The 55,607-nt window shown below is 67.3% G+C and carries 65 protein-coding genes (2 of these 65 only partly in view); 55 read left to right on the forward strand and 10 right to left on the reverse strand.

Annotated elements, in window-relative coordinates:
- The 4 genes from P3102_RS03110 to P3102_RS03125 all read left to right on the forward strand — a co-directional run.
- Positions 1–374 carry the end of a DNA-directed RNA polymerase subunit beta gene (locus tag P3102_RS03110; RefSeq protein ID WP_276366367.1) on the forward strand. Its footprint begins 3,127 nt before the window's first position, so 374 of the gene's 3,501 nt are visible here — the last part of the coding sequence; its start codon lies off the left edge, out of view; the stop codon is at positions 372–374.
- Between the two features lie 89 nt (positions 375–463).
- Entirely contained in the window at positions 464–4,375 is a 3,912-nt protein-coding gene (locus P3102_RS03115) for a DNA-directed RNA polymerase subunit beta' (RefSeq protein ID WP_276366369.1), read from the forward strand.
- A 711-nt stretch (positions 4,376–5,086) separates the two neighbouring features.
- On the forward strand, positions 5,087–5,347 hold the full coding sequence (locus P3102_RS03120; protein WP_276366371.1) for a hypothetical protein: 261 nt from the start codon (positions 5,087–5,089) through the stop codon (positions 5,345–5,347).
- 125 nt (positions 5,348–5,472) lie between these two features.
- Positions 5,473–5,973, forward strand: a complete 501-nt coding sequence (locus P3102_RS03125; RefSeq protein WP_276366373.1) for a GNAT family N-acetyltransferase — start codon at positions 5,473–5,475, stop codon at positions 5,971–5,973.
- Positions 5,974–5,977: 4 nt separating this feature from the next.
- On the opposite strand, the gene P3102_RS03130 is transcribed toward P3102_RS03125, so the two are convergent.
- Genes P3102_RS03130 through P3102_RS03140 form a run of 3 tightly spaced genes read right to left on the reverse strand, consistent with a single transcriptional unit; the run spans position 5,978 to position 8,756 of the window.
- Positions 5,978–7,414 (reverse strand): hypothetical protein, encoded by a 1,437-nt coding sequence (locus tag P3102_RS03130; protein WP_276366375.1) that lies wholly within the window; start codon positions 7,412–7,414, stop codon positions 5,978–5,980.
- A 9-nt stretch (positions 7,415–7,423) separates the two neighbouring features.
- A complete protein-coding gene (locus P3102_RS03135) occupies positions 7,424–8,587 on the reverse strand; it encodes a hypothetical protein (RefSeq protein WP_276366377.1) in 1,164 nt (387 codons plus the stop codon).
- 13 nt (positions 8,588–8,600) lie between these two features.
- Entirely contained in the window at positions 8,601–8,756 is a 156-nt protein-coding gene (locus P3102_RS03140) for a hypothetical protein (protein WP_276366379.1), read from the reverse strand.
- 563 nt (positions 8,757–9,319) lie between these two features.
- On the opposite strand from P3102_RS03140, the gene P3102_RS03145 reads away from it, so the two are divergent.
- The 40 genes from P3102_RS03145 (at position 9,320) to truA (ending at position 34,547) form a co-directional block, all read left to right on the forward strand.
- Positions 9,320–9,466, forward strand: coding sequence for a hypothetical protein (locus tag P3102_RS03145; RefSeq protein WP_276366380.1), 147 nt, complete (start codon positions 9,320–9,322; stop codon positions 9,464–9,466).
- A 365-nt stretch (positions 9,467–9,831) separates the two neighbouring features.
- A complete protein-coding gene (rpsL, locus tag P3102_RS03150; protein ID WP_003102113.1) occupies positions 9,832–10,206 on the forward strand; it encodes a 30S ribosomal protein S12 in 375 nt (124 codons plus the stop codon).
- Positions 10,206–10,676: a 30S ribosomal protein S7 gene (gene rpsG, locus P3102_RS03155; RefSeq protein ID WP_007031033.1), complete on the forward strand. Its 471-nt coding sequence runs from the start codon at positions 10,206–10,208 to the stop codon at positions 10,674–10,676. The genes rpsL and rpsG overlap by 1 nt, the downstream gene beginning before the upstream one ends.
- A 75-nt stretch (positions 10,677–10,751) precedes the next feature.
- The gene (gene fusA / locus P3102_RS03160; protein WP_276366383.1) at positions 10,752–12,851 is read left to right on the forward strand and encodes an elongation factor G; all 2,100 of its coding nucleotides are present in this window, start codon (positions 10,752–10,754) and stop codon (positions 12,849–12,851) included.
- 127 nt (positions 12,852–12,978) lie between these two features.
- Positions 12,979–14,172: an elongation factor Tu gene (tuf, locus tag P3102_RS03165; protein ID WP_276366384.1), complete on the forward strand. Its 1,194-nt coding sequence runs from the start codon at positions 12,979–12,981 to the stop codon at positions 14,170–14,172.
- A 411-nt stretch (positions 14,173–14,583) separates the two neighbouring features.
- Positions 14,584–14,889, forward strand: coding sequence for a 30S ribosomal protein S10 (rpsJ, locus tag P3102_RS03170; protein WP_003102098.1), 306 nt, complete (start codon positions 14,584–14,586; stop codon positions 14,887–14,889).
- Between the two features lie 31 nt (positions 14,890–14,920).
- On the forward strand, positions 14,921–15,571 hold the full coding sequence (rplC, locus tag P3102_RS03175) for a 50S ribosomal protein L3 (RefSeq protein WP_276366386.1): 651 nt from the start codon (positions 14,921–14,923) through the stop codon (positions 15,569–15,571).
- A gap of 2 nt (positions 15,572–15,573) precedes the next feature.
- Positions 15,574–16,299 (forward strand): 50S ribosomal protein L4, encoded by a 726-nt coding sequence (gene rplD / locus P3102_RS03180; protein ID WP_276366388.1) that lies wholly within the window; start codon positions 15,574–15,576, stop codon positions 16,297–16,299.
- On the forward strand, positions 16,296–16,607 hold the full coding sequence (gene rplW / locus P3102_RS03185) for a 50S ribosomal protein L23 (RefSeq protein ID WP_005166778.1): 312 nt from the start codon (positions 16,296–16,298) through the stop codon (positions 16,605–16,607). The genes rplD and rplW overlap by 4 nt, the downstream gene beginning before the upstream one ends.
- 16 nt (positions 16,608–16,623) lie before the next feature.
- Positions 16,624–17,457: a 50S ribosomal protein L2 gene (gene rplB / locus P3102_RS03190; protein WP_076163002.1), complete on the forward strand. Its 834-nt coding sequence runs from the start codon at positions 16,624–16,626 to the stop codon at positions 17,455–17,457.
- Between the two features lie 18 nt (positions 17,458–17,475).
- Entirely contained in the window at positions 17,476–17,757 is a 282-nt protein-coding gene (gene rpsS, locus P3102_RS03195) for a 30S ribosomal protein S19 (RefSeq protein ID WP_003102083.1), read from the forward strand.
- A gap of 29 nt (positions 17,758–17,786) precedes the next feature.
- Entirely contained in the window at positions 17,787–18,203 is a 417-nt protein-coding gene (gene rplV / locus P3102_RS03200) for a 50S ribosomal protein L22 (protein WP_007031038.1), read from the forward strand.
- A complete protein-coding gene (gene rpsC, locus P3102_RS03205) occupies positions 18,203–19,060 on the forward strand; it encodes a 30S ribosomal protein S3 (RefSeq protein WP_276366391.1) in 858 nt (285 codons plus the stop codon). Before rplV ends, rpsC begins: the two co-directional genes overlap by 1 nt.
- A 3-nt stretch (positions 19,061–19,063) precedes the next feature.
- Positions 19,064–19,483 carry a 50S ribosomal protein L16 gene (rplP, locus tag P3102_RS03210; protein ID WP_061979956.1) on the forward strand — a complete coding sequence of 140 codons (420 nt, stop codon included), beginning with the start codon at positions 19,064–19,066 and terminating at the stop codon, positions 19,481–19,483.
- Entirely contained in the window at positions 19,483–19,731 is a 249-nt protein-coding gene (gene rpmC / locus P3102_RS03215; RefSeq protein ID WP_007031040.1) for a 50S ribosomal protein L29, read from the forward strand. The genes rplP and rpmC overlap by 1 nt, the downstream gene beginning before the upstream one ends.
- Complete coding sequence (rpsQ, locus tag P3102_RS03220) at positions 19,728–20,009, forward strand: 30S ribosomal protein S17 (RefSeq protein ID WP_007031041.1); 282 nt, start codon at positions 19,728–19,730, stop codon at positions 20,007–20,009. Before rpmC ends, rpsQ begins: the two co-directional genes overlap by 4 nt.
- 93 nt (positions 20,010–20,102) lie before the next feature.
- Complete coding sequence (gene rplN / locus P3102_RS03225; protein WP_005166785.1) at positions 20,103–20,471, forward strand: 50S ribosomal protein L14; 369 nt, start codon at positions 20,103–20,105, stop codon at positions 20,469–20,471.
- Positions 20,472–20,474: 3 nt separating this feature from the next.
- Entirely contained in the window at positions 20,475–20,789 is a 315-nt protein-coding gene (gene rplX / locus P3102_RS03230; RefSeq protein WP_276366395.1) for a 50S ribosomal protein L24, read from the forward strand.
- A gap of 2 nt (positions 20,790–20,791) precedes the next feature.
- Positions 20,792–21,355, forward strand: coding sequence for a 50S ribosomal protein L5 (gene rplE, locus P3102_RS03235; protein ID WP_276366397.1), 564 nt, complete (start codon positions 20,792–20,794; stop codon positions 21,353–21,355).
- 4 nt (positions 21,356–21,359) lie between these two features.
- Positions 21,360–21,545, forward strand: coding sequence for a type Z 30S ribosomal protein S14 (locus P3102_RS03240; RefSeq protein ID WP_005166789.1), 186 nt, complete (start codon positions 21,360–21,362; stop codon positions 21,543–21,545).
- 80 nt (positions 21,546–21,625) lie between these two features.
- Positions 21,626–22,024 carry a 30S ribosomal protein S8 gene (gene rpsH, locus P3102_RS03245; protein WP_005166791.1) on the forward strand — a complete coding sequence of 133 codons (399 nt, stop codon included), beginning with the start codon at positions 21,626–21,628 and terminating at the stop codon, positions 22,022–22,024.
- Between the two features lie 16 nt (positions 22,025–22,040).
- On the forward strand, positions 22,041–22,580 hold the full coding sequence (rplF, locus tag P3102_RS03250) for a 50S ribosomal protein L6 (protein WP_037314677.1): 540 nt from the start codon (positions 22,041–22,043) through the stop codon (positions 22,578–22,580).
- A 2-nt stretch (positions 22,581–22,582) separates the two neighbouring features.
- The gene (rplR, locus tag P3102_RS03255) at positions 22,583–22,981 is read left to right on the forward strand and encodes a 50S ribosomal protein L18 (protein WP_007031045.1); all 399 of its coding nucleotides are present in this window, start codon (positions 22,583–22,585) and stop codon (positions 22,979–22,981) included.
- Positions 22,982–23,015: 34 nt separating this feature from the next.
- Positions 23,016–23,660: a 30S ribosomal protein S5 gene (gene rpsE / locus P3102_RS03260; RefSeq protein WP_005166795.1), complete on the forward strand. Its 645-nt coding sequence runs from the start codon at positions 23,016–23,018 to the stop codon at positions 23,658–23,660.
- 1 nt (position 23,661) lies between these two features.
- Positions 23,662–23,847 carry a 50S ribosomal protein L30 gene (gene rpmD / locus P3102_RS03265; RefSeq protein ID WP_076163011.1) on the forward strand — a complete coding sequence of 62 codons (186 nt, stop codon included), beginning with the start codon at positions 23,662–23,664 and terminating at the stop codon, positions 23,845–23,847.
- Entirely contained in the window at positions 23,844–24,290 is a 447-nt protein-coding gene (gene rplO, locus P3102_RS03270; RefSeq protein WP_037314680.1) for a 50S ribosomal protein L15, read from the forward strand. Before rpmD ends, rplO begins: the two co-directional genes overlap by 4 nt.
- A 400-nt stretch (positions 24,291–24,690) precedes the next feature.
- The gene (locus P3102_RS03275) at positions 24,691–25,377 is read left to right on the forward strand and encodes a hypothetical protein (RefSeq protein ID WP_276366402.1); all 687 of its coding nucleotides are present in this window, start codon (positions 24,691–24,693) and stop codon (positions 25,375–25,377) included.
- A gap of 51 nt (positions 25,378–25,428) precedes the next feature.
- On the forward strand, positions 25,429–26,061 hold the full coding sequence (locus P3102_RS03280) for a LysE family translocator (RefSeq protein WP_276366404.1): 633 nt from the start codon (positions 25,429–25,431) through the stop codon (positions 26,059–26,061).
- A 322-nt stretch (positions 26,062–26,383) separates the two neighbouring features.
- A complete protein-coding gene (gene secY / locus P3102_RS03285) occupies positions 26,384–27,691 on the forward strand; it encodes a preprotein translocase subunit SecY (RefSeq protein WP_034304262.1) in 1,308 nt (435 codons plus the stop codon).
- Positions 27,688–28,242: an adenylate kinase gene (locus P3102_RS03290; protein ID WP_276366407.1), complete on the forward strand. Its 555-nt coding sequence runs from the start codon at positions 27,688–27,690 to the stop codon at positions 28,240–28,242. Before secY ends, P3102_RS03290 begins: the two co-directional genes overlap by 4 nt.
- Positions 28,243–28,286: 44 nt before the next feature.
- The gene (gene map / locus P3102_RS03295) at positions 28,287–29,063 is read left to right on the forward strand and encodes a type I methionyl aminopeptidase (RefSeq protein ID WP_276366409.1); all 777 of its coding nucleotides are present in this window, start codon (positions 28,287–28,289) and stop codon (positions 29,061–29,063) included.
- Between the two features lie 542 nt (positions 29,064–29,605).
- Complete coding sequence (gene infA / locus P3102_RS03300; protein ID WP_005166804.1) at positions 29,606–29,827, forward strand: translation initiation factor IF-1; 222 nt, start codon at positions 29,606–29,608, stop codon at positions 29,825–29,827.
- A gap of 36 nt (positions 29,828–29,863) precedes the next feature.
- A complete protein-coding gene (gene rpmJ / locus P3102_RS03305; protein WP_004558882.1) occupies positions 29,864–29,977 on the forward strand; it encodes a 50S ribosomal protein L36 in 114 nt (37 codons plus the stop codon).
- Between the two features lie 205 nt (positions 29,978–30,182).
- Positions 30,183–30,563, forward strand: a complete 381-nt coding sequence (rpsM, locus tag P3102_RS03310) for a 30S ribosomal protein S13 (protein ID WP_005166805.1) — start codon at positions 30,183–30,185, stop codon at positions 30,561–30,563.
- A complete protein-coding gene (locus P3102_RS03315; protein ID WP_276366411.1) occupies positions 30,560–30,745 on the forward strand; it encodes a hypothetical protein in 186 nt (61 codons plus the stop codon). The genes rpsM and P3102_RS03315 overlap by 4 nt, the downstream gene beginning before the upstream one ends.
- Positions 30,746–30,763: 18 nt before the next feature.
- The gene (rpsK, locus tag P3102_RS03320; protein ID WP_004558885.1) at positions 30,764–31,171 is read left to right on the forward strand and encodes a 30S ribosomal protein S11; all 408 of its coding nucleotides are present in this window, start codon (positions 30,764–30,766) and stop codon (positions 31,169–31,171) included.
- A gap of 23 nt (positions 31,172–31,194) precedes the next feature.
- Positions 31,195–31,800 carry a 30S ribosomal protein S4 gene (rpsD, locus tag P3102_RS03325; RefSeq protein WP_007031054.1) on the forward strand — a complete coding sequence of 202 codons (606 nt, stop codon included), beginning with the start codon at positions 31,195–31,197 and terminating at the stop codon, positions 31,798–31,800.
- Between the two features lie 127 nt (positions 31,801–31,927).
- Complete coding sequence (locus P3102_RS03330; protein ID WP_276366413.1) at positions 31,928–33,001, forward strand: DNA-directed RNA polymerase subunit alpha; 1,074 nt, start codon at positions 31,928–31,930, stop codon at positions 32,999–33,001.
- A gap of 75 nt (positions 33,002–33,076) precedes the next feature.
- On the forward strand, positions 33,077–33,640 hold the full coding sequence (gene rplQ, locus P3102_RS03335; RefSeq protein WP_276366415.1) for a 50S ribosomal protein L17: 564 nt from the start codon (positions 33,077–33,079) through the stop codon (positions 33,638–33,640).
- Positions 33,641–33,713: 73 nt separating this feature from the next.
- A complete protein-coding gene (truA, locus tag P3102_RS03340) occupies positions 33,714–34,547 on the forward strand; it encodes a tRNA pseudouridine(38-40) synthase TruA (RefSeq protein ID WP_276371605.1) in 834 nt (277 codons plus the stop codon).
- Here truA and P3102_RS03345 read toward each other — a convergent pair.
- The 3 genes from P3102_RS03345 to eccE form a co-directional block, all read right to left on the reverse strand.
- Positions 34,517–35,476, reverse strand: coding sequence for a hypothetical protein (locus tag P3102_RS03345; RefSeq protein ID WP_276366416.1), 960 nt, complete (start codon positions 35,474–35,476; stop codon positions 34,517–34,519). The two genes, truA and P3102_RS03345, sit on opposite strands and share 31 nt — an antisense overlap.
- A gap of 242 nt (positions 35,477–35,718) precedes the next feature.
- Positions 35,719–36,441, reverse strand: a complete 723-nt coding sequence (locus P3102_RS03350) for a hypothetical protein (RefSeq protein WP_007031058.1) — start codon at positions 36,439–36,441, stop codon at positions 35,719–35,721.
- Complete coding sequence (gene eccE / locus P3102_RS03355) at positions 36,438–37,619, reverse strand: type VII secretion protein EccE (RefSeq protein ID WP_276371606.1); 1,182 nt, start codon at positions 37,617–37,619, stop codon at positions 36,438–36,440. Before eccE ends, P3102_RS03350 begins: the two co-directional genes overlap by 4 nt.
- Positions 37,620–38,186: 567 nt before the next feature.
- Between eccE and eccB the strand changes: the two genes are divergently transcribed.
- From eccB to P3102_RS03370, 3 genes are all read left to right on the forward strand, one after another.
- Positions 38,187–39,800 carry a type VII secretion protein EccB gene (gene eccB / locus P3102_RS03360; RefSeq protein ID WP_276366419.1) on the forward strand — a complete coding sequence of 538 codons (1,614 nt, stop codon included), beginning with the start codon at positions 38,187–38,189 and terminating at the stop codon, positions 39,798–39,800.
- Between the two features lie 68 nt (positions 39,801–39,868).
- Positions 39,869–40,183, forward strand: a complete 315-nt coding sequence (locus tag P3102_RS03365; RefSeq protein ID WP_276366420.1) for a hypothetical protein — start codon at positions 39,869–39,871, stop codon at positions 40,181–40,183.
- Positions 40,184–40,188: 5 nt separating this feature from the next.
- Positions 40,189–41,334 (forward strand): WXG100 family type VII secretion target, encoded by a 1,146-nt coding sequence (locus P3102_RS03370; protein WP_276366422.1) that lies wholly within the window; start codon positions 40,189–40,191, stop codon positions 41,332–41,334.
- Between the two features lie 99 nt (positions 41,335–41,433).
- On the opposite strand, the gene mycP is transcribed toward P3102_RS03370, so the two are convergent.
- Both mycP and eccD read right to left on the reverse strand, forming a co-directional pair.
- The gene (gene mycP, locus P3102_RS03375) at positions 41,434–43,083 is read right to left on the reverse strand and encodes a type VII secretion-associated serine protease mycosin (RefSeq protein ID WP_276366424.1); all 1,650 of its coding nucleotides are present in this window, start codon (positions 43,081–43,083) and stop codon (positions 41,434–41,436) included.
- Positions 43,084–43,106: 23 nt separating this feature from the next.
- Positions 43,107–44,471 carry a type VII secretion integral membrane protein EccD gene (eccD, locus tag P3102_RS03380; RefSeq protein ID WP_276366426.1) on the reverse strand — a complete coding sequence of 455 codons (1,365 nt, stop codon included), beginning with the start codon at positions 44,469–44,471 and terminating at the stop codon, positions 43,107–43,109.
- 412 nt (positions 44,472–44,883) lie between these two features.
- Between eccD and eccCa the strand changes: the two genes are divergently transcribed.
- From eccCa to P3102_RS03405, 5 genes are all read left to right on the forward strand, one after another.
- Positions 44,884–48,891, forward strand: coding sequence for a type VII secretion protein EccCa (eccCa, locus tag P3102_RS03385; protein WP_276366428.1), 4,008 nt, complete (start codon positions 44,884–44,886; stop codon positions 48,889–48,891).
- Positions 48,892–48,959: 68 nt separating this feature from the next.
- Positions 48,960–50,900: a type VII secretion-associated protein gene (locus tag P3102_RS03390; protein ID WP_276366430.1), complete on the forward strand. Its 1,941-nt coding sequence runs from the start codon at positions 48,960–48,962 to the stop codon at positions 50,898–50,900.
- Between the two features lie 12 nt (positions 50,901–50,912).
- A complete protein-coding gene (locus tag P3102_RS03395; RefSeq protein WP_276366431.1) occupies positions 50,913–51,275 on the forward strand; it encodes a hypothetical protein in 363 nt (120 codons plus the stop codon).
- 233 nt (positions 51,276–51,508) lie between these two features.
- A complete protein-coding gene (locus P3102_RS03400) occupies positions 51,509–51,829 on the forward strand; it encodes a WXG100 family type VII secretion target (protein WP_276366433.1) in 321 nt (106 codons plus the stop codon).
- A 61-nt stretch (positions 51,830–51,890) separates the two neighbouring features.
- Positions 51,891–52,175: a WXG100 family type VII secretion target gene (locus P3102_RS03405; RefSeq protein ID WP_276366435.1), complete on the forward strand. Its 285-nt coding sequence runs from the start codon at positions 51,891–51,893 to the stop codon at positions 52,173–52,175.
- 119 nt (positions 52,176–52,294) lie between these two features.
- Here the strand turns inward: P3102_RS03405 and P3102_RS03410 are convergent, their stop codons facing one another.
- Together P3102_RS03410 and P3102_RS03415 are read right to left on the reverse strand one after the other, a co-directional pair.
- Entirely contained in the window at positions 52,295–53,029 is a 735-nt protein-coding gene (locus P3102_RS03410) for a DUF4333 domain-containing protein (protein ID WP_276366437.1), read from the reverse strand.
- A gap of 3 nt (positions 53,030–53,032) precedes the next feature.
- On the reverse strand, positions 53,033–53,923 hold the full coding sequence (locus P3102_RS03415) for a hypothetical protein (protein WP_276366438.1): 891 nt from the start codon (positions 53,921–53,923) through the stop codon (positions 53,033–53,035).
- A 277-nt stretch (positions 53,924–54,200) separates the two neighbouring features.
- Between P3102_RS03415 and rplM the strand changes: the two genes are divergently transcribed.
- From rplM to glmM, 3 genes are all read left to right on the forward strand, one after another.
- Positions 54,201–54,653 (forward strand): 50S ribosomal protein L13, encoded by a 453-nt coding sequence (gene rplM / locus P3102_RS03420; protein WP_005166833.1) that lies wholly within the window; start codon positions 54,201–54,203, stop codon positions 54,651–54,653.
- 14 nt (positions 54,654–54,667) lie between these two features.
- Entirely contained in the window at positions 54,668–55,171 is a 504-nt protein-coding gene (rpsI, locus tag P3102_RS03425) for a 30S ribosomal protein S9 (RefSeq protein WP_276366440.1), read from the forward strand.
- A 230-nt stretch (positions 55,172–55,401) separates the two neighbouring features.
- Positions 55,402–55,607: the 5' end (the start) of a phosphoglucosamine mutase gene (gene glmM / locus P3102_RS03430; protein ID WP_276366441.1), read on the forward strand. The gene runs 1,129 nt beyond the window's last position; the window shows 206 of its 1,335 coding nt (coding positions 1–206); the start codon lies at positions 55,402–55,404; its stop codon lies off the right edge, out of view.

Raw genomic sequence — 55,607 nt, forward strand, 5'->3', positions numbered from 1 at the left:
CGCTGGGTGGTAAGGCGCAGTTCGGTGGCCAGCGGTTCGGCGAGATGGAGTGCTGGGCGATGCAGGCGTACGGCGCCGCATACACCCTGCAGGAACTCCTGACGATCAAGTCGGACGACGTGGTCGGCCGCGTCAAGGTGTACGAGGCCATCGTCAAGGGGGAGAACATCCCCGAGCCGGGTATCCCCGAGTCGTTCAAGGTGCTCCTGAAGGAGCTCCAGTCGCTCTGCCTCAACGTCGAGGTGCTGTCCAGCGACGGCGCCGCGATCGAGATGCGCGACTCCGACGACGAGGACCTCGAGCGCGCCGCGGCCAACCTCGGCATCAACCTGTCCCGCAACGAGTCGCCCTCGGTGGACGACGTCGTGCACTGACGGCTGTCCGAGGCGGGGCCTGCCTCCCGTGGGCCCCGCCTCGACCGCCAACCCCTCTAGTCGACCCAACCCCAAGGGGATGCAAAGACGTGCTGGACGTCAACTTCTTCGATGAGCTCCGCATCGGCCTCGCCACCGCCGACGACATTCGTCAGTGGTCCTTCGGCGAGGTGAAGAAGCCGGAGACCATCAACTACCGGACGCTCAAGCCCGAGAAGGACGGCCTCTTCTGCGAGAAGATCTTCGGCCCGACCCGGGACTGGGAGTGCTACTGCGGTAAGTACAAGCGAGTCCGCTTCAAGGGCATCATCTGCGAGCGCTGTGGCGTCGAGGTCACCCGCGCCAAGGTGCGCCGTGAGCGGATGGGCCACATCGAGCTGGCCGCTCCCGTCACCCACATCTGGTACTTCAAGGGTGTTCCCTCCCGCCTGGGCTACCTGCTCGACCTGGCGCCGAAGGACCTCGAGAAGATCATCTATTTCGCGGCCTACGTGATCACCGGTGTGAACACCGAGCTGCGGCACAACGACCTGCCGACGCTGGAGAACGAGATCGGCGTCGAGCGCAAGAACCTCGAGACCAAGCGTGACGCGGACATCGAGGCACGGGCGCAGAAGCTGGAAGCCGACCTGGCCGAGCTGGAGGCGGAGGGCGCCAAGTCCGACGTCCGCCGCAAGGTCAAGGAAGGCGGCGAGCGCGAGATGCGTCAGCTGCGTGACCGCGCCGGTCGCGAGCTGGACCGTCTCGAGGAGGTCTGGACGACCTTCACCAAGCTCGACGTGCGTCAGCTGATCGCCGACGAGCTGCTCTACCGCGAGCTCGTCGACCGCTACGGCGAGTACTTCACCGGCGGCATGGGCGCGGAGGCCATCCAGAAGCTGGCCACCGAGTTCGACGTCGCGGCCGAGGCCGACAACCTGCGCGACACCATCCGCAACGGCAAGGGGCAGAAGAAGCTCCGCGCGCTGAAGCGGCTCAAGGTCGTCGCGGCCTTCCAGGCCACCGGCAACGACCCGCGCGGCATGGTGCTCGACGCCGTCCCGGTGATCCCGCCGGACCTGCGCCCGATGGTCCAGCTCGACGGTGGCCGGTTCGCCACCTCCGACCTGAACGACCTCTACCGCCGCGTCATCAACCGGAACAACCGGTTGAAGCGGCTGATCGACCTCGGCGCGCCCGAGATCATCGTCAACAACGAGAAGCGGATGCTGCAGGAGGCCGTCGACGCGCTGTTCGACAACGGCCGCCGCGGCCGCCCGGTCACCGGTCCCGGTAACCGTCCGCTGAAGTCGCTGTCCGACCTGCTCAAGGGCAAGCAGGGCCGGTTCCGCCAGAACCTGCTCGGCAAGCGTGTCGACTACTCGGGCCGTTCGGTCATCATCGTCGGCCCGCAGCTGAAGCTGCACCAGTGCGGTCTGCCGAAGGACATGGCGCTGGAGCTGTTCAAGCCGTTCGTCATGAAGCGGCTGGTCGACCTGAACCACGCGCAGAACATCAAGTCCGCCAAGCGGATGGTGGAGCGCTCGCGGCCGCAGGTGTGGGACGTGCTCGAAGAGGTCATCACCGGCCACCCGGTGATGCTGAACCGTGCGCCGACCCTGCACCGCCTCGGTATCCAGGCCTTCGAGCCGCAGCTGGTCGAAGGCAAGGCCATCCAGCTGCACCCGCTGGTCTGTGAAGCGTTCAACGCGGACTTCGACGGTGACCAGATGGCCGTGCACCTCCCGCTGTCCGCGGAGGCGCAGGCCGAGGCTCGCATCCTGATGCTGTCGGCGAACAACATCCTTTCGCCGGCGTCGGGCCGCCCGCTCGCCATGCCGCGACTGGACATGGTGACCGGTCTGTTCCACCTGACCCGCCTGAACGAAAAGGCCGAGGGCGCGGGCTTCGCGTACTCCTCGCCGGCCGAAGCGATCATGGCGTACGACCGCAAGGCGCTGAGCCTGCACGCCCCGGTCAAGATCCGCATCACCGACCGTCAGCCCGCCAAGGCCGACGAAGCGGCGCTCGCGGAGAAGGGCTGGGAGCCGGGCAAGGCTTGGCTGGCCGAGACCACCCTGGGCCGCGTGCTGTTCAACGAGCTGCTCCCGGCGGACTACCCGTTCATCAACGAGCCGATGCCGAAGAAGCGTCAGGCCGCGATCGTGAACGACCTCGCCGAGCGCTACTCGATGACCCAGGTCGCGCAGACCCTGGACCGCCTGAAGGACGCCGGTTTCTACTGGGCGACCCGTTCGGGTGTCACGGTCGCGATCTCCGACGTCCTCGTGCCGACCGGCAAGAAGGCCATTCTGGACGAGTACGAAGGCAAGGCCGACCAGGTCGAGAAGCGGTACCAGCGTGGTCAGCTGTCGCACGCCGAGCGCAACAACGAGCTCGTCAAGGTGTGGACGCAGGCCACCGAAGAGGTCCACAAGATCATGGAGACGGCGCTGCCGGACGACAACCCGATCGCGATGATCGTGAAGTCGGGCGCGGCGGGCAACATGACGCAGGTCCGGTCGCTGGCCGGTATGCGTGGTCTGGTGTCGAACCCGAAGGGTGAGTACATCCCGCGTCCGATCAAGGCCAACTTCCGTGAAGGCCTGTCGGTGGCGGAGTACTTCATCGCGACGCACGGTGCCCGTAAGGGTCTGGCGGACACGGCGCTCCGTACCGCCGACTCGGGTTACCTGACCCGTCGTCTGGTGGACGTGTCGCAGGACGTCATCGTCCGCGAGGTCGACTGTGGCACCACCCGCGGCATCAACATGCCGATCGGTGAGGACGTCGGCGACGGCAAGGTCCTGCGCGACCAGCACGTCGAGACCAGCGTGTACGCGCGGAACCTGGCGACCGACGCGGTCGACGCCAAGGGCAACGTCGTGCTCAACGCCGGTGACGACATCGGTGACCCGGCGATCGACAAGCTCATCTCGAGCGGGATCGCCAAGGTCAAGGTGCGTTCGGTGCTGACCTGCGAGTCGGCCGTCGGTATCTGCGCCACCTGCTACGGCCGGTCCATGGCGACCGGTCAGCTCGTCGATGTCGGCGAGGCCGTGGGTATCGTCGCGGCCCAGTCGATCGGTGAGCCGGGTACGCAGCTGACGATGCGTACGTTCCACCAGGGTGGTGTCGCCGGTGACGACATCACGACCGGTCTGCCCCGTGTCCAGGAGCTGTTCGAGGCCCGTGTCCCGAAGGGCAAGGCGCCGATCGCCGACGTCGATGGCCGGGTGCGCATCGAGGAGAGCGAGCGGTTCTGGAAGATCACGCTGATCCCGGACGACGGCAGCGAAGAGATCGTCTTCGACAAGCTGTCCAAGCGACAGCGGCTCGCGAACACCCCGAGCGGCCCGCTGGGCGACGGTGACCGCGTCAACGTCGGTCAGCAGCTGCTCGAGGGCACGCCGGACCCGCACGAGGTCTTGCGGGTCATGGGGCCGCGCGAGGCGCAGATGCACCTGGTGGACGAGGTCCAGAAGGTGTACCGGGCGCAGGGTGTGTCGATCCACGACAAGCACATCGAGGTCATCGTCCGGCAGATGCTGCGCCGGGTGACGATCATCGACTCCGGTGCCACGGACTTCCTCCCGGGCGAGCTGCCCGAGCGGACCAAGTTCGAGGCGAAGAACCGGGCGTCGGTCGCCGAAGGCGGCGAGCCTGCCTCGGGTCGCCCGGTGCTGATGGGGATCACGAAGGCCTCGCTGACCACGGACTCGTGGCTGTCGGCGGCCTCGTTCCAGGAGACCACGCGTGTCCTGACCGACGCGGCCATCAACGGCCGTTCGGACAAGCTCGTGGGCCTCAAGGAGAACGTGATCATCGGTAAGCTGATCCCGGCCGGTACCGGCATCAACAAGTACCGCAACATCCAGGTGCAGCCGACCGAGGAGGCGCGGGTCGCCGCTTACGCGATCCCGTCCTACGACGACGGCTACTACACCCCGGATGTGTTCGGCTCCACCCCCGGTGCCGCGGTTCCGCTGGACGACTACGACTTCGGCCGCGACTTCCGCTGACCGAAGCGCACTCCACGGGAATGGCCCTCGCCGATCCGGCGGGGGCCATTCCCGTTTCCGGGTGACTCAGTCGCCCATCATCGGCGAGCAGACAACTGACGCCGAAGGGCGCTTGACGCGTTCAGCGGGCTAAACGCGATCTGGCAGGGTAGACGCACGGGTGCCTTCCGGTGATCCGCGGATCGCCGATACCCGTGGGCGGACAGCCGGTCCTTCGCCACGATCGGAAAGTACTCCGCCTTCCTCTTCTCCTCCGGGAGGCTGCGGCTCAGCGCAAGAAATGGTCGACGGCGTGCTGTAGTCGTACCTCTTGAGCATGTAGGCACTGTTGGCCCGCACGCATTCCCCAGTCGGATTTTCCCTTCGGTTCAATGGTCGATCCGACTCCGGCGGCTTCACGAGTACAATTCCTGGTCGCCTTGGTACGGCGTCAGCAAGTTGATATGTGGCAGCGGAACAGCGTGCTGTGTATGGATTTCTGACCTATCCGGGGTTGTCGAGCCGTACTGAATCAGCGTATCCGACACGAAGGCGTCTGTTCCTTGCGTGCTGACGCTTTTCGCAGTGCCGCAGCGGTTCTCTGCGCGAACCGGCGGGTGATTGCATTCTTTGGTCCGCGCCTGTGCGGAGAGCAGAATTCCCGGCTATTCGGTGGCGAAAACAGGGAGAAAGAATGCTAACCAACTCGCCCAAGTGGTGACAGGCGCCAGGGTGGCGGTCCTGGCCGTGGGCACGGTGACCTACCCCGGCTCCACGACCAGTGCCTACGCCGACAAGGAGCACGGGATCCAGAACCACCTGGTCCAGAACCTCACGGCGTCCCAGCGCGCGGACGGCAAGCGCAGGAAGTGGCTCACGACGTACGCCCTCGACGTCTCCCGCCTTGGAGGACCGCCCGGCAGGCACGAGACGGCCTTGAGCTTCGGCCTGTCGCGGTCGGAGACGTCCACCCACCCCGGCGAGGTCGCGTAAGCCTGAAGCGACTTTCGCGGGCTAAGTGCGATCCGGCGCAGGGGGCGGGGCGACTTGCGTTCAGCCCCCTGATCGCGATCCGGTGGTGAGCGAAAAGCGGTGGCCGGAGTTGGCAGAATGTAGCCATGACCTGGAGCTTCGAAGTCACCCCCGTCGATCACCCGGACGCCGCCCAGCTGCTGCGTGAGTACCTGGACGAGATCGCCTCCCGCTTCTACGAGCGCCAGGTCACCGACGAGGAGCTCGACGTCTTGCTCGAGGAGAACCACAGCCGGGACATGGTCCCGCCGACCGGTTCCTTCCTCCTCGCGCGGCGCGACGGGGTGTTGGCCGGCTGCGCGGGGCTCAGGGTCGTCGCGCCCGGGATCGCCGAACTCAAGCGCGTCTTCCTGCGGAAGTCCGAACGCGGCAAAGGTGGCGCGGCGCTGCTCGTGGCCGCCGCCGAAGACGTCGCCCGCGGCCTTGGGGCCATGCTGATCCGCCTCGACACCCGCGACGACCTGGTCGAGGCGAGGGCCCTGTACGCCCGCCTCGGCTACGAGACGGTCGAGCCTTTCAACGACGACCCCTACGCACACCACTACTTCGCGAAGTCCCTGGCCCAGACGGTGCCGGATCGCGTTTAGCCCGCTAAAGTCGCCGCGGCCGCGGGCTGAAGGTCGCCTTGGCGAGGAGGGCGCCGGTGAGGACGGGGGCCAGTCCGATCAGCAGCAGGATGATGCCGGTGTCCTTGCCCTCGATCAGCGGATGCCACCACAGCGGCGTCACGGCGATGTCGACGACGTCTCCCCGCTCCGGGAACGTCCCGAACGACATCCACCGCAGGTCCTTGACCTCGTGCGTCCCGCCGTCGAGTTCGTAGGTGCCGTCCACCAGGTTGCCGCTGCCGCAGCTGGTGCAGCTCGGCGTGCCGGCCTCCGCGCGCAGGGTCGCGGTCACGGTGAGCCGCGCTTCGGGGGCGAGCCCGGTCAACGCGGTCAGCGAGTTCACCGCGAGCGCCAGCCCCGGCAGCACCAGCGCGACCGTGGCGACCGTGCGCGCCACCAGTGAAAGCGACGACAGCGGCTGACGGCCCGCCGCTTCCCGGCGCCGGTTGAGCGGGCCGCGGACTCCGGCGAGCGGGCCTCGCCGCCCGCCGAGCCATCCGGTGTCGCTGGTGTCGGAAGCCGCCGCGACAGCACGGAAATCGGCGTCTTCCCAGTCCACTGTGGACGCCAATATGGCCAGACGCCGGGAATCGGCGAACATCGTCTCTTCGGTCAACGTCCCGGCTTCGGAGGTCCACAGCGAGCCGCCGTGGAAGGCGACTTCGTGGACCCGGAACCACGAGTCGCCCTCCAGCAACGCGCGAACGCCGGGGGAGAGCAGGGTCTTGGCGAACTCCGGATCGGACGTCGTCACGGTGAACCGCCGGTCGAACTCCGTACCGGTCTCGAACCGCTGGAGCAGCGCGTCCGGCTTCGGTGCACCGGCGGTGTTCCGGGTGATGCGGGCGTCCTCCAGTGGCGTGAACCGCTCCGGCTCGAAGGCGCCCGTGGTCGGGGTGATGACCACGGACGGCACCTCTGGGGTCCGAAGCTGGATCAGGGCATACGTCCCATCGATCAGGTCGGCTGTCCTGGACCAGCCGGGGAACGCCGTCGAGCCGCCGAGCCCGTACTCGACCCCGAGCAACCGATGCCCGTTGTGCGCGAACTCGACGGCGGTCGCCATCGACGCGGAAGAGGCATGGGTGACGGCGATTCCGCGCTGGGGGAGCACGCCGAAGCTCGGCTCACCGGACGCGTCGAGCCTGCCGGTCCACGTCTTCCGCCGATACCCCCGCCACGCCGCCAAGGCCGCGATCACCAGCGGGAAGGCGAACCAGAGCCAGCCGGGCACCGCACTGCCGGATCCCGCCGAGAGCCAGTACAGCGACGTTTCGGAAACGAGGATCCCGCAGAGCGCGTAGCTGACGGCCGCCGCCGTGGGCCGCCGTCCGTCGAAGCGCCCGCCGAGCAGCAACAGCGCCAGCGCCAGGGTGTATCCACCGGCGATGAGCCACGGCCCGGCCGGCTGATAATCCATCGGGCGACCCTACTGGTCCATGTCGAGATTCTCGCGGGTCTCCTCTTCGCGGTGGTGACCGCCGGTGCGGCCGTACTCCTGCCCGGTCGTGGTGGTCCTGGTGTTGTCGATGGCCTTGTTCACGAAGTCGAAGGCCGCCTTGCCCTGGTAGGCCGATCCCTTCGACAGATCGGCGGGATTGACCCCGACCACCTGTTTGATCACCTGGTTCGGCACGCCCTTGAGGGCGTCCTTCGCGGCATCGCCGAACGTGCCCAGCTGGGTCCCGGAACCCTGGGCGAACGCGCCGACGATCGCCTTCTCCTGGCCAGGGGTCATCCCGACCTTGCCCGCCTTCGTCAGCTTCGAACCCTGTTTGACCAGGTCGTCCGTCCACTTGAGCAGGAAGCCCATGAACTTGTCGAGCAGCTTGCCGAGCCGGCCGAGGTGCTTGGTGATCTTGCCCATCGCGCTCGCGGCCTTGGCGATCGTCGCGGTCATCGCGGCGGCCACCGACGAGCCGAGGCTGACGACGGAGGCGGCCAGCGCGGGCAGCCAGATGTAGATCGCCCAGGTGACCAGTTCCGAGATGATCGCCTTGACGACCTCTTCGATGACGGTCATCACCATCGACCACATCTGCAGGGTCTCGGCCACCGTCCCGGCGCTGGTGCCGATGCCCTTGATGCCGACGGCGAAGTCGCCGAGCGCGTTCCGGGCGGCGTCGCCCGCGTCGCCCACCCAGTCCTTCAAGGACTCGTCGCCGGTCTTGACGAAGTCGTCGGCCAGCGTGACGAAACCTTTGGCGATGGCGCCGAAGTTGCCGGCCGCGGTCTTGAGCGACGGACCGTCGCCGGTGACGAAGTGCAGCGCGTCCTGCAGCGGCTGGATCAACTCGATCAGGATGTTCAGTCCGTTGCCGACCAGCCAGCCGACCGGGTCGAGCACGAAGCTCGCGAGGTCCGCGCCCGCCCCCGCGATGAACCCGGCGCCGTCCTGCACCAGCTGCCCGCCCGCTGCCGCGAGGTCACCGAAACCTTGCGCGGCGCCGAACTTCTCGTAGGCGTTGGCGACGGTGGTGACGCCCTTGCCCGCGATCGGCACCTTCTTCACCGCGTCGAGCGCGTTCTTGCCGAAGCTGTCGTCACCCGTGATCTTGACGCCGTCGGCGATACTCGCCTTCTCGTCGGTCATGCCGTCCCCCAGCTCATTCCGGTTCGTACTTCCCAGGGTGATCGTCGCGTCGTTCTCGAAGCCGTGGTAGCTCGACGCCGCCTGGGTACGTGAGCCCGAACTTCCCCGCTTCGTCCTTGTAGTGGCCGAATTCGTCCGTGTAGTCGATCAAGGTCTGCGTCTTGACCACGTGCCCGCCTGGTCCGGTCCGACCGCCGAAGCACCGTTGCCTCGCTGAAGTGGTCTTCGTTCCGAGGGTGGCGGGTGGTGCTCCGTGGTGGCTCCTCCGACAGCTGAGACCACGGATCGTCCGTTGTGGTTCCCCTCGGCTTCGACTTGGGCTTCGAGAACCTGTTCCTCGGCGTCCGGAGGGGACGTTCCGCCGAACCGCGCGTCGGTGATCGCCGCCTGTTTCCGCGCCGCGTCGGCCACCGCGGGGTACGAAGTGGACAGAATGGCGGCGGCGAGCTGTTGTGGTTGCCGCCGAAGAACTTCCGGGCGGAGCGGATGTCCTGAAGGGACGCGCCGGGGTCCGCGACGAGTCGGTCGGACCCGGCCGACATGGAGCCTTCGCGCGCTTGTGGTGCGTCGGACGGCCAGCTATGCCACGGCACTGTGACCGGGGTCACCGTGGCCCCTTCACCGCTTCGCCGCGATGGTGTCCCTTCCCGATCCATCCGGCTCACCCGATAGGGGATAGGTAGCGTGGTTCGCCGAGCGGGGTGGAATCAGTACGAGTGAGGGGAGGGCGTCGTGGACGCCGAGCAGCAGGAAAGCAGCGAAGAACCCCGGCGGGGGAGTCACGCGGCGCCGGACGGGGCTCCCGTGCATCCGCTGATCGATCTCTCGCGGGATCCGCATCCGGGCCGGGCGGACCATGCCAAACCCGACGAGGAATGAAGGCCGGGCGCGCGGCGCCTCCGGTGGGGCGGTGGCGGGAGAACCGGTCCGAAACGCCGTTCCATCAGGGTGACCGCGGCGTGCCGCCCGGCACGATATAGTTATGGACCCCCCGATTTGGCCGGTCCGGAAGAGGCCGGGTATCTTTGGAGACCGTGCCCGGCAGGCGTCGGGCCGTCCCGTGTGCCGTGCGGCATGGACGGGGTGCTCAGGCATCCGGTCCACCGGCTTCGCCCACACGGGATCCGACGGAAAATCCCTACGGGAAGTTACCGGTCGCAAGACCGTGACGCGGGCCGACACGCCCGACCGCGGGGGCCGGAGACACCACGTAGTAGCAAGATCGCGAACAGAAAGCTGGTCCATTGCCCACGATCCAGCAGCTGGTCCGTAAGGGCCGCCAGGACAAGGCTGCCAAGCAGAAGACCGCGGCCCTCAAGGGGAGCCCGCAGCGGCGTGGCGTGTGCACTCGCGTGTACACCACAACCCCCAAGAAGCCGAACTCGGCGCTTCGCAAGGTCGCTCGTGTGAAGCTGACCAGCGGCATCGAGGTCACCGCCTACATTCCCGGTGAAGGCCACAACCTGCAGGAGCACTCGATGGTGCTCGTGCGCGGTGGTCGTGTGAAGGACCTGCCGGGTGTCCGCTACAAGATCATCCGCGGTTCGCTCGACACCCAGGGTGTCAAGAACCGTAAGCAGGCGCGCAGCCGGTACGGCGCGAAGAAGGAGAAGAGCTAATGCCCCGCAAGGGTCCGGCCCCGAAGCGGCCGCTGATCTCTGACCCCGTCTACGCATCCCCGCTGGTCACCCAGCTGGTGAACAAGGTGCTGAAGGACGGCAAGCGGTCTCTGGCCGAGCGCATCGTCTACGGCGCCCTCGAAGGCGCTCGCGAGAAGACCGGCACCGACCCGGTCGTCACGCTGAAGCGCGCCCTTGACAACGTGAAGCCCACCATCGAGGTGAAGAGCCGCCGCGTCGGTGGTGCCACCTACCAGGTGCCGATCGAGGTCAAGCCGGGACGTTCCACCACGCTCGCGCTTCGCTGGCTGGTCTCCTTCTCGCAGGCTCGCCGCGAGAAGACCATGATCGAGCGTCTGCAGAACGAGCTCCTCGACGCGAGCAACGGCCTCGGCGCCAGCGTGAAGCGACGCGAGGACACGCACAAGATGGCCGAGTCCAACAAGGCCTTCGCGCACTACCGCTGGTAAGTAGTCCGGTACCGCCGCCCGGTCCCTCGGGTCGCGCCTTGCCGGGCCCCACTTTTGAGACAGGGGAACACTCTCGTGGCACGTGAAGTGCTGACCGACCTGAACAAGGTCCGCAACATCGGCATCATGGCCCACATCGACGCCGGTAAGACCACCACCACCGAGCGGATCCTGTTCTACACCGGGGTCAACTACAAGATCGGTGAAGTCCACGATGGCGCCGCCACCATGGACTGGATGGAGGAGGAGCAGAAGCGGGGTATCACCATCACCTCGGCTGCCACCACCACCTTCTGGGCCGATCACCAGATCAACATCATCGACACCCCGGGTCACGTCGACTTCACCGTCGAGGTGGAGCGATCGCTGCGCGTGCTCGATGGTGCCGTCGCCGTCTTCGACGGCAAGGAAGGTGTCGAGCCGCAGTCCGAGCAGGTCTGGCGTCAGGCGGACAAGTACGAGGTTCCTCGTATCTGCTTCGTCAACAAGATGGACAAGCTCGGCGCGGACTTCTACTTCACCGTCCGCACCATCGAAGAGCGCCTCGGCGCCCGCCCGCTGGTCATCCAGCTGCCGATCGGCGCCGAGAACGAGTTCGAAGGCGTCATCGACCTGGTCCGCATGAAGGCGTTGACCTGGCGCGGAGAGGTCCAGAAGGGCGAGGACTACGCCGTCGAGGAGATCCCGGCCGAGCTCGCCGACAAGGCGGCCGAGTACCGGGAGAAGCTGGTCGAGGCCATCGCCGAGACCGACGACTCCCTGATGGAGAAGTTCCTCGAGGGCGAGGAGCTGACGGAAGCCGAGCTCAAGGCCGGTATCCGCAAGCTCACCGTGAACCGCGAGGCGTACCCGGTGCTCACCGGTTCCGCTTTCAAGAACAAGGGCGTGCAGCCCATGCTCGACGCGGTCATCGACTACCTTCCGTCGCCGCTGGACGTCCCCGCCGTCGAGGGCACGCTGCCCGACGGTGAGACCGTCGTGTCGCGCAAGCCGTCGACCGAGGAGCCGTTCTCCGCTCTGGCGTTCAAGATCGCCGCGCACCCGTTCTTCGGCAAGCTGACCTACATCCGGGTGTACTCGGGCAAGGTCGCCTCCGGCGCGCAGCTGATCAACGCCACCAAGGAGCGCAAGGAGCGCATCGGGAAGCTCTTCCAGATGCACTCCAACAAGGAGAACCCGGTCGACGAGGCCCAGGCGGGCCACATCTACGCGGTCATCGGCCTGAAGGACACCACCACCGGTGACACCCTCGCCGACCCGCAGAACCCGGTCGTCCTCGAGTCGATGACGTTCCCGGCGCCGGTCATCCGCGTCGCGATCGAGCCGAAGACCAAGGCCGACCAGGAGAAGCTGTCCCTGGCGATCCAGAAGCTGGCCGAAGAGGACCCGACGTTCCAGGTCAACCTGGACGAGGACACCGGCCAGACGATCATCGCGGGTATGGGCGAGCTGCACCTCGAGGTGCTGGTGAACCGCATGAAGTCCGACTACAAGGTCGAGGCGAACATCGGTAAGCCGCAGGTCGCCTACCGCGAGACGGTGCGCAAGACGGTCGAGAAGCTCGACTACGTGCACAAGAAGCAGACCGGTGGTTCCGGTCAGTTCGCGAAGGTCATCGTCAAGCTCGAGCCGCTCGAGTCCACCGACGGTGCCCTCTACGAGTTCTCCAACAAGGTCACCGGTGGCCGCGTGCCGCGGGAGTACATCCCGTCGGTCGACGCGGGCGCGCAGGACGCCATGCAGTACGGCGTGCTGGCCGGCTACCCGCTCGTCGGGTTGAAGTTCACCTTGTTGGACGGCGCGTACCACGAGGTCGACTCTTCGGAAATGGCCTTCAAGATCGCCGGCTCCATGGCGATGAAGGAAGCCGCGAAGAAGGCCGGTCCGGTCATCCTCGAGCCGCTGATGGCCGTCGAGGTCACCACGCCCGAGGACTACATGGGCGATGTGATCGGTGACCTCAACTCCCGCCGTGGCCAGATCCAGGCCATGGAGGAGCGCGCCGGTACCCGTGTCGTCAAGGCACTGGTCCCGCTGTCGGAGATGTTCGGTTACGTCGGTGACCTGCGGTCGCGTACCCAGGGACGTGCCAACTACTCCATGGTGTTCGACTCCTACGCTGAGGTTCCCGCGAACGTCGCGAAGGAAATCATCGCGAAGGCGACAGGGGAGTAGTTCCCTCTCGCTCGCGGGCATAAGGAAAACTCCTGAACGTCCGCACCACCCACCGAGAAACGAATCTCCGTCTGACGACAGCCACGTCGGCCGGTGAGTAAGCAAAACAGTCCAGGAGGACATTCCAGTGGCGAAGGCGAAATTCGAGCGGACCAAGCCGCACGTCAACATCGGGACCATCGGTCACGTCGACCACGGTAAGACCACTCTGACCGCGGCGATCACCAAGGTTCTGCACGACAAGTACCCCGAGCTGAACACGGCCTCGGCGTTCGACCAGATCGACAACGCGCCGGAAGAGAAGCAGCGCGGCATCACGATCAACATCTCGCACGTCGAGTACCAGACCGAGAAGCGTCACTACGCTCACGTGGACGCCCCGGGCCACGCGGACTACATCAAGAACATGATCACCGGTGCGGCGCAGATGGACGGCGCGATCCTCGTGGTCGCGGCGACCGACGGCCCGATGCCGCAGACCCGTGAGCACGTGCTGCTCGCGAAGCAGGTCGGCGTGCCCTACATCGTGGTCGCGCTGAACAAGGCCGACATGGTCGACGACGAGGAGATCCTGGAGCTCGTCGAGCTCGAGGTCCGCGAGCTGCTGTCCTCCCAGGACTTCCCTGGTGACGACGCTCCGGTCGTCAAGGTCTCCGGCCTGAAGGCCCTCGAGGGCGACGCCAAGTGGGGCGAGAGCGTGCTCGAGCTCATGGCGGCCGTCGACGAGAACGTGCCGGACCCGGTGCGTGAGCTCGACAAGCCGTTCCTGATGCCGATCGAAGACGTCTTCACGATCACCGGCCGTGGCACGGTCGTGACCGGCCGTATCGAGCGTGGCCGCGTCAACGTGAACGAAGAGGTCGAGATCGTCGGCATCAAGGAGAAGTCGACCAAGACCACCGTCACCGGTGTCGAGATGTTCCGCAAGCTGCTCGACCAGGGTGAGGCCGGCGACAACGTCGGTCTGCTGGTCCGCGGTATCAAGCGCGAGGACGTCGAGCGCGGCCAGGTCGTCGTGAAGCCGGGCACCACCACCCCGCACACGGAGTTCGAGGGCTCGGTCTACATCCTGTCGAAGGACGAGGGTGGCCGTCACACCCCGTTCTTCAACAACTACCGCCCGCAGTTCTACTTCCGTACCACGGACGTGACCGGCGTCGTCACCCTCAAGGAGGGTGTCGAGATGGTCATGCCGGGCGACAACACGGACATCAGCGTCGTGCTGATCCAGCCGGTCGCCATGGACGAGGGCCTGCGTTTCGCCATCCGTGAGGGTGGCCGGACCGTGGGCGCCGGCCAGGTCACCAAGATCGTCAAGTGATTTGACGCCGACCCGGGGGTGGTTACACCCCCGGGTTCAAGGCGTCAAATCACGTGTGCGACACTATTCAGGTTGCTCGTCCTGGGGCGGCCGAACCTTGCGAGTCAGTTGACTAGCAGGTTCCGGCCGCCCTGGTATGAGCGGCCACGGTCCGCGGAGCACTTCCTTCGGGTGAGGCTAGCGGGCAAGGGCGTTTGAGACGGCGATCCAAGCATTTCCGCCGGCTCGATGCCTCCTCACGTTGAGGAAGACCAGGCAAGACGAAGATCCCGCGGGATCCGTCTGTGCGTCGGGCTCGACACGCCCGACCGCGTGGACCGGGGACAGGGCCGTTGAACTGGGAAAACCTCAGTCAGGCTGAGGTTTGAAAAGACAAAAGCGGCACGAGACGACAAGGAACGAGCAGCCACCATGGCGGGACAGAAGATCCGCATCCGGCTCAAGGCCTACGACCACGAGGCGATTGACACCTCGGCGCGCAAGATCGTCGAGACGGTCACGCGCACCGGCGCCCGTGTTGTCGGGCCGGTGCCGCTGCCCACCGAGAAGAACGTTTACTGCGTCATCCGCTCGCCGCACAAGTACAAGGATTCGCGCGAGCACTTCGAGATGCGCACGCACAAGCGTCTGATCGACATCCTCGACCCGACGCCGAAGACGGTCGACGCGCTCATGCGCATCGACCTGCCGGCGAGCGTCGACGTCAACATCCAGTAGCGGCTGGCGAGCGGCGGAGAGTAAGAGACTCATGTCTGACAGGCAAATGAAGGGCATTCTGGGCACCAAGCTCGGTATGACCCAGGTCTTCGACGAGAACAACCGGGTCGTCCCGGTGACCGTCGTGCAGGCCGGTCCGAACGTGGTCACCCAGGTTCGGACCCAGGAAACCGACGGCTACAAGGCCGTGCAGCTGGCTTTCGGCGCGGTCGACCCGCGCCGGGTCAACAAGCCGCGCACCGGCCACTTCGACAAGGCGAGCGTGACCCCGCGCCGTTTCCTTGCCGAGCTGCGTACCACCGATGCGGACACCTACGAAGTCGGCCAGGAGATCACCGCTGAGGTGTTCGAGGCCGGTATCGAGGTCGACGTGACCGGTACCAGCAAGGGCAAGGGCTACGCCGGTGTCATGAAGCGTCACGGCTTCAAGGGCCAGGGCGCGAGCCACGGTGCCCAGGCCGTGCACCGCAAGCCCGGCTCGATCGGTGGCTGCGCCACCCCGGGCCGCGTCTTCAAGGGCCTGCGCATGGCGGGCCGGATGGGCAACGACCGGGTCACCACGCAGAACCTGACCGTGCACGCGGTGCGTGCCGAGGACGGCCTGCTGCTGATCAAGGGCGCCGTGCCCGGTCCCAAGGGCGGCCTGCTGTTCGTTCGCAGCGCCGCGAAGGGTGGTAACTGAACATGACCAGCGTCGAGCTGAAGACCCCGGCCGGTAAAGCCGACGGCACGGTCGAGCTCCCCTCGGAGATCTTCGACGTGCAGGCCAACGTGCCCCTCATGCACCAGGTCGTGGTGGGCCAGCTGGCCGCCGCGCGCCAGGGCACGCATGACACCAAGACCCGCGGTGAAGTCCGCGGTGGTGGCAAGAAGCCGTACCGCCAGAAGGGCACCGGCCGCGCCCGCCAGGGTTCGACCCGTGCGCCGCAGTTCACCGGTGGTGGCGTCGTCCACGGCCCCACGCCGCGTGACTACACCCAGCGCACCCCGAAGAAGATGAAGGCCGCCGCCCTGCGTGGCGCCCTCTCGGACCGGGCCCGCGCCGGACAGCTGCACGTCGTCACCGAACTGGTGGCCGGCGAGAAGCCGTCCACCAAGTCCGCCAAGGCCGTCATCGCCGCGGTGACCCAGGCCAAGCGCGTTCTCGTGGTGCTGCACCGCGACGACGAGCTGAGCTGGAACTCGCTGCGGAACCTGGCCGAGGTCCACCTCATCACGCCCGACCAGCTCAACACCTACGACGTGTTGGTCAACGACGACGTGGTGTTCACCAAGGCCGCTTACGACGTGTTCGTCGCCGGTCCCGTCCGGGGCAAGGGCGCGAAGGCTTCGGCCAAATCGAGCGAACTGTCGGGGGCCGACCTCGACAACTCGACTGGAGCGGGAACAGAAGGGAGTGACGAGCAGTGAGTGCGATCGCCATCCCCGATCCCCGCGACATCTTGCTCGCGCCGGTGATCTCCGAGAAGTCCTACGGGCTGCTCGAGGACCACAAGTACACGTTCATCGTCCGCCCGGACGCCAACAAGACCCAGATCAAGATCGCGGTCGAGAAGGTGTTCGGCGTCAAGGTGGTCAGCGTCAACACGGCCAACCGCCAGGGCAAGCGTAAGCGGACTCGCGCCGGCTTCGGCAAGCGCAAGGACACCAAGCGCGCCATCGTGACTCTTTCGGCTGAGAGCAAGCCGATCGAGATCTTCGGCGGACCCACCGCGTAAAGGACTGAGCTGACACATGGGCATCCGCAAGTACAAGCCGACGACCCCGGGTCGTCGCGGTTCCAGCGTCTCCGACTTCGCCGAGATCACTCGGTCCACGCCGGAGAAGTCGCTGCTGCGTCCGCTGAGCAAGTCCGGCGGCCGTAACTCCAGCGGCAAGATCACCACCCGGCACAAGGGTGGTGGCCACAAGCGTGCGTACCGGCTGATCGACTTCCGCCGGAACGACAAGGACGGCGTTCCCGCCAAGGTGGCGCACATCGAGTACGACCCCAACCGGTCCGCTCGTATCGCGCTCCTGCACTACGCCGACGGCGAGAAGCGCTACATCATCGCCCCGGAGAAGCTCAAGCAGGGTGACACGGTCGAGAACGGCCCCCGCGCCGACATCAAGCCGGGTAACAACCTGCCGCTGCGCAACATCCCGGTCGGCACCGTGATCCATGCGATCGAGCTCCGCCCCGGTGGCGGCGCGAAGATGGCGCGGTCCGCCGGTGCCAAGGTGCAGCTGGTGGCGAAGGACGGGCCGTACGCCCAGCTTCGTCTCCCGTCGGGCGAGATCCGCAACGTCGACGTGCGCAACCGCGCCACCATCGGCGAGGTCGGCAACTCCGACCACTCCAACATCAACTGGGGCAAGGCGGGTCGTAACCGCTGGCGCGGCAAGCGCCCCACCGTCCGTGGTGTCGTCATGAACCCGGTCGACCACCCGCACGGTGGTGGTGAGGGTAAGACCTCCGGTGGTCGCCACCCGGTGAACCCGAACGGAAAGCCCGAAGGCCGCACCCGCCGCCGCAAGGCCTCCGACGCCATGATCGTCCGCCGCCGGCGTACCGGCAAGAAGCGCTGAGCAGGGAGGTAGAAGAACATGCCACGCAGCCTTAAGAAGGGCCCCTTCGTGGACGACCACCTGCTCAAGAAGGTGGACGCGCTCAACGAGTCGGGCAAGAAGACCGTGATCAAGACGTGGTCGCGTCGTTCCACGATCATCCCGGATTTCCTGGGTCACACGATCGCGGTGCACGACGGCCGCAAGCACGTCCCGGTGTTCGTCACCGAGGCGATGGTGGGTCACAAGTTGGGCGAGTTCGCCCCGACCAGGACCTTCAAGGGCCACATCAAGGACGACCGCAAGTCGCGCCGCCGCTGAGCGGGCACGAGAGAACAAGGAAGCTAGCGATGAACGCCCAGAACGACGTGGCCGAGGCTTTGCCGACGGCTTACGCGCGGGCTCGCTTCGTCCGGGACTCGCCTACCAAGGTGCGCCGGGTGATCGAGCTGATCAAGGGACGTAGCGCCGCCGACGCCTTGGCCGTGCTCCAGTTCGCCCCGCAGGCGGCAAGCGAGCCGGTCGCGAAGGTGCTCGCCAGCGCCATGGCCAACGCCGAGAACAACCTCGATCTCGACCCCGACACCCTCTGGGTCAAGAACGCCTACGCCGACGAGGGCCCGACCCTCAAGCGCATCCGTCCGCGGGCCCAGGGCCGCGCGTACCGGATCCGCAAGCGGACCAGCCACATCACCGTCGAGGTGGAGTCGCGTCCGAAGGCCGAAGCCAAGAAGGCACAGGGCAAGAAGAAGGCAGGTGGCCGGTAGTGGGCCAGAAGATCAACCCGCACGGCTTCCGCCTGGGTATCACCACGGACTGGAAGTCGCGTTGGTACGCCGACAAGCAGTACGCGGAGTACGTGGCCGAGGACGTCAAGATCCGGAAGCTGCTGTCCACGGGCATGGAGCGCGCCGGGATCTCCAAGGTCGAGATCGAGCGCACCCGTGACCGGGTCCGCGTCGACATCCACACCGCCCGGCCGGGCATCGTCATCGGCCGTCGCGGCGCGGAGGCCGACCGCATCCGCGGCGCGCTGGAGAAGCTGACCGCCAAGCAGGTCCAGCTGAACATCCTCGAGGTCAAGAACCCCGAGGCCGACGCCCAGCTCGTCGCTCAGGGTGTCGCGGAGCAGCTGAGCAACCGGGTGGCGTTCCGCCGCGCGATGCGCAAGGCGATCCAGACCTCCATGCGTTCGCCGCAGGTCAAGGGCATCCGCGTGCAGTGCGGCGGTCGTCTCGGCGGTGCCGAGATGTCCCGCTCCGAGCACTACCGCGATGGCCGCGTCCCGCTGCACACGCTGCGCGCCGACATCGACTACGGCTTCTTCGAGGCCAAGACGACGTTCGGTCGCATCGGCGTGAAGGTGTGGATCTACAAGGGCGAGCTCGTGGGCGGCCTCAAGGCCAGGGAGGCGCGTGACGCCGCCGCGGCCGCCGAGCGTGCCCCGCGCCGCGACCGTGGTGACCGTCCCGCCCGCCCGCGCCGTTCCGGTGCGTCGGGCACGACGCCGACCTCGACCGAAGCCGGCCGGGCGGCCGCCGCCGCGAAGAGCGGCGACGCTCCCAAGGGCGACACGGCCACCGAGGCCCCGGCTGCTGAGACTGCAGAAAAGACGGAGGGCTGACACGTGCTCATCCCGCGCAGGGTCAAGCACCGGAAGCAGCACTCCCCGAAGCGCCACGGTGCCGCCAAGGGCGGTACGAACGTGAGCTTCGGCGAGTACGGCATCCAGGCGCTTGAGCACAGCTACGTGACCAACCGGCAGATCGAGTCCGCTCGTATCGCCATGACGCGTCACATCAAGCGTGGTGGCAAGGTGTGGACGACCATCTACCCGGACCGCCCGCTGACCAAGAAGCCGGCGGAAACCCGCATGGGTTCCGGTAAGGGTTCGCCCGAGTGGTGGATCGCCAACGTGAAGCCGGGCCGCGTGATGTTCGAGATCTCGTTCCCGAACGAGGAGACCGCCCGTGAGGCGCTCCGTCGCGCGATCCACAAGCTGCCCATGAAGTGCCGCATCGTGACCCGTGAAGGTGGTGAGTTCTGATGGCGAAGGCAGGTGCCGCCCAGGCATCGGAGCTGCGTGAGCTCACCGCGGAAGAGCTCGTTCTGCGTCTGAAGGAATACAAGGAGGAGCTCTTCAACCTCCGCTTCCAGATGGCGACCGGACAGCTCGACAACAACCGCCGTCTGCGCACCGTCCGCACGGACATCGCGCGGATCTACACGGTCATGCGCGAGCGTGAACTCGGCCTGTCCGTTTCCCCTGACGCCGAGAGTGAAGGTGCCGCATGAGCGAGCAGCCCAACGCTGAGGCGGCCCCCCGCAACGACCGCAAGGTCCGTGAGGGTTACGTCGTCTCGGACAAGATGAACAAGACGATCGTGGTCGAGCTCGAGGACCGCAAGAAGCACCGTCGTTACGCCAAGGTTCTCCGCAGCACCAGCAAGGTCAAGGTGCACGACGAGAACAACGAGGCGGGCGTGGGCGACCGGGTCACCCTGATGGAGACCCGCCCGCTGTCGGCGACCAAGCGCTGGCGTCTGGTGCAGATCGTGGAGAAGGCCAAGTAAGTAGGGCTCTTTTTGAGTCCCTCAGTTCCGCAAGGCTCGCGGCTGAACATCGAAAGATGAGCGCGAGAACCAGCGCGACATACAGGAGTAGACGTGATCCAGCAGGAGTCGCGGCTTCGGGTTGCCGACAACACGGGCGCGAAGGAAATCCTTTGCATCCGCGTTCTCGGCGGCTCGGGGCGGCGCTACGCGGGCATCGGCGACATCATCGTCGCCACCGTGAAGGACGCCATGCCGGCTGCCGGCGTGAAGAAGGGTGACGTCGTCAAGGCCGTCATCGTTCGCACGCGCAAGGAGCGCCGTCGTCCGGACGGTTCTTACATCCGCTTCGACGAGAACGCTGCTGTGCTCATCAAGAACGACAATGAGCCCCGCGGCACCCGCATCTTCGGGCCGGTCGGCCGCGAGCTGCGCGACCGAAAGTTCATGAAGATCATTTCGCTCGCGCCGGAGGTGTTGTAGAGCATGAAGGTGAAGAAGGGCGACACGGTCGTCGTCATCGCCGGCAAGGACAAGGGTGCCAAGGGCAAGGTCATCCAGGCCTACCCCGAGCGCGAGCGCGTGCTGGTCGAAGGCGTGAACCGGATCAAGAAGCACACCCGGATCTCGCAGACCCAGCGCGGCGCGCAGTCCGGTGGCATCGTCACCCAGGAGGCGCCCATCCACGTCTCGAACGTGATGGTCGTCGACTCCGACGGCAAGCCGACTCGCATCGGCTACCGCGTCGGCGAGGACGGCAAGAAGGTCCGGGTCGCGCGCCGGAACGGTAAGGACATCTGATCATGACCACCGCAGAGAAGATCGCCCCGCGCCTCAAGGTGCGGTACCGCGAGGAGATCAAGGGACAGCTCCAGGAGGAGTTCTCCTTCGAGAACGTCCACCAGATCCCGGGCGTCGTCAAGGTCGTCGTGAACATGGGTGTCGGTGACGCCGCCCGTGACAGCAAGCTGATCGAAGGCGCCATCCGCGACCTGACCGCGATCACCGGGCAGAAGCCCGAGGTTCGCAAGGCTCGCAAGTCCATCGCGCAGTTCAAGCTGCGTGAGGGCCAGCCGATCGGTGCGCGCGTCACGCTGCGCGGCGACCGGATGTGGGAGTTCCTCGACCGGCTGCTGACCATCGCGCTTCCGCGTATCCGTGACTTCCGCGGGCTTTCGCCGAAGCAGTTCGACGGCAACGGCAACTACACGTTCGGTCTCAACGAGCAGTCCATGTTCCACGAGATCGACCCGGACGCCATCGACCGCCCGCGCGGTATGGACGTCACTGTCGTCACCACCGCCAACACCGACGACGAGGGCCGCGCGCTGCTTCGCAAGCTCGGCTTCCCGTTCAAGGAGAACTGAGTCGATGGCCAAGAAAGCACTGGTCCACAAGGCCGCGAAGACGCCGAAGTTCAAGGTTCGCGGTTACACGCGCTGCCAGCGATGCGGTCGCCCGCACTCGGTGTTCCGCAAGTTCGGGCTCTGCCGGATCTGCCTTCGCGAGATGGCACACGCGGGCGAGCTGCCCGGCGTCCGCAAGTCCAGCTGGTAAGAGTCTTTTTTAACTCCCACTTCGCCACAGGCCCCGCACGTATCGCAGGGAACCAGGGCGAGAAAGGTTGACAGGTCACCATGACGATGACCGACCCCATCGCAGACTTCTTGACCCGTCTGCGTAACGCGAACTCGGCTTACCACGACGAGGTCGTGCTTCCCCACTCGAAGATCAAGGCGAACATCGCCGAGATCCTCAAGCGCGAGGGCTACATCTCGGGCTACCGCGACGAGCCGGGCGAGAAGCACAAGAACCTCATCGTGGAGCTGAAGTACGGCCCCAACCGTGAGCGCAGCATCGCCGGCCTTCGCCGCGTGTCCAAGCCCGGCCTGCGGGTCTACGCAAAATCGACCGAACTGCCGTCGGTTCTCGGTGGCCTCGGCGTCGCGATCATCTCGACGTCGTCCGGCCTCCAGACCGACCGTCAGGCCAAGCGCAACAGCGTGGGCGGCGAAGTCCTCGCCTACGTCTGGTAAGGAAGGGGGCACAGACATGTCACGCATCGGAAAGCTGCCGGTCGCCGTCCCCTCCGGGGTCGAGGTGACCATCGATGGTCAGCACATTCAGGTCAAGGGGCCCAAGGGCACCCTTGAGCACACCATCGCCGAGCCGATCACCGTGGAGCGCGCCGAGGACGGCACGCTGCAGGTGAAGCGGCCCGACGAGGAGCGCACCAGCCGTGCCCTGCACGGTCTCACCCGGACGTTGGTCAACAACCTCGTCGTCGGTGTGACCGAGGGCTACGAGAAGAAGCTCGAGATCCACGGTGTCGGTTACCGCGTGCAGGCCAAGGGCTCGGACCTCGAGTTCGCCCTCGGCTACAGCCACCCGGTGAAGATCGAGGCCCCGGAAGGCATCACCTTCAAGGTCGAGACCCCCACCCGGTTCTCGGTCTCGGGCATCGACAAGCAGAAGGTCGGCCAGATCGCCGCGGTCATCCGCAAGCTGCGCCGCCCGGACCCGTACAAGGGCAAGGGCCTGCGCTACGAGGGTGAGAAGATCCGCCGCAAGGTCGGAAAGACGGGTAAGTGATCATGAGCGACACGACTACGAAGCGCAAGCCGGTCGGCAAGGACATCTCGACCCGCCGCCGCGTCGCGAAGGCCCGTCGGCACTTCCGCCTTCGCAAGAAGATCAACGGCACGGACCAGCGTCCGCGCCTGGTCGTCAAGCGTTCGTCGCGGCACATCGCCGTGCAGCTGATCGACGACCTCGCCGGCAAGACCCTGGCGTCGGCGTCCACCCTCGAGGCGGACGTCCGCGCGCTGGAAGGCGACAAGAAGGCCAAGGCCGCCAAGGTCGGGGAACTCGTCGCCGCCCGCGCCAAGAACGCCGGTGTCTCGACCGTGGTGTTCGACCGTGGTGGCAACGCCTACCACGGCCGCATCGCGGCACTCGCCGACGCCGCGCGTGAGGCGGGGTTGGAGTTCTGATGCAGCAGATGCTCGTGAATGGAAGGAAAGCCTGATGCCGGGACGTACACGGCAATTCGGCGGTGGCCAGGGCGGACCCGGCGGGCAGGGCGGCAACGACCGCAATGACCGTCGCGACCGCCGTGACCGGCGCGACAGCGGCCGTGGCGGGGCCGGCCAGGAAAAGACCCCGCACCTCGAGAAGGTCGTGACGATCAACCGCGTCGCCAAGGTCGTCAAGGGTGGTCGTCGCTTCAGCTTCACCGCCCTGGTGGTCGTCGGTGACGGCGACGGTCAGGTCGGCGTCGGCTACGGCAAGGCCAAGGAAGTTCCCGCGGCCATCGCCAAGGGCGTCGAGGAAGCGAAGAAGAACTTCTTCCGCGTTCCTCGCGTCGGCGGCACCATTCCCCACCCGATCCAGGGTGAGGAAGCCGCCGGTGTCGTGCTGCTGCGTCCGGCTTCCGCCGGTACCGGTGTCATCGCCGGTGGTCCCGTCCGCGCGGTGCTGGAGTGCGCGGGTGTCCACGACGTGCTGTCGAAGTCGCTCGGCTCCGACAACGCGATCAACATCGTGCACGCGACCGTGGCGGCCCTGAAGGGTCTGCAGCGTCCCGAAGAGGTCGCGGCCCGCCGCGGTCTCCCGCTCGAGGACGTCGCCCCGGCTCGGATGCTGCGCCAGCGCGCTGGTCAGGGGGTCTGACATGACTCAGCTCAAGGTGACTCAGGTCAAGAGCAAGATCGGCACCAAGCACAACCACCGTGAATCGCTGCGTACCCTCGGGCTGCGCAAGATCCGGCAGTCTGTGGTGCGTGAAGACACCCCCCAGGTTCGCGGCCTCATCCACACGGTCCGCCACCTGGTGGAGGTCGAGGAGGTCAAGGCATGACTGCCATCAAGATCCACCACCTTCGTCCGGCTCCTGGCGCGAAGCGCGACAAGATCCGCGTCGGCCGTGGTGAGGGCTCGAAGGGCAAGACCGCCGGTCGCGGTACCAAGGGCACCAAGGCCCGGAAGAACGTGCCCGCCGGTTTCGAGGGTGGGCAGATGCCCATCCACATGCGGCTCCCGAAGCTTCGCGGCTTCAAGAACCGCTTCCGCACCGAGTACCAGCCGGTGAACCTGGGCGACATCGCCCGCGTTTTCCCGGAGGGTGGCAAGGTCGGCAACGAGGAGCTCGTCGCGAAGGGTCTTGTTCGCAAGAACAAGCTCGTGAAGGTGCTCGGCAACGGTGACCTGAACGGCGTCAAGCTGGACGTCACCGCCGACGCTTTCTCCGGCTCCGCCAAGGAGAAGCTCTCCGCCGCCGGTGGCTCCGCCACCACGCTCTGAGCTTTCTTCGCCCGCTTCACCGAAAGGCCCGCCCGGCTCCGCCCGGCGGGCCTTTCGCTTGCGCTCCCCCCTCGCGGTCGGAGCGCGTTTAGCCCCCTAAACGCGATCCGGCTTTCGGCCCCCGCGTCCGCGCCGACCTGCGTTTAGCGGGCTAACCGCGCTCCGGTACCCGGGCGCGGGCCTCAGCGGCGGAGCGCGTTCAGCGGGCTAAACGCGCTCCGCCGGTCGCCCAGGTGCTTGACGACCGGATCGCGCTTAGCCCGCTGAACGCGAGTCGGCCAGCCGGGGCAAGAGCATGGCGCAAGGGTCCCTGAGCTGGGAAGGTCGTGAGGTGGCCATACCTCCTGGACAGGATCAGCAGCCGGAAGTCCCGCCGATGGTCGTATCGGTTTCGGGCCCCATGGATCCCGTAGGCGAGCCGTCGCGGTCTGACCGGTTCGAGCCTCGCAGGCTCGTCGCGGCGGGATTGGCCGCTCTGGCCATGATGCTGACCCTCGTGGCCTGCTTCTTCCCGCTCTTCACTACTGAGCACCGGCTCAGCGTCGGTTCCAGCGAGCGGGTCATGCTCGTGTTCGTGCAGGGCGCGTGGGACACCACGGCGAATCAAGTCGGCCAACCCACGTTCACCATGTCGACAGCGCCGATAGGTATCCCGCTCCTGGTCGCCGCGGCGATCCTCCTGGCGGCCGCGGTCGTCGGTGCGCGAGTGGCAGGGCTTCGACGTCCAGGTGCTTCGGACAGGTGGCTCACCACCATCGCTGCGGTCTTCCTCGCCGGAGTCGTCATCACTGTCGCCACGCTGGGGAGTGGACGTGAGCTGGGAGAGGACGTCAAGGTGACCTTGACGCTGGAAGCGGGAATGTGGGCGCTCTTCGCCGCGGTCACCGCGGCAGTGGGTGCGGCGGTCATGCGTCACCGTGTCCAGGGGGACGGCGTTCCGGTCGACGGCGACTCGGCTCTCGCGGAAATGCCCACACCGAAGGACGGCCTCTCCATCATGGTGCTTCCGCCGGAGCCACGGCCGGAGACACCGGACTATTCGGCCTTCGCACCTCCGCCGGATTCGGACACGAAGGATCGCGATTAGCCCCCTAAACGCGCTCGCCGCCACCGATACGGTGGGGGGAGGAGGTGGCCGATGACTTGGGTAGCGTTTTTTTTCGGAGCGGCGGTGCTCGTGGCTTTTACGCCAGGGGCGAACAATCTGCTCGGTATGCATCACGGCATGACACAGGGGGTGTGGAAGGGGCTCGCCGGCCTGTTAGGCCGATTGGCCGCATTCACGGTGTTGATCACGGCGGTCGCGGCAGGGCTCGGGCAGCTCCTCGCGGCCTCGGAACTTGCACTCACGGTGATCAAATGGGCGGGCGTCGCCTACCTGGTCTGGATCGGCGGGCGCCTGCTGTGGTCGACGTTCCGGGCCGGGCGAACCGCGCCGGTCCAGGCGCCACAGGGTGCTGAATCCGTACCGGCGCTCCGGATCGCGAGGAAGGAATTCGTCGTCGCGATCACGAACCCGAAGGCGATCCTCATCTTCACCGCGTTCGTACCCCAGTTCATCGACGCAGCTCACGGCTCTTTCTCCACCCAGATCGCGATTCTCGGCGCGGTCTACCTGCTCGCCGAACTCGTCGCGGGCGCGACCTACATCGGGGCGGGCGCCCTCGTGAAGTCGTTCCGGCTGTCCCGCCGCGCGAGTCGCAACGTCGACCGCGGCACCGGCGTCGTGCTCCTCGGGATGGCGGGCGCCCTCGCCGCTTCGAGCTCCTGAACCCCGTCACTGATCACGGTGCGTTCAGCGGGCTAAGTGCGCTCCGATGGGGCTGGGAAAGTGAGTGACGCCAAGGTGATCTGTCAAGGTTCCGGAGCGAGAAGCGCAAGTCGATCAGCCTCGCGGACCAACCTTCGTTCGGAAAAGCCACACGCGCTGCGGACACGCCCTGTGAAGCTGTTAGAGTCGGCGGCACGCTTCGGGACGAGTGTGCCCCGAAGCGTTCCTGGCTTGTGCCAGAAAGCTGTGTGTTCCCGCCGGCCCCAGGCCGGCCAAGCCGATCGTCGGTAAGACAGCCGACGACGCCGAGGAGGTTCCCCGCGTGCTCAGCGCCTTCCGCTCGGCTCTAGCGACGCCGGATCTACGTAAGAAGATCCTGTTCACGCTAGCCATCGTCGCGGTCTACCGAATCGGTGCCACCATTCCGGCCCCGGGTATCTCGTATTCCGCCGTGCAGCAATGTACGGAGACCGGGTCGCAGGAGGGCGTCTATCAGCTGCTGAACCTGTTCAGCGGCGGTGCGCTGCTGCAGCTGTCGCTGTTCTCGACCGGCATCATGCCGTACATCACGGCGAGCATCATCGTCCAGCTCCTCACCGTGGTCATCCCGCGGTTCGAGGAACTGAAGAAGGAAGGCCAGGCCGGCCAGGGCAAGCTGACCCAGTACACCCGGTACCTGACGATCGCCCTCGCGATCCTGCAGGCCACCGGTGTGGTGGCGCTCGCCGACCGCAAGCAGCTCTTCCCGCAGTGCGACACCGCGATCATCCCGGACAACAGCGTCTACACGCTGGCCATCATCGTCATCACGATGACCGCCGGTACCGCCGTCATGATGTGGCTGGGTGAGCTGATCACCGAGCGCGGCGTCGGCAACGGCATGTCCGTCCTCATCTTCCTGAACATCGCGGCCCGAATCCCGATCGAGGGTGGCAACATCCTCAGCAGCGCCGGCCCGGTGGTCTTCACCTTGATCTGCGTGTTCGGCCTGGTGATCATCGCCAGCGTCATCTTCGTCGAGCAGGGCCAGCGCCGGATCCCGGTGCAGTACGCCAAGCGCATGATCGGCCGCCGCATGTACGGCGGAACGTCGACCTACCTGCCGATCAAGGTGAACCAGGCCGGTGTCATCCCGGTCATCTTCGCCTCGTCGCTGCTCTATCTTCCCGACCTGATCAGCCGCCTCGTCGGTGACGCCAACAGCAACGCGGGCTGGCAGGTCTTCATCCAGAACTACATCGTCAACCAGTCCAGCTGGGCGCACGTCCTGCTGTACTTCGCGTTGATCATCTTCTTCACGTACTTCTACATCACGATCACGTTCAACGTGGACGAGCGTGCGGAAGAAATGAAGAAGTTCGGTGGCTTCATCCCGGGTATCCGCCCGGGCCGTCCCACCGCGGAGTACCTCAGCTACGTCCTCGGCCGCATCACCCTGCCGGGCTCGCTGTACCTGGGCATCATCGCGATCCTTCCGAACTTCTTCCTGTCCGTCACCGGCAGCGGGAACAACCAGAACTTCCCGTTCGGTGGCACGGCTGTGCTGATCATGGTCGGTGTCGGTCTCGACACCGTGAAGCAGATCGAAAGCCAGCTGATGCAACGTAACTACGAAGGGTTCTTGAAGTGACGCGCCTGGTTCTCGTCGGCCCTCCTGGCGCGGGCAAAGGTACTCAGGCGGTAGCACTGTCGGAGAAGCTCCGGATCCCGCACATCTCGACCGGCGATCTGTTCCGCGCCCACGTGGGTGAGCAGACGCCGCTGGGCCAGGAAGCCAAGCGCTACCTGGATTCCGGTGAACTCGTGCCCGATTCGGTCACGAACGAGATGGTGCGCGAGCGCCTTGCCGAACCCGACGCCAAGGTCGGCTTCCTGCTGGACGGGTTCCCCCGGAACACGAAGCAGGCCGACGTTCTCAGCGAGATCATCGGCGAGGTCGACGCCACGCTGAACGCGGTCATCCAGCTCCAGGTCTCGGAAGACGTCGTCGTCGAGCGGCTGCTGTCCCGCGGTCGCTCGGACGACACCGAAGAGGTCATTCGTCGTCGTCAGCAGATCTACGTGTCCGAGACGGCTCCGCTGCTCGAGTACTACGCGGACATCCTGGTCACCGTCGACGGCGTCGGCACGGTCGACGAGATCTCCGCCCGCGTGCTGGAAGCGCTGCGCGACCGCACGTGAATCTCGGAGGACTGCGTGTACTGCAACGGCTTCGCCGTGGGCGCATGATCGAAATCAAGACTCCTGGCGAGCTCCAGGCGATGCGGGCCGCCGGACTGGTTGTTTGGCGCACCCTCACGGCGGTGCGCGAGATCGCCAAGCCGGGGGCGACCACGGCTGATCTCGACGAACTCGCCGAGCAGACGATCCGCGACGCCGGCGCGGTGCCCTCGTTCAAGGGGTACCACGGCTTTCCGGCGTCGATCTGCGCTTCGGTGAACGAGCAGATCGTCCACGGCATCCCGTCGAAGACGCGGGTCCTGAACGATGGCGACATCATTTCGGTGGATTGCGGCGCCATCCTCGACGGCTGGCACGGCGACTCCGCGGTCACTCTCGCGATCGGTGAGGTGTCGAAGGCGGATCTGGCGCTTTCGGCCGCCACCGAGGCGGCGATGTGGGCGGGAATCGCCGCGGTGTCGTCCGGGGGCAGGCTCACGGACATCTCGCACGCGGTGCAGACCGCGGCCGAGAAGGCGAGCCAGGAAGACGGCATCGAGTACGGGATGATCGTCGAGTACGGCGGTCACGGCATCGGGCGCCAGATGCACATGGACCCGTTCCTGCCGAACCTGGGCAAACCGGGCAAGGGCCCACGGCTCAAGACCGGCATGGCGCTCGCGATCGAGCCCATGCTGACCGGTGGCGGCGGTGAGACCGTCGAGCTCGACGACGGGTGGACCGTCGTGACCGCAGACGGCTCGCGGGCCGCGCACTGGGAGCACACCGTCGCGATCACCGACGACGGCCCCTGGGTGCTGACCGCCCCCGAAGACGCCTGACCTCTGCTTCTCCGCTCCGGATCGCGTTTAGCCCGCTAAACGCAAGTGTGCCCAGACCTGCGTTTAGCCCCCTAAACGCGATCGGCGGAGCGCGTTTAGCCCGCTAAAGGCGAACGTGCCCGAATCGCAGTTTGCCCGCTAAACGCAAGTCCGCCCGCAGGCTGGCGCAGTGCCAAGGGTCGCGCCGCCAGGTGCACGCCCGTTCCCTCCGCCGGGATGTGTCTCGCTGAGCAGAGCGTTCCAGGTCGTCGGCCTACCGGAGCGCGTTTAGCCCGCTAAACGCAGGTCGGCGAGGGCGTACGATGGCGGAGGTCGCATCAGGTGGGCTCACGGGTCACGTAACACAGTCACCCCCGTTTGGGGCTCACGACACGGGTTGCGTACACTGTCAAGTCGGTGTACTCATCGCGCCCGGATCCTGCGCGCTCGTGACTTCTCGCGAACGGACATTGGACCCGGGCAGGAGTGTGCCGATGCACCACCCAGCCAAGCACTCAAGCTCTGACTGATAACACAGCGTAGCGACAGGAAATGCGGAGGACATGGGCAAGAAAGACGGGGCCATCGAGGTCGAAGGCCGCGTAGTCGAGCCGCTCCCCAACGCGATGTTCCGCGTCGAGTTGGAGAACGGCCACAAGGTCCTTGCACACATCAGCGGCAAGATGCGGCAGCACTACATCCGCATCCTGCCCGAGGACAGGGTTGTCGTGGAGCTCTCGCCCTACGACTTGTCTCGTGGTCGCATCGTCTACCGCTACAAGTGATCACGACGAGTTAGCACAAGCAGGAGAGCAGGAGACGTGAAGGTCCAGCCGAGCGTCAAGAAGATCTGCGACAAGTGCAAGGTGATCCGCCGTCACGGCCGGATCATGGTGATCTGCGAGAACCTGCGGCACAAGCAGCGGCAGGGCTGATCACTCGCACTCGTACAGAGTGGATTGACGGCTACAAAATCTCCCCGCACCTGCCGGGCCGTGCGAACGGCCCGGTTCACCCTCGGACTTCAGGCCGAGGCCGGGACACCCGAAGCGCAAGCCAAGGGCACGACAGGCGAGTCGGTCCCGGGACCGGACGGGGAGCAGACCTGAAGACGAATTCTATGAAGGAGCATCAACGCCAATGGCACGACTCGCTGGCGTAGACCTCCCCCGCGAAAAGCGGTTGGAGATCGCGCTGACTTACATCTACGGCATCGGCCGTACCCGCTCGAAGCAGCTCATCGCGGCTGCCGAGCTCAACGCGGACACTCGCGTCAAGGATCTGAGCGATGACGACCTCGCCAAGCTGCGGGTCTACATCGAGGAGAACTTCAAGGTCGAGGGTGACCTTCGCCGCGAGGTGAACGCCGACATCCGTCGGAAGATCGAGATCGGGTGCTACGAGGGCCTTCGCTGGCGCCGCGGACTTCCCGTCCGTGGTCAGCGCACCAAGACGAACGCCCGCACCCGTAAGGGTCCGAAGAAGACGGTCGCCGGCAAGAAGAAGGCTGGCAAGAAGTGAGCGTCCGGGGCAAGAAGGTCGTGCAGATGGGCGGCGTCCGCCGTCGTGGCTCGGCTTGTGTCTCGCCCAAGGCGCTCTACGCCCGCCCGATGGCGCTCCGCAACCTGTACACCGACGCCGGTTCGATCATCCGGCGCGGACAGGCCGAAGCGGTCGCCGCTCACCAAGAGAACGCGCGCTAACAGGAGAACCCTCAAAACATGCCACCGAAGTCTCGTACCGCGGCGGGGGCCAAGAAGGTCCGCCGTAAGGAAAAGAAGAATGTCGCGCACGGTCACGCGCACATCAAGAGCACCTTCAACAACACCATCGTCTCGATCACGGACCCGACCGGTGCCGTGATCGCGTGGGCGTCGAGTGGTCACGTGGGCTTCAAGGGCTCGCGTAAGTCCACCCCGTTCGCCGCGCAGATGGCCGCCGAGAACGCCGCCCGCAAGGCTGCCGAGCACGGCATGAAGAAGGTCGACGTCTTCGTGAAGGGCCCGGGTTCGGGTCGCGAGACGGCGATCCGCTCGCTGCAGGCGGCCGGCCTCGAGGTCGGCACCATCCAGGACGTGACCCCGCAGCCTCACAACGGCTGCCGCCCGCCCAAGCGGCGCCGGGTCTGAGGAACGGGGAGGAGTAAGAAGAAATGGCTCGTTACACCGGCCCCGCGACGCGTATTTCGCGTCGCCTCAAGGTTGACCTCATCGGCGGCGACCAGGCTTTCGAGCGTCGCCCCTACCCGCCGGGCCAGCACGGCCGCGGGCGCATCAAGGAGTCCGAGTACCTCCTGCAGTCGCAGGAGAAGCAGAAGGCTCGCTACACCTACGGCGTTCTCGAGCGTCAGTTCGTCCGGTACTACAAGGAAGCCGTCCGGCGTCCGGGTAAGACCGGTGAAAACCTGCTGCAGATCCTCGAGTCCCGGCTGGACAACGTGATCTACCGCGCCGGCATCGCCCGCACCCGCCGTCAGGCGCGTCAGCTGGTGAGCCACGGCCACTTCCTGGTCAACGGCGTGAAGGTCAACGTCCCGTCCTACCAGGTCACGAAGTGGGACATCATCGACGTGCGGCCGAAGTCGTTCGCGATGCTGCCCTTCGTCGCGGCCAAGGAGTCCTTCGGCGAGCGTCCCGTTCCCGCGTGGCTCCAGGTCGTTCCGTCCAACCTCCGAGTGCTGGTCCACCAGCTCCCGGAGCGCGCTCAGATCGATGTTCCGGTCCAGGAACAGCTGATCGTCGAGCTCTACTCGAAGTGATCCATCACCGGGCCGGGGTCTTCCCCGGCCCGGTGTGGGCACGGCGGCGGCGCCCGGAGTGCGTCGCCGTTTCGCCATCCCTTTCGGTGTCATATGGCGGGCGCCGTTTGGAAAGGAATTAGGAAAGATGCTGATTTCCCAGCGGCCGGCTCTCGGCGAAGAGACGGTCAACGAGACCCGCTCCCGGTTCACCATCGAACCGCTGGAGCCCGGCTTCGGCTACACGCTCGGCAATTCGCTGCGGCGCACGCTGCTGTCGTCCATTCCGGGCGCGGCCGTGACGAGCATCCGCATCGACGGCGTACTGCACGAGTTCACCACCGTTCCCGGGGTGAAGGAAGACGTCACCGACATCATCCTGAACCTCAAGGAGCTGGTGGTCTCCTCGGAAGAGGACGAGCCGGTCACCATGTATCTGCGCAAGCAGGGCCCCGGTGAGGTCACCGCCGCCGACATCGTGCCCCCGGCCGGTGTCACCGTGCACAACCCGGATCTGCACATCGCGTCGCTGAACGGCAAGGGCAAGCTCGAGATCGAGCTCGTCGTCGAGCGCGGCCGCGGTTACGTTCCGGCCCTGCAGAACAAGCAGGCGGGCGCGGAGATCGGCCGGATCCCGGTCGACTCCATCTACTCCCCGGTGCTGAAGGTGACGTACAAGGTCGAGGCGACCCGTGTCGAGCAGCGCACCGACTTCGACAAGCTGATCCTGGACGTGGAGACGAAGCCGTCGATCACGCCGCGGGACGCTGTCGCGTCGGCCGGTAAGACGCTGGTGGAGCTGTTCGGTCTCGCGCGCGAGCTGAACATCGACGCCGAAGGCATCGAGATCGGCCCGTCGCCGCAGGAGGCGGACACCATCGCCGCCTACGCGATGCCGATCGAGGACCTGGACCTCACCGTCCGGTCGTACAACTGCCTCAAGCGCGAGGGCATCCACACCGTCGGCGAACTGGTCTCGCGCAGCGAGGCCGACCTGCTGGACATCCGTAACTTCGGTGCGAAGTCGATCGACGAGGTCAAACTCAAGCTCGTCGGTCTCGGCCTCGCGCTGAAGGACAGCCCGCCCGGGTTCGACCCGACCGCGGCCGCGGCCAGCTACGACGGTGAAGGCTGGTCCGAAGGCGTCGACAGCATCACGGACGGAATTTCGGACAACGGCCACGACGATGGCCAGGACTACGCAGAGACGGAGCAGCTGTAAGGCCAGCTTCGGCTCCCTCACCGGTAGGGGTGGGGGAGCCCCGGCCTCCAGCTGTGAGCTGAACGAGGAGAACCGATGCCCACCCCCACAAAGGGACCCCGTCTCGGCGGGTCGCCCGCGCACGAACGGTTGATCCTGGCCAACCTGGCCACTCAGCTGTTCGAGCACGGCAAGATCACGACGACCGAGGCGAAGGCCCGGCGGGTGCGCCCGCTGGCCGAGAAGCTGATCACGAAGGCGAAGCGGGGCGACCTGCACAACCGTCGTCAGATCCAGCGTGTCGTGCGCGACAAGGACGTCGTGCACAAGCTGATCGCCGAGATCGGTCCGTTCTTCGCGGAGCGTCCGGGTGGCTACACCCGGATCACCAAGACGATGGCGCGCAAGGGCGACAACGCCCCCATGGCCGTCATCGAGCTGGTGGCCGAGAAGACCGTCACCGCCGAGGCCGAGGCCGCGCGCAAGACGAAGTTCGCCAAGGACGAGCCGAAGGCTGCCGCCCCGGTCGCCGAGGAGACCACCGAGGCACCTGAGGCAGCCGACACGGCCGCCACCGAGGCTCCGGAGACCACCGAGGCTCCCGCCGCCGACGAGGCCGCCGAGGCCCCCGCCGCGGACGCGGACAGCAAGAAGGACTGACGTCCTGACGGCACCGAACACCCCGGACGAGCCCGCCACTCCCACTGCGGAGGGCGGGCTCGTTCGTCTGCGCCTGGATGTCGCCTACGACGGCACAGATTTCTCCGGCTGGGCGCGGCAGCCCGGACGACGCACGGTGCAGGGAGTCCTCGAAGAGGCGCTCGCGAAGCAGCCCCCAGGAGCAGCGGTCCCGAAGTCCGTCGTCGTCGCCGGCCGCACCGATGCCGGTGTGCACGCGGCCGGCCAGGTGATCCACGTCGACGTGTCGCCTTTAGCGGGCAAAACGCGATCCGGCCGTCTGGAACTGGACGAGCAGGGCATCCCGGACCTGGGGCGGATGCGTCACCGGTGGAACCGGTACCTGCCGGGGGACGTGCGGGTGCTGGACGCACGGATCGCGGCGCCTGGGTTCGACGCGCGGTTCTCGGCCGTGCGGCGTCATTACCTTTACCGTGTTTCGGACGCGCCATGGGGCGTGGATCCGTTGCGGCGTCACGACACCCTGGCCTGGACCCGTTCGCTCTCGGTCGATGCGATGAACGAGGCGTCGTCCGCCCTCTTGGGGCTTCAGGACTTCGCGGCCTTCTGTAAGCAGCGTGAGGGCGGGACGACCATTCGCGAGTTACAGCGGCTCGAATGGCGGCGAACCGGGCCGCACGCGGTCGAGGTCGCAGTCTCCGCTGACGCCTTCTGCCATTCGATGGTGCGCAGCCTCGTGGGGGCACTGCTCTTGGTCGGTGACGGCCGTCGGCCGCTCGTTTGGCCTGGCAACGTTCTGGGGAGCCGGACACGTGACAGCGCTGTCGCTCCCGCACACGGCCTGACGTTGATGGCCGTCGACTACCCGCCGGACGCCGAACTCGCCGCCCGCGCGGATCAAACGCGGGCCATGCGCACCTCCTCCTGATCCGGTGGCGGCGCCTTTAGCGGGCTAACCGCGCCGCGGCGGGCTTGCAGCACGGCCTCGACAATGCCTTTGAAGTCATTCGCCAGGTCGTCCGCGGTGACGATGACGAAATGCCAGCCTTCGGCCTCCGCTCGTCTTCGGCGTTTGCGATCGTGGGCTTGTTGCTTCGGCGTGTTGTGCCATCTGCCGTCGTACTCGATGGCGACCCGGAACTTCTCGTCCCCGAGATCGAGGCGAGCGACGAAATGACCCGTTCGGGAGAAGACCTCAAGTTGAGGTGTCGCCGTAATGCCGCCGGCGGCCAGCACGATCCGCAGTTCCGATTCCGGAGGCGACTCCGCGCGCGGGTCGGATAGGCGCAAAGCATGCCTGGCCAAGCGGATTCCTCGATTGCGGCGACCGTAGAACTCCCCGTTGAGGTGCAGATCGGTCAGCTTCTCGGCTCTCATGAACTGGTCCAGATCAGGGACGCCGATGCGAAGCCGCCGGACCCATCCCGATTTGCGAGGAGAAAGCCGGAGAAGCAGGTCCAGGGCGATTCGGCTTCTCCGCGCGATGCGAATGCCGTTCCACGGTCTCGACTCCTCGGGTTTGACCTCGGTGCGCCTAATCTTGATACCGACTATCGGACCGAAACGTTGTTTCTCTGGTACGACCATCTCGACCGGATCATGGGGCTTGGCCAGCTCGACGCCCTGGACGGTCGCGGCGGATCGCCCGGTCAGCACGGCTTCCGGAGGTGCCAGTAACGCTGCCCCGCGGCAACGTAGTTCGTGCGTGACCTCGACGTCAGCGCGCGTGTAGACGTCCTGGAACAGCCTCCGGACGCTCGGGCCACGCAGGCGGCTGGCCGTGATCAGGCCTGCCTTACGTGCCTCCGAGCCGCGGAAGACGTCGGGGAGATGAGATGAATCGAAAGGTTTGGTCATACCGACACGGTGATCGACAAGACCGACAAGGCAGGGCCGTCCTTGCCCCTCGGAGGCGATTTATCCACAACCCCCGGCTTATCCACAGCCCGCGCGATTCCCTCTTGACGCCCAAATCCCTGGCCCCAGGTCGACTTTAGCGGCCTAAACGCGACGCGAGACGAACGCAAAACGGGGGCACTGTCCGATATGGACAGTGCCCCCGCAGAGCGCGGTTAGCCCGCTAAAGTCGCCGCGTCGGGTCAGTCGCCCCGGCGTACGGGACCCAGGATCTGCTGCTCTTTCGCTGTGGTGACCAGGCGAAGAGGGCGCCAGAGGTTCCGGCCGAGGGCGACGACCTGGTCGTCCTTCAACGTCGTGAGCTGCTTCATCATCTGAGGCGGGAGCCGCCAGATCCGCGCGGCCAGTTCCGCCTGGCCCGGCGGGAGCCGCTGCATGAGCACGAGGTCGGCCGCGTTCGCGGTCGCCCCGGCCTGCGGGTGCAGGTACGGCAGCACGTAGACCGTCGTCTGCCACGGCGACCGCGGCGGGAAAAGGTCCTGCGGGGTCGGGCCGCCGTCGGTCACCACCAGCAGCGGCGCGTCCTCGGACGGGCGCGGAAGATCCACCGGCGACAGCCGTCGGATCTGCACCAGCGGCGAAGGCCTGCCGTTGGGCTGATTTCCCGCTGCCTGCGGGAGCACCTGCCACGCGGCCGGACGACCGGTCGCCACGACGACCCACGCCCCGACCGCCATCGCCCGCAGCGCCACCTGACGAGCCAGGTACAGGCCACCGACGAGCACGATCCGGGTCGGCGTCGAGCGCAGCGCGGAAATCGTCAGCGGCTCACCCTTGAGCCCGGAACCGAGGACGATGCCGCCTCGGTCACCGGACGGGCTGATCGCGTCGAGCATCGCCGGGTCGACGGTGAATTCCGGGGCGACACCGGCGCTCTGGCCGGCGTCGCGCATGCGGGTGCTCATGCGGTGCCTCCGATCGGCAAAGTCGCGGAGAACCCGGAGACCTGCAGGCCGCGCAACGGCGTCAACGCCACTCCCAGCCGGTCCGAGATGCCCTGCAGCCGCTGGTCGGCGGCGTCCAGTTCACGCGGGTTCCGTGCGCTCAGGCGAACGATTCCCCGCAGGCCGATCTTGCCTTCGTCCGAGGACGGCGAGATCGACATCGCCACCGTCGCCGACAACGCGCGGACACTGGTCAGCGCGTTCAGGCTGCCGCTGATCTTGCCCTTCGGCCAGCTGGTGATCGCGTAGCTCGCGTGCCCGATGCCGGCCGCGGTGACGCCGGTCCAGCGCTCCTGCAGACCGACCTTCCCCTGCGAGCCGGCGACCGCGGTCAGTTCCGCGGCCGAAATGCTGGACCGCAGCAACTCGTCCGGATCGAGCGGCCGCGTCGGCACGCCCTGTGATTCCAAGGCGTTGCGCACCCGCGACAGCGCACCGATCAGCGCGCGATGCGCCCCCACGACACCGCCGCCACGTTCGCGGATGGCGGCCGGGCACCGGCGCGGGTCGAGCCGGATGGCCACCCAGGTCGTCCGCCGCGCGGCGGCGGGCAGCGGACCGAGCACCTCCATGTAGGAGCTGAGGGCCGGCGAGTCCGACGGAAGCGCGGCGCTGCCCGGGTAGCAGTGCCAGATCATCTGGATGGAGTCGAGGACCACACCGCGGTCTTCGAGGCACGGCGCGAGCGCGGACAGCGGCAGGCTCGGCGCGCCACCCGCCTGGGTGATCAGCGCGGGCGCGGGTTCGACGAGCAGGACGGCGGTCCACGTCCCGTCGTTCCACGCGAGGCCGACCTGCTGACGTTCGTGGTCCACACCGTGCGCGACGACGAGATCGGGGACAGCGAGGCGGAGCAGGTTCACGCGGGCGTCGTCAGGGCCGGTGACGGCGTCCTCTTCGGCGGCGAGCGACTCGATGCTGCTCGGCGGAAGCGGATTCGCCACACGGTCGTGCGAACGGAACATGTACCGCATGGTGAGGCCCGCCCATTGGGTGAACCAGCGGCCGCCCCAGCGCAGGAACGCGATGATGATCGCGAACGCGAGCACGCCGATCGCGACGTACTTGAGCTCCATGTCGATCGCGAGCAGGACGAGGCCGATCGCGAGCCCGAGTTCGAGCGCGACCAGGTTCGCCACCGGCAACGGGCCGAGGTTGATCCCGCCGGTCCGGCGCCGCGTGGGCGCGGCGATCCGTACCGCCGGAGCGGGTGGCGGACCGGACTGCGGGCCGGGGCCGCCGGACGGGGGACCGCCCGGGCCACTGGGACCACCAGGTCCGCCGGGCCCCCCAGGACCACCCGGACCTCCCGGGCCCCCAGGTCCGCCGGGGCCCTTGGGCCCTCCCGGACCACCGGGGCCGCCAGGACCCTGCGGTCCGCCAGGCCCTCCAGGGCCGCCTGGGCCGCGAGGAACTCCGGGACCTCCCGGCCCTCCGGCCGGGCCGCCCGGACCACCCGGTCTGCCGGGCCTTGGCGGCGGTCCCGGCGGACGACCGGGAGGTTGCGGCCCCGGAGGGCCGGGCGGACGTGGAGGAGTGGTGACGGACATCCGCGCTTTCTCTTCCCCTCGTGCGTGCTGCGTACCCGGAAAGCCGGTCCCGAGGAACTTGACACTAGCTGGAGTTGGTAGAAACCCCACACCAGACGGTCCCCGTACGGCTATCCTGCGGAACCGTACCGCGACGGGGAGGACTGTAGGTCGAGAATGCCATCAACACCGACTACCAAGTCTCAAGTTCAGGCCTATCAGTTCGTTTTGCGACGGATGCAATCCGCGCTGGTCCGTCGCGACGCCGTCATGCTCCACGACCCGATGCGCACGCACACGCGGGCCACCATCGTGGGTGTCGTGCTGGCCGCGCTGGGCGTCCTCGTCTTCGTCATCTGGGGCCTGTTGAGCCCGAAGCCGTCCGTGCCGGAAGCGGGCAACATCGTCATCGGCGAACAGTCCGGAACGGTGTACGTCGTGGCCGGGAACCCGAAGAAACTTATTCCGACCTTCAACCTCGCGTCCGCGCGCCTGCTGATCATCGCGCAGTCCAAACAAGGTGCGCAGCAGGCGGGAAGCAAACCTTCCGGACCGCAGCAGGCATCCGAAGTGAAGAACCCCACGGTCGTCTCGGACGAACAGTTGAAGAACATCCCCCGCGGCCAGCTCATGGGCATTCCGAACGGTCCGCAGCTGATGCCGACGGAAAGCCAGCGCGTCTCCGCGGACTGGGGCGTGTGCGACGAGGTCATGTACGACCCCTCGGTGCCCCAGCCGGATCTGTCGAAGACGGAAACGACCGTCTACGCGGGGGTGAAACAGCTCGGGAACCGTGAACTCGGCCAGAACGAGGCATTGCTGGCCAAGGGTGCCAACGGCAGGGAGTACCTGATCTACCGGCAGCGGCCGGATCCCAACCTCCGGAACGCGAACGCGGTCAAGGCCGAGATCAAGCCGGACGCGAGCGCCGTCCGTTCCGCGTTGAAGCTGCCCGACCGGCCCCGCGGTATCTCCCAGGGCCTGCTCGACGCGATCCCCGAGGTGCCGGAGCTGAAACTCCCGTCCGTTCCCGGTGACGGCGAGAAGCCCAACTTCGAGATCGAAAGCATGAAGGTCGGCGACGTCTTCTCCACCGAGCAGGCCGAAGGGCGGAAGGACTTCTACCTCATCACGAAGGAAGGGATCCAGCCCATTTCCCCGGCTGTCGCGGACATCGTGCAGACCGGCAAGAACGACGGCAGCACTTCGGTCATGTCCGTGCCGCTGGGCAAGATCCGCAACCTCACGCGGGTCTCCCAGGTCGTCGAACTCGACGCCTACCCCCAGACGGTGCCGACGGTGCTCAACGCGACCCAGGGTTCGCGGGTTTCGTGTCTGAGCTGGTCCATCACGGGCGACGGTGCCGGCCGGGACGGGCACACGGCGGTGTTCGTCGACGACAAGCTGCCGAAGGGCAGGAACGCCGACGGATCCGCGCCCGGTGTCAAGATCGGCACCCCCGGCCCGGTGGGCGCGCCCATCAACAGCTTCTTCATGGAGCCCGGTTTCGCGGCCGTCGTCCAGTCGGCGACCGGCAAGGAGACCTTCGACAAGGGGCCGATCCAGCTGATCTCCGATCGCGGTATTCGTTACGGCGTCCCCGACGCGGTGACGGCGGACTCGATCGGGCTCAACAAGCGGGTGCCCGCGCCGGAGTCCATCATCAGGATCCTGCCCACCGGGGCTTCGCTGAACACTCAGGACGTGCTCCGGACGTTCGACACCGTGCCGATCGACGACCGGGCCGGTTCGGTCGCCACGCAGGCGCAGCAGGCTCCGGCGGGTAACTGATCGCGGGAACCCGCCGGACGGCGCGAGCGTCTCAACACCCAAGCGGTATCGGGTGAGCGGAGGGTGCAGTGGCCGGCCTGAAGATCGACGGCGTCGTCGTCGGTGACTATGCGAAGCGGGTGGACGAGGCCGCCGGAGAGCTCGAGCTGGCGGCCGCGGAGGTGACCGGGGAAAGCGTCACCGTCGAGTCCCACGGAACGCTGGGGGAGGAATTGGGCCTCGGCGCGTCTTACGGGCGCGCCGCGGAGGCCATCCGACGTCAGCTGGTGGAAGGCGCGGCCGCGCTGAGGTCGGCGTCCGAGGCCCTGCACACGGTGACCGCGCAACATGCCGGACACGACGACGAGGCCGCGCAGATGATCAAGCGCGCCGTGGAGCTCTGAACCGCATGATCGCCGAGTCGGAGAACCCGACGGATTCCCTCCCGCACCCGATGGTGGCCGCGCGTTCGGCCTCCGCTCCCGTAGCGGCCCAGAGCGCGGTTAGCCCGCTGAACGCGCCGGGCTCGGGTGGTGAGGAGCTGGTCGAGGCCGCGGCACCGCATCTCGCCTTCGTTTCGGAGCTGTCCGGCCAGCTGGGACTGATCGATCCGGTCGAGGCCTACCTGACCCCGCTGGTGGGGCGCTGGGAGGACTTGAAGGACGAGGCGAACCGGCTCCGGAAAGCGGCGAAGGCCGCGGGCACCGTTTCGAAAGAACTGGCCGATGATCTCGGGCGCCTCGACGCCGGGTGGGCAGGCAAGGACGCTGACGCGTTCGTCACGTACATCGTGGACATCAACGCCGCGGGCTCCGACGTCGAAGTCGCCCTCACCACCTTGGCGGGTTCGCTCGACGAGCTGGTGCTGTCGATCCGTCGCATCCTGACCGACCTCGTCGAGATTCTGGTCGACACGGCGGAGCTGACGTCCGAGACGGCGATGCTGCCGGTCGGCGGTGTCCGGCGCGCGCGAACTCAGCTGGAGGAGGCGCAGGAGTCGGCCAAAGCACTTCACGAAGCCGCGCGCGACGTCCTCGAGGGCTTCGTGCGATTTTGCGACGGAGTCGACGATCCTGACGCTGCTTCGCGGAGTATCGAGATCGCTCACCGGTACCCGCAAGACGAGTTCAAGCTGCACGACGATTCCGAGGCACGGGGTGCGCCGGTGCCGGAGAAGGCCGCCGCTGGGGCGGATTCCGGTCCCGCGTCGGAAGAACAGTCGACGTCGCCGTCCTCGACCGACGGCCGGAAGACCGGGGCACAGGAACCCCTGATCGAGCAAGGGCAGGCGCCGATCCCGGAGGTCGCGCCCGTGCAGACCGCTCCGGCTCATGGGCAGGGCGTCGCCGGCGCGGGATCGGCGATGATGCCGATGGGGATGGCGCCCATGATGGGCGGCATGGGCGGGGGAGGGGGGACGGCTCACCAGTCGAAGACCCGGCCCGCTTCGAAACCGTCCGATGTGGTCGGCGAGCCCGGCCAGGTCGTCCCGCCTGTGATCGGAGAGGACGACGCCCCGGCGAAACCCGCTCCGAAGCCCAAGCCCGCCAAGTAAGCGCTCCAGCGGCCGAGCGACTTTAGCGGGCTAAGTGCGATCTGGGCGGCGCGGAGGCGAGTCTCGCTCGGATCGCACTTAGCCCGCTAAAGTCGAGGCCTACGGGGTTTTGCGGGCAGGGGCGGCCGGCCGGTTGCGGCGGACCGAGTGGACCACGAACAGCGTGATGAGCAGCGCCACCAGGCCGCCGCCGGTTCCGGCGAGCGCGACGATCATCGGGGCGGGGTCACGGTCGTTGGCGGGCGGCAGATTCGCGGGTAGCGCGACCGGCTTGGCCTTGTCCGCCTCCGACGGCACGATCGCCGTCAGCGCCGCGATCGGGTCGACGACGCCGAAGCCGACGAAGTTGTCCCGCCCGCCCGGTGCCGCCGGATGCTGCGCCGTCGCCTTGATCCGGTTCATCACGTCACGAGCCGGCAGCCCAGGGAACTTCGCCCGCACGAGCGCGGCCAGTCCGGCGACGTACGGCGCGGCGAAGCTGGTGCCCTGGATGGCACCGGGTTTCCCGTTGCCTTCGATCGTCAGGTTGGCGAGGCTGCTCGATCCCTCGGCCGGGTCCAGCGAGATGATCTTGGTGCCCGGAGCGGCGACACTGACCCACGGCCCGTTGACGCTGAAATCCGCGACACCGCCGGTGTCGTCGATCGCCGCGACCGACAGGACGTCGTCGGAGAACCAGGGCGGCGTGACGATCGTCTTGGGAGTCCTGGGGTCCGGCTGATCGTTCTGCGGGCATTTTTCGCTGACGTTGCCGGCCGCCGCGACGACGACCACGTCGTTCTGAACGGCGTAGTTCACCGCCGCCTGGAGTGGTAGCTCGGTCGGGGTGATGTTCCCGGTGGCCGGGCGACAGTTGTCGACCGACATGTTGATTACCTTGGCGCCTTTGTCGACAGCCCTGACCACGGCCTGCGCGAGAGTCTTGAGGTTCCCGGCCGTCTTGCCCTGTTCCTGCTGCCGTCCGCCCTTGTCCTGACCCGGCGCGGTGCCGCCGACGGCGCCGTTTCCTTGCGAGGACGGTGGAAGCTGCGATTCCGGCTTGTTCGACGAAGACGGTGGAGCGGAGTTGGACGACGACGAAGGCGGTGGCGGTGGCGGCTCGGGCTTCTTCTCCGCCTCCTCGTAGTTCTGGCTCGACTGACGGATCGACAGGATCGTGGCGTCCGGCGCGACTCCTCGGAACCCGATGCTCTCGTCGGGCGGATTCGCGGCGATGATCCCCGCGACCTCGGTGCCGTGGCCGTCGCAGTCCTCGAGCCCCGGTGCCTTGCCGCCGCCGGGGGGCGCGACGTAGTCACCACCCGATTCGACGCGGCCTCCGAAGTACGGGTGCGCGGTGACGCCGGTGTCGATCACGGCGACCTTGACGCCCCCGCCGACCGACCGGGTGGCACCGCGCATCAACTGGTGCACCTTCTCGATCTGCAGGTACTCCTGGCCCCACGGCCTGTTCTTGATGTCGACCTGGTCACCACCGAGCTTGCTGCGCTGGACGCACTCGGTCTTCTTCTCATAGGTCTTGTCCGGCTTGCCGTCGTCCGCCGGCTTCTTGGACGTGTCCACCGGAGGCGGGGTTGCGTAGTAACCGCCGGCGTCCGGCGCGACGCTGCTTTGCTGCGCCCAGGCGGGAAGTGCCACCGAAGCCGGGGAGAGAACACCGATACCGGCCGCCAGCAACACCGTTCCGGTACGGCCGACGAGACCGAGGTGGCGGACGCGCGTCCCCCTGGACTTACGCGCTACGGCCATCAGAGCATCATCCGATCGGGTCGTCACTTGAAGTTGAGGTGGCGCAGCGTCGTGTAGAGCTCCATGACGCCGAGCGCCAGCGGGAGCACCGTCGCGATGAAGATGGCCTCGAAGATCTCCACCGTCCGCCGCAGTGGCGGCGAGAAGCGCTGGTTCGGGAAGATCACGCCGACCACGAGCGCGGCCGCACCGATCAGCAGGAGCGCGCCGAACACGAACAGGACGCGGTTCAGCGGGCTCGCCGACCACATCCAGCCGAGCAGGATGCCCGCGCCGGACACCATGCCGGTGGTCAGCAGGGCGATGGCCTGCGCGCCGTTCGCGTACGCCCGCGCCCGCAGGAGCAGGACCAGCGTGGCGACCACGCCGAGGATCGGGCCGAAGATCGACGGGGACGTCGAGGCGATGATCGCGAACAGCGCGGTGGCCGCGCCGCAGCCGGTCAGCAGACCGGTCATGTATTCGTGGGCGACCGCGGTACGGCGTTCGATGGCGCGGTAGTCCGGGAAGCCCGAATCTTCCTTGAGCTCTTCGGCGCTACCGGGAACGTGCGGCGTCGGAAGGGCCGCGAGCTTGATCGTCGCGCGCGGCAGCAGCGAGATGCACGCCAGCGAGAACGCGGTGGCGCCGGCCGCGATGCCGGCGATCGGAGTGTCGATGAGCGTCGCGGCCAGGAACGTCAGCGCCGAGACCGTGGCCGTCGTCGCGGCCGCGATGAACGTGGTGATGCCGTGCCCGATGACGAGGATGCAGACCGCCGCCACGATGATCACGAGGGTGCTCGCGAGCAACAGGTTCGCCCACAGGGACAACCCCGGCACGATGTAGAAGCCGCTGACGAAGGCCAGCGGGAGACCGCCCGCCGAGGCGATCAGCACGCCGGTCGCCTCGGCCTTGTAGGCCTTGGCCAGTGTCGCGCCGATCGCGACACACGCGATCGCGCCGACACCACCCGCGATCGCGGCGGCGAGGGCGTTGCCGCCGTAGAACGACCCGCTGGTGAAGAGCGCGAGGGCCGCGAAGAACAGGGAGAGCCCGCCCGCGATGTGCCCGAAGCGGCGCGCCGTCTCCTTGGTCCACGGACGGAAGCTGTCCGGCGACGACTCGGCGATCGCGTCGACGACGTCATCGTACAGCGGAGGCGGCGGGTTCTCGTTGCGCTTGCGCAGCTGCAGCAATTCGCCGTCGACGACACCGAGGGACGCGAGGGTCCGGCTCGGATCGAGCGGCGCGTCGCCCAGCTTCGCCAATGCCCAGCCGCCGTGACGGGCGCCGCCGTCCGGCGTCGCCTCCTTCGCCATCTCCAACAGCATGGGCAGCAGATCCGCCACCGCGACGTCAGCCGGCAAAGCCACGTCGATCCGGGTGCGCGGCGCGACCACCGTCACCCTGCTGAATACCGTCGTGCCCGTTGCCACTGCCTTCCCCCTGCCCTGAGAGTCTGCTCCCGGGGGAACCTATACCGAACCCGGGTGCCCACATCATCGACTGCCGGAAAAAGACCGGCAAAAGTAAGAGAGACCCCTCTGGCCGCCTGCCTGCGCGTCGACTTTAGCGGGCTAAACGCGACGCGCGGAGCGCGTTTAGCCCGCTAAAGTCGACGCCGACCGGCCGGAGGCCCAGCGGGTTCGTCGGGGACTGTCGGTCCCGAGCCCTACACTCCCCGACATGCGTACGGCCTCGTCGAGGCCGTTCTCGGCGTTGTCCGGATTTCACCGGCCACGTTCGATAAGTTGTCTCGCGCACCAGTACGCGCACCAACGGTGGCCGCCATCGTCGAGTTTGAAGAGGGGTCCTTCGATGAGCACGCTGCAGTTCAAGAAGTCACCGCGCCTGGCGGCGCCCCGGCCGCCGGGTGGCGAGGTGCATCTCGAACCGCCGCCTGAGGTGCCGCGCACCATCCCGGGCAACATCGTCATGAAGCTGCTTCCCGCGGTGATGATCGTCGCCTCCATCGGGATGATGGTCTTCATGTTCACCACGGGTGGACGCAACCCCATGATGATGATGATGGGCGGCATGATGGTGCTCAGCACCGTCGGCATGATGGCGGGTGGCGCGGGCAAGGGCGGTGGCGCCAAGAAGGCCGAGATGGACGAGGACCGCAAGGACTACCTGCGCTACCTCGGCCAGATGCGGGACAGGGCCCGCGAGGCCATGGTCGACCAGCGCGCCGCGCTCGAGTGGGTCCACCCCGACCCGCAGACGATGTGGTCGCTTGCCGCGAGCCGCCGCATGTGGGAACGCCGCCAAAACGACCAGGACTTCCTCCATCTCCGGGTCGGCCGCAGCTCGCACCGCCTCGCGACGCGGCTGGTGCCGCCGCAGACCGGCCCGGTCGACGAGCTGGAGCCGATCGCCACGCTGGCCCTGCGCCGGTTCGTCCGCGCGCACTCGATCGTCCCGGACCTGCCGACCCAGATCACCCTCCGCGGGTTCGCCGCGGTCAGCATGCAGGGCGATCGCGGCCTCACCCGCGGTCTCACCCGGGCGATGCTGGCGCAGCTGGTCACCTTCCACAGCCCCGATGACGTCCTCATCGCGGTCGCGACGGCGGGCCGCGCCAAGGAGGAGTGGGAGTGGGCGAAGTGGCTGCCGCACGCCCAGCACCCCGCGCTCGCCGACGGTATCGGCCAGCTGCGGATGATGGCGGGCTCGCTCGCCCAGATCGAGCAGTGGCTCGACGAGGAGCTCCGTGACCGCCAACGGTTCTCCCGCAACGCGACGCCCGCCCCGGACCAGCCGCACGTCGTCATCATCGTCGACGACGCCGAGGTCACTCGCGAAGAGCAGATCATCCTCGAAGAGGGTCTGGTCGGCGTCACCCTGATCGACCTTTCCGACTCCATCGGCAACCTCGCGGCCCGCCGCGGACTGCGGCTGGTCGTCGAGGAAGACCGCCTCGGCGCGCGCAGCGCCGGCGGCGTCGAATGGTTCGGCCGTCCGGACACGCTCAGCGTGGTCGAGGCCGAAGCCCTCGCCAGGCTCCTCGCCCCGTACCGCGTCGGCACCGCGGCGCAGGACGCCGCCGAGGAAGAGCCGCTGCTGTCCAACCCCGGTCTGCTCGAACTGCTGGGCATCCCCGGCGACCCGATGACCTTCGACGTCCAGCAGGCTTGGCGGCCGCGCCCGGTGCGAGACCGCTACCGCGTCCCCTTCGGGGTCGGCGAGTACGGCCAGCCGGTCGAGCTGGACATCAAGGAAGCCGCGATGGAGGGCATGGGCCCGCACGGCCTGTGCATCGGGGCGACCGGTTCCGGTAAGTCGGAGTTCCTCCGCACCCTGGTGCTGGGCATGCTCGCCACGCACTCGTCGAGCACGCTGAACTTCGTCCTCGTCGACTTCAAGGGTGGTGCGACGTTCCTCGGGCTGGACTCGGCGCCGCACGTCTCCGCGGTCATCACCAACCTCGCGGACGAGGTCACGCTGGTCGACCGGATGAGGGACGCCCTCGCGGGCGAGATGAACAGGCGCCAGGAAGCGCTGAAGAACGGCGGTAACTTCAAGAACGTCTGGGAGTACGAGAAGGCCCGCGAGAACGGCGCCGACCTCGACCCGCTGCCCGCGCTCTTCATCGTCTGTGACGAGTTCTCCGAACTGCTGGCCGCGAAGCCGGACTTCATCGACCTGTTCGTCGCCATCGGCCGTCTGGGCCGGTCGCTGCAGATGCACATGCTCCTCGCGTCGCAGCGGCTGGAAGAGGGCAAGCTGCGCGGTCTGGACTCGCACCTTTCCTACCGCATCGGTCTGAAGACCTTCTCCGCCGCGGAATCCCGCGCCGCGATCGGTGTGCCCGACGCGTTCGAGCTGCCGTCGGTGCCCGGTGGCGGTTACCTCAAGTACGACACCTCGACGCTGGTCCGCTTCAAGGCCTCGTACGTCTCGGGCCCGTACCGGCCCGCCGGGATCAAGGCGGCCGGTCCGGTCGCGACGGTGGTCCGCGCGGACAAGCGCCCGCAGCTGTTCGTCCCCGACTTCGTCGAACTGCCGAAGGAGCCGGAGCCGCAGCAGTTCGAGACCGCGCCGGTGGAAGAGGCCAAGCAGGAGGAGGCCGTCGAGCCCAGTGAGCTCGACGTGATCGTCTCCAGGCTGATCGGCCAGGGCCCGCCCGCGCACGAAGTCTGGCTGCCGCCGCTCAAGGAGCCGAACTCGCTCGACACCCTGCTGCCGAACCTGAACCCCACCGACGACCGCGGCCTTTCCCCGGTCGGGTTCTTCGGCAACGGACGGCTGCAGGTGCCGATGGGCATCGTCGACCGCCCGTACGAGCAGCGACGTGACCTGCTGTGGGCCGACTTCTCCGGTGGCGCCGGGCACGGTGTGATCGTCGGCGGTCCGCAGTCGGGCAAGTCGACCATGCTCCGGACGCTGATCATGTCGATGGCGCTGACCCACACCCCCGAGGAAGCGCAGTTCTACGCGCTCGACCTCGGTGGCGGTACGTTGGCCGGTCTCCAGGGCCTGCCGCACGTCGGTGGGGTCGCCGTCGCCCGCCGCGAGCCGGACAAGGCCCGCCGGATCGTGGCCGAGCTGACCACCCTGCTCACCGACCGGGAAGGCCGGTTCGGTGCGATGGGCATCGACTCGATGAACGAGTTCCGCAACCGCAAGCGGCGCGGCGAGATCAAGCCCGAGGACGACGCCTTCGGTGACGCCTTCCTGATCGTCGACAACTGGAAGGCGCTGCGGGACGACTTCGACGAGCTGGAGACTTCGATCACCAAGCTCGCCACCCAGGGTCTTTCCTACGGCGTGCACGTCATCATCGCGGCGAACCGATGGGCGGACATCCGCCCGGCGATCAAGGACATGATCGGCACCCGGTTCGAGCTGCGCCTCGGTGACCCGAGCGAGTCGGACATCGACCGCCGGGTCGCGGTGAACGTCCCGGCTGGCCGTCCCGGCCGCGGGCTCACCAGGGACAAGCTGCACCTGCTGACCGGTCTTCCGCGTATCGACGGTTCGAGCAACGCGGACGACGTCGCCGCCGGTGTCGCCGACGCGGTGGCGAAGATCAAGGCCGCGTGGAAGGGCCGTCCGGCGCCGCAGGTCCGCCTGCTGCCGGAGATGGTCACCTACGACGAGGTCCTCGGCATCGACACCAAGCGCAACACGAAGCTGGTGCCGATCGGCGTCAACGAGGAAGACCTCCAGCCGATCTACCTCGACTTCGCCGCCGATTCGCACTTCTACGCGTTCGCGGACGGAGAGTCGGGCAAGACGAACCTGCTGCGCCAGATCACCCGGGGCATCACCGAGCGGTACACGACGCAGGAAGCGGTCATCATCCTCGTCGACTACCGGCGCACGATGCTCGGTTTCGTCGGCGGGGACCAGCTGCTCGGCTACGCGGTGTCCGCCGCGCAGCTCGACAGCATGGTCAAGGACGTCCACGGGTCGATGACCCGGCGGCTCCCCGGTCCGGACGTCACGCAGGAGCAGCTCAAGACCCGGTCCTGGTGGACCGGTCCGGAACTGTTCATCATCGTCGACGACTACGACCTGGTCGCCACGCAGACGAGCAACCCGCTGAAGCCGCTCGCCGAGTTCCTCGCGCAGGCGAAGGACGTCGGCTTGCACGTCATCGTCGTGCGCCGCAGTGGTGGCGCGAGCCGGGCGATGTTCGACCCGATCCTCGGCAAGCTGAGGGAGATCGCGGCGCCCGGTATGGTCATGAACGGCTCGCGTGACGAAGGCAACCTCGTCGCGAACGTGAAGCCGAGCCAGATGCCGCCGGGCCGGGGCAACCTCGTGACCCGGAAGCACGGCAAGCAGCTCATGCAGGTCTCGTGGATCCAGCCGGACTGATCTCCCGCGGAACCAGGTGAGGTCCCGGCTGGGCGCAGGGTGACGACGACGATCTGCGGGAGTGGCCAGTGACTGTGCGGGTAGCGGTGGACTTCGGGACATCGAGCACCTGCGTAGTCGCCTCGATCAACGGCCGCGAACCGCAGGTCGTCGTGGTGGACGGGCAGCCCTTGATGTCGTCGGCGGTCTACGCCGCGCCGGACGGGACGCTGTTCGTCGGACAGGAGGCGGAACGGCAGGCGGCGGTGGATCCGTCGCGCTACGAGCCGAACCCGAAGCGCCGGATCGACGAAGGCGACCTCCTGCTGGGCGACAACGTCCTCCGCGTGACCGAGGTCGTCCACGCCGTGCTGAAGCGCGCGGTGACCGAGGCGCGCCGGCTCGCCGGTGACGCCGAGGTCGAATTGCTCGTCCTGACCCATCCCGCCGATTGGGGCGCGACCCGCACCCGGCTGCTCCGGCAGGCGGCGGGCGGGCTCGCGCGTCAGGTCGCGCTCGTTCCGGAGCCGGTCGCCGCGGCCGTCTACCACGCGGCGACGTTCGCTCCGGCCGACCTCAACTCCGAGCGCACCGTCGAGTTCAGCGGCCGTCCCGGCGACGCGCTGGCGGTCCTCGACCTCGGCGGTGGCACCGTCGACGTCTCCGTGGTCCAGCGCATGCCCGGCAGCCCGGCGGATCGCAGTTTGCCCGCTAAACGCGCCGGGTTCCAGGTGCTGGCCACCAGGGGGGATCCGAGCTTCGGGGGAGCGGACGTCGATCAGGCGCTCCTGGAACACGTGGGTTCGCTGGTGTCGGCCGCCGATCCGCCGGAATGGCGGAAGCTCGTCGAGGGCCGCGAACTCACGGATCGCCGCCGCCGCCGTGTGCTGCGGCAGGACGTGCGCGGCGCGAAGGAGACGCTCTCCCGGCACGCGTACACGGACGTTCCGATGCCGCCGCCGTTCGCCGACGCCCACGTGACCAGGGAAGACCTCGAACGAATCATCGCGGCCCCGCTCGGGCGCGCGGTCGAGCTGACCGTGGCCGCGATCGGGGATTCCGGGCTGCGGCCGAAGCAGCTGACGGCGATCTTCCTCGTGGGCGGGTCGAGCCGGATCCCGATGGTGTCCCGGCTGGTGCACGAGCGGACCGGTGTCGTACCCACCACCCTGGATCAGCCGGAGACCGTGGTCGCCCGCGGTGCCCTGCGCGCGGTGCTGATCGACCCGGACCGGACGGGATCGCTCGCGGGCTCCGCCGTCTCCCGCGTCGGCGGCGCCCCCGCGCCTGTCCCCACCGACCGGCGCCCCGAACCCCCGCGCCCCTCGTTCCCTCCCGCCCCACCCCCGCAGAGCGCGTTTAGCCCGCTGAACGCGAGGCGGCAGGGGCCGCCGTCGCCTCCGCGGGGACAGCAGGGAATAGCGGCCCCGCCGCCGTGGCGGCCGGGTGAGCCCGCCCGCGAGACGAAACCCGCCGAGCGCGACGGGAAGAACAAAAAGACGCCTTGGATCATCGCCGCGGCCGTGGTGGCCGCGGCGGCGATCGTCGGTGGGATCCTCTTCGCCGTCAACAGCGGGGAGGCCGAGCCGGAAGGCCGGACGCTCGCGCAGTACGACTATCGCTTCATCGCACCGCCGGACTGGACGCAGACCGACGACCGTGTCGCCAAACGTCAGGTGGTGATCCATCCGAGCGATTCCCTCACCGGTGACGACCTCGTGGTCGCCCAGGAGTACGTGATGGCCTACGACGCGACGGCCGACAGACAGAAACTCGTCGACGAACTGAGCGCCGGGGCGCAGACGGCACCCGAGAAGTACAGTGGCTTCGACGGTTCCGCGAACTACGCCGGCCGGACAGTCATCTATTACCGCGAGACCAAGCCGAGTGCGCGCGTCGACTGGTACGTCGTCGCGCAAGGAAAGACCCGCGTCCACATCGGTTGCCAATACAGCACCGGCTCACCGCTCGAACAACGCGTGAGCGCGGCCTGCGAACAGGTCGTCAAAACGATGGTGGTCGTCAACTGAAGGGGGAGGCGAATGCCACCCGAACCCGAGACCGCCGCCGAACACTTCGCCCGCACCGGGCGTGACGCGGTCACCTATGCCCGACAGGTCGCCCGCACGGCCAAGGCACGGTACGAGCGCCGCCGGGGCGAGAACGCGGAACTGGCGAAGCATTTCGGCAAGGGACGGCTCGCGGGCGGTGAGACGGCGCCGACCCCCGCCGCCGTCCGGAACGCCGCGAAACGGTTCCGCACGGGCGCCGGTCTTCCGGTTCCCGCATTGCCCTCAGCGGCTGACTTGGTTCCCCTTCGGCCAGCACCGGTGGCCAGAAGGCCACGTGTGGGTGACGACGACGAGGACTTTTCGCAGTCGCGAATCATGAGCCGAGGCGATTGACCGACCACTGTGCGTTTGCTAAATCACGTGGTGAAAGCCCTTTTCCGCCCGTGATTCGCGGCGTGCCGTCCGGGGCCACGCGGTCGGTTCCCGCCGCGAGCGTTAACGCAAGCAACTACTTGAAACCAACGAGCGACAAGAGGGAACCGGACGTGGCAGTGTCTCCGTCGTAGGTCCGTACCAAACGAACTTCACCGAGTACGGATAAACCACGAACGAAGGGGGTAGCTCCCATGGCTGGCGGATTTACCGGGACAGTTGAGCAGTTCACCGAGGCCGAGAAGCGCGTGACCGAGGTCCGCGTTTCGATGGACCAGAACCTGGGCAAGCTCCGCGACAACATCGAGTCCACCCGCGCGGGCTGGACCGGCGACGCGGCGCTCGCGTTCAACGAAGTCATGAAGCGCTTCGACTCGACAGGTCGTGGGCTCAACCAGGCCCTCCAGAACATCGGTGACCTGCTCGAGCAGGCCGGTTCGAAGTACAACGCGACCGAGCAGCAGCAGCAGGAGCTCATCAAGTCGGTCAACGCGGGCTTCAGCATCCTCGGCTGATTCAGCCGATTTGGCTACACGCACCAAAAACGAGACTTCTTATTTCTGACTGGAGGAACTTATGACCGAGATGAAGGTCGATTACGCCACGATCCACGCGGCGGCCGACGACTGCAAGAGCACCGGTGGCGAGCTGGAGTCCCTCTTCGGGCAGCTGAAGAGCGACCTGTCCCCGCTGGTCAACACCTGGGACGGTGACGCGAAGGCCGCGTACATGGCCGCTCAGCAGGAGTGGGACAACAAGTTCGAGGAGCTCAAGCAGCTGCTCGCGCAGGTCGCCGGCGTGCTGCCGCAGCTGGCCGACGGCTACCAGGCCACGGAACAGGGCGTCACCGGCCTGTTCTGAGTCTTCCGGCTCCGAACGAGCAACGGCGGGCAGGCATCTTCGGATGCCGAGCCCGCCGTTTCGTTTGTGGCAAAGGAAAGCCGCGACGGACCCCGTCGCGGCTTTCGTGTCGGAGTAGGTCAGTGCGGCGCGCCGACCTCGAATTCCGGGGTGGTGTTCAGCACCCGGACGGTGACCTTCTTCTGCTGCCCCGAAAGAGCGATCGAGCAGTCGAACGTGGTCCCGTTCTCCACCGGTTGGCCGGAAGGACACGTCACGTTCTTCACGTCCGGCTCCCCGTAGTGCTCGTTGAGGACGCGGACGACGCCGTCCTGCACCGATTTCTCGTCGAGCGTGTCGCCCGCGAACACGCCGAGCAGCCAAGCCCCCACGCCGCCCGCGATCACGACGGCCGCCGCGATCCCGCCGATCAGCAAGGTTTTCTTGGAAATCTTGGGCTTCTCGGGCTCCGCGCCGAAAGCGCCGAGCCCGCCGTACTGCGACGGCTGTGCCTGCTGGGCGGGCTGGAAGCCGCCGCCGTACTGCCCCTGCTGGGGAGTGCCAGGCGCCTGGTGCGGTGTCTGCCAACCCTGTTGCTGCGGTGCGGGCTGCTGCGGCGGTTGCTGCCACGCCGTGCCCGGTGCGGGCGCGGGGTTCTGTTGCCAGGGCCCGGAAAACGAGCCGGTGACGCCGGGCTGCTGTTGCCACTGCCCGGTGTAGGAACCGGTGGTCGCGGCATGGGGGTCGTTCTGCTGCCACTGCCCCGGATGCGGTCCGGTCGCCTGGCCGTCCTGCTGCCAGCCCTCGTGCTGGTTCCCGGGATTCGCCGGCGGCTGCCACCACTGCTGCGGCTGTTGCGGCTGCTGATCGGTCATGGCTCAGACGCCTTTCAACTCGTTGAACCGGCGGTTGAAATCGTCTTTGGCCGCCTTGTCCGGCAGCACGGTGATCTGCGAGGCGTCCGGCAGCTTCGGCAGATCCTGCGTGCTCGCTTTGCCGGTGAAGCGAAAGTCGTAGCGCAGCTCGATCTTGTGCCCGCCACCCTCGATCTTGGCGTCCATCACGATCTGGTTCAGCGTCCCGTCCGGGTTGAGGGAGACGGTGGTCCGGACCGGGGCCTTCTTCATGTCACCCGTGATCGCCCCGCTGATCGTCGGCGGGAGGATCTCCACCCGTCGTTCCATGAACTTCCCGAACGGGACGTCGGCGGTCAACTCGATCCGGTTCTCCGGAAGGCTTTTCGCACCCTTCACGATTTTCTTGTCCGCGTTGTAGGCCACGGCGATCGCGTCGGCCATCTTGCAGGCGGTGATGATCCCGACCCAGGCGCAGGGGATGGTCAGCCCGGCCTCCGACTTCGGCATCGAGACCCACGGCGTCGGGGCGAGGCTCTTGTAGACGGGGCCGAGGTACACGTATTCGACGGCCCCGTCGGCCGGGGTGTACCAGTCGATGCTGTCGTCCGGGTTCTTCTGCGAGCGTTGACGGCTGACCCGGCCCTCCGGGGAGCCGGTGCGGGCCGAGGAGATCGTGCTGCGGATGTACTTCTCGTCGAAGCGGAAGTAGGCACCCGACTCGCTGGTGACGTCGCGCTGGTCGCCGATGGTGTCCTGCAGCTTGTTCATCGCCGTTTCGAACTTCGTGCCGACGTAGGTCGCCGCGTCGTCGCCCTTCGGCACGGCCGTGCCCGCGCGCCCCTGGCCGCAGGCGGTGGTGAGCACCAGTACGGCGCTCAGCACACACAAGATGGTCGTTGGACGTTTGTTCATCGCCGTTCCCCTGGATCGAGTCCCCCGCGCGTGGTGCGCGTCCGGATCGTCTCATCCTCTCCCGCGAAGGACGATGCCGTGGGCGGTTCCGCCACACCGGCGGGGTACAGTTGCCGGGCGCCCGCCGGGCGCCGGTCCTAGTATGGGACCCCGGACCGACCCCCGCTTCGCAGTAGGGTCGGGCGTGGGGGTATCTTCATATGTCGTTGTGCGCTGCGGCGCGTAAGCGCTAGGCCCGCACAGAACCCACACGCAATGTTGACGACGAGGTAGACCCTTGCCCACGTACAGCCCCAAGCCCGGCGACGTCACTCGTGCCTGGCACGTGATCGACGCCGAGGATGTCGTGCTCGGCCGGCTCGCGACCGAGGTCGCCACGCTGCTGCGCGGCAAGCACAAGCCGACCTACGCTCCGCACGTGGACACCGGTGACTTCGTCATCATCGTCAACGCCGAGAAGGTCGCGCTCACCGGTAACAAGCGCGAGCAGAAGTTCGCGTACCGGCACAGCGGTTACCCCGGCGGTCTGCGTAAGCGCTCCTTCGGTGAACTGCTCGACACCAAGCCCGAGCACCTGCTCGAGAAGGTCGTCAAGGGCATGCTCCCGAAGAACAAGCTCGGCCGCGCCCAGGCGAAGAAGCTCAAGGTCTACGCCGGCGCCGAGCACCCGCACGCCGCGCAGCAGCCGCAGGCGCGCGAGATCACCAAGATCGCGCAGGTCGCGCAGTGAGTGAGGAACAGTCTGTGACCAGCACCGAGGAGACCGCGACCGAAGCCGTCGCGACCACGGAGACCCCCGTTGTCGGCGAGGCCGTCGCGACCAGCGAGACCCCGGCCACCCCGCGCCCGTCGCGTGCCGCCGGTGGCAACGCCCAGACCGTCGGCCGCCGCAAGGAGGCCGTCGTCCGGGTTCGCGTCGTCCCCGGCTCCGGTGAGTTCAAGCTCAACGGCCGCACGCTCGAAGAGTACTTCCCGAACAAGGTGCACCAGCAGCTCATCCGTGAGCCGCTGGTGACGGTCGACAAGCCCGACTCGTTCGACATCTTCGCCAACCTGCACGGTGGCGGGATCTCGGGCCAGGCCGGTGCGCTCCGTCTCGCGATCGCCCGCGCGCTCGTCGAGGTCGACGCCGACGACCGCCCGGCCCTGAAGAAGGCCGGCTTCCTGACCCGTGACGCCCGCGCCACGGAGCGGAAGAAGTACGGCCTCAAGAAGGCCCGTAAGGCTCCGCAGTACAGCAAGCGCTGATCGCGCCTCTGGCGCAACCCGCGGAAGCGCCCATCCGTCTCTCGGATGGGCGCTTCCGTGTTTCCGGGGTTCGGGCAGGCCCGAGGACCCGTTGTCACAGCAGTCCCACGTGCCCCACGCGTTCGCCTTTAGCGGGCTAAACGCGCTCCGCGCGTCGCGTTTAGCCCGCTAAAGGCGAAACCGGGGGTACTGGCTAGGTTGTCGTGGTGGTTTTTCAAGGAGGTCGACAGATGGCTCGTCTATTCGGTACCGACGGCGTACGTGGCCTCGCCAACGAGGAGCTGACCCCGGAGCTGGCGCTCTCGCTCGCCGCCAGTGCCGCTCGCGTCCTCGCGGCCCACGACCGTTCGCACCGTCCGGTCGCCGTCGTCGGCCGTGACCCGCGTGCCAGCGGCGAGATGCTCGAGGCCGCCGTCGTGGCGGGCCTCACGTCCGC

The organism is Amycolatopsis sp. QT-25 (assembly GCF_029369745.1).
In the GTDB taxonomy this organism is placed as follows: domain Bacteria; phylum Actinomycetota; class Actinomycetes; order Mycobacteriales; family Pseudonocardiaceae; genus Amycolatopsis.

Coding starts and splice junctions, on each gene's coding strand:
- P3102_RS03125 (WP_276366373.1), top strand. CDS start 5,473: ATGACCTGGAGCTTCGAAGTCACCCCCGTCGATCACCCGGACGCCGCC.
- P3102_RS03130 (WP_276366375.1), bottom strand. CDS start 7,414: ATGGATTATCAGCCGGCCGGGCCGTGGCTCATCGCCGGTGGATACACC.
- P3102_RS03135 (WP_276366377.1), bottom strand. CDS start 8,587: ATGACCGACGAGAAGGCGAGTATCGCCGACGGCGTCAAGATCACGGGT.
- rpsG (WP_007031033.1), top strand. CDS start 10,206: ATGCCCCGCAAGGGTCCGGCCCCGAAGCGGCCGCTGATCTCTGACCCC.
- rpsJ (WP_003102098.1), top strand. CDS start 14,584: ATGGCGGGACAGAAGATCCGCATCCGGCTCAAGGCCTACGACCACGAG.
- rplC (WP_276366386.1), top strand. CDS start 14,921: ATGTCTGACAGGCAAATGAAGGGCATTCTGGGCACCAAGCTCGGTATG.
- rplD (WP_276366388.1), top strand. CDS start 15,574: ATGACCAGCGTCGAGCTGAAGACCCCGGCCGGTAAAGCCGACGGCACG.
- rplB (WP_076163002.1), top strand. CDS start 16,624: ATGGGCATCCGCAAGTACAAGCCGACGACCCCGGGTCGTCGCGGTTCC.
- rpsS (WP_003102083.1), top strand. CDS start 17,476: ATGCCACGCAGCCTTAAGAAGGGCCCCTTCGTGGACGACCACCTGCTC.
- rplV (WP_007031038.1), top strand. CDS start 17,787: ATGAACGCCCAGAACGACGTGGCCGAGGCTTTGCCGACGGCTTACGCG.
- rpmC (WP_007031040.1), top strand. CDS start 19,483: ATGGCGAAGGCAGGTGCCGCCCAGGCATCGGAGCTGCGTGAGCTCACC.
- rpsQ (WP_007031041.1), top strand. CDS start 19,728: ATGAGCGAGCAGCCCAACGCTGAGGCGGCCCCCCGCAACGACCGCAAG.
- rplX (WP_276366395.1), top strand. CDS start 20,475: ATGAAGGTGAAGAAGGGCGACACGGTCGTCGTCATCGCCGGCAAGGAC.
- rplE (WP_276366397.1), top strand. CDS start 20,792: ATGACCACCGCAGAGAAGATCGCCCCGCGCCTCAAGGTGCGGTACCGC.
- P3102_RS03240 (WP_005166789.1), top strand. CDS start 21,360: ATGGCCAAGAAAGCACTGGTCCACAAGGCCGCGAAGACGCCGAAGTTC.
- rpsH (WP_005166791.1), top strand. CDS start 21,626: ATGACGATGACCGACCCCATCGCAGACTTCTTGACCCGTCTGCGTAAC.
- rplF (WP_037314677.1), top strand. CDS start 22,041: ATGTCACGCATCGGAAAGCTGCCGGTCGCCGTCCCCTCCGGGGTCGAG.
- rplR (WP_007031045.1), top strand. CDS start 22,583: ATGAGCGACACGACTACGAAGCGCAAGCCGGTCGGCAAGGACATCTCG.
- rpsE (WP_005166795.1), top strand. CDS start 23,016: ATGCCGGGACGTACACGGCAATTCGGCGGTGGCCAGGGCGGACCCGGC.
- rpmD (WP_076163011.1), top strand. CDS start 23,662: ATGACTCAGCTCAAGGTGACTCAGGTCAAGAGCAAGATCGGCACCAAG.
- rplO (WP_037314680.1), top strand. CDS start 23,844: ATGACTGCCATCAAGATCCACCACCTTCGTCCGGCTCCTGGCGCGAAG.
- P3102_RS03275 (WP_276366402.1), top strand. CDS start 24,691: ATGGATCCCGTAGGCGAGCCGTCGCGGTCTGACCGGTTCGAGCCTCGC.
- P3102_RS03280 (WP_276366404.1), top strand. CDS start 25,429: ATGACTTGGGTAGCGTTTTTTTTCGGAGCGGCGGTGCTCGTGGCTTTT.
- map (WP_276366409.1), top strand. CDS start 28,287: ATGATCGAAATCAAGACTCCTGGCGAGCTCCAGGCGATGCGGGCCGCC.
- infA (WP_005166804.1), top strand. CDS start 29,606: ATGGGCAAGAAAGACGGGGCCATCGAGGTCGAAGGCCGCGTAGTCGAG.
- rpsM (WP_005166805.1), top strand. CDS start 30,183: ATGGCACGACTCGCTGGCGTAGACCTCCCCCGCGAAAAGCGGTTGGAG.
- rpsK (WP_004558885.1), top strand. CDS start 30,764: ATGCCACCGAAGTCTCGTACCGCGGCGGGGGCCAAGAAGGTCCGCCGT.
- rpsD (WP_007031054.1), top strand. CDS start 31,195: ATGGCTCGTTACACCGGCCCCGCGACGCGTATTTCGCGTCGCCTCAAG.
- P3102_RS03330 (WP_276366413.1), top strand. CDS start 31,928: ATGCTGATTTCCCAGCGGCCGGCTCTCGGCGAAGAGACGGTCAACGAG.
- rplQ (WP_276366415.1), top strand. CDS start 33,077: ATGCCCACCCCCACAAAGGGACCCCGTCTCGGCGGGTCGCCCGCGCAC.
- P3102_RS03345 (WP_276366416.1), bottom strand. CDS start 35,476: ATGACCAAACCTTTCGATTCATCTCATCTCCCCGACGTCTTCCGCGGC.
- P3102_RS03350 (WP_007031058.1), bottom strand. CDS start 36,441: ATGAGCACCCGCATGCGCGACGCCGGCCAGAGCGCCGGTGTCGCCCCG.
- eccB (WP_276366419.1), top strand. CDS start 38,187: ATGCCATCAACACCGACTACCAAGTCTCAAGTTCAGGCCTATCAGTTC.
- P3102_RS03370 (WP_276366422.1), top strand. CDS start 40,189: ATGATCGCCGAGTCGGAGAACCCGACGGATTCCCTCCCGCACCCGATG.
- mycP (WP_276366424.1), bottom strand. CDS start 43,083: ATGGCCGTAGCGCGTAAGTCCAGGGGGACGCGCGTCCGCCACCTCGGT.
- eccCa (WP_276366428.1), top strand. CDS start 44,884: ATGAGCACGCTGCAGTTCAAGAAGTCACCGCGCCTGGCGGCGCCCCGG.
- P3102_RS03395 (WP_276366431.1), top strand. CDS start 50,913: ATGCCACCCGAACCCGAGACCGCCGCCGAACACTTCGCCCGCACCGGG.
- P3102_RS03400 (WP_276366433.1), top strand. CDS start 51,509: ATGGCTGGCGGATTTACCGGGACAGTTGAGCAGTTCACCGAGGCCGAG.
- P3102_RS03405 (WP_276366435.1), top strand. CDS start 51,891: ATGACCGAGATGAAGGTCGATTACGCCACGATCCACGCGGCGGCCGAC.
- P3102_RS03410 (WP_276366437.1), bottom strand. CDS start 53,029: ATGACCGATCAGCAGCCGCAACAGCCGCAGCAGTGGTGGCAGCCGCCG.
- P3102_RS03415 (WP_276366438.1), bottom strand. CDS start 53,923: ATGAACAAACGTCCAACGACCATCTTGTGTGTGCTGAGCGCCGTACTG.